This window comes from Streptomyces sp. NPDC058758, assembly GCF_042746075.1.
In the GTDB taxonomy this organism is placed as follows: domain Bacteria; phylum Actinomycetota; class Actinomycetes; order Streptomycetales; family Streptomycetaceae; genus Streptomyces.
On sequence record NZ_JBHYPS010000005.1, the window covers coordinates 54,962 to 111,159 of the forward strand.

Sequence of the window (56,198 nt, forward strand, 5' to 3'; positions counted from 1 at the left end):
GCGATCTGCGACTGGGTCATGTTCCCGAAGAACCGGAGCAGCAGGATCCGCTTCTCCCGGGGCGGCAGGTCCTCCAGGAGCGGCTTGAGCGACTCCCGGTACTCGACGCCCTCCAGCGCCTCGTCCTCGGCGCCCAGGGTGTCCGCGACCGCCGGCGACTCGTCGTCGGTGTCCGGCACGTCCAGGGAGAGCGTCGAGTAGGCGTTCGCCGACTCCAGCCCCTCCAGGACCTCCTCCTCGGAGATCCCGAGGCGCTCGGCCAGCTCGTGCACGGTCGGCGAGCGCCCGTGCTGCTGGGACAGCTCCGCCGTCGCCGTCGTCAGCGACAGCCGCAGCTCCTGGAGCCGGCGCGGCACCCGGACCGCCCAGCCCTTGTCGCGGAAGTGCCGCTTGATCTCGCCGACCACCGTCGGCGTCGCGTAGGTGGAGAACTCCACGCCCCGCTCCGGGTCGAAGCGGTCGACCGACTTGATCAGGCCGATCGTCGCGACCTGCGTCAGGTCGTCCAGCGGCTCGCCGCGGTTGCGGAAGCGCCGTGCCAGGTGCTCGACGAGCGGCAGGTGCATCCGCACCAGCCGGTTGCGCAGCTCGGCCTTCTCGGGGGAGCCCTCCGGCAGCGACCGCAGCTCCACGAAGAGCGCACGGGCACCGCTGCGGTCCTGCGGAGGATGACCGTGCGTGGCGACGGCCCCGTCGTCCGCCGCCCCGTGGTCCGCCGGCTCGGCCTCCCGCGCGTCGGTGCCCTGTGCCACGGGCCCGGCGGACGGGTCCGAGGGGGTCGCGTCCGAGGGGGCCGGAGCCGCGGCGGTCCGGGGCCCGGCGCTCCCGTCCGGTGCCGGGGGAGCCTCGTCGTGCTGCTGCTCGTGCTCGCTCATCTGGTCCGCCTGCTGCTCCGTAGCGACCTCATGCGGCCGTGCCTGCTGCCCAGGGATGCCGGCCGTCGCGTCCCCGCTCCTCACGCCGGGCCTGGCCCCGCGCCGCGCTGTTTGTACAGGCTGATCGAGACCGTGTTGTCCGCCGCGACCGAGGACTCCACCTTCCCGGCCAGCGCCGACAGCACCGTCCAGGCGAAGGTGTCCCGCTCGGGGGCCCGGCCGTCCGTCGTCGGCGCGGACACGGTCACGTCGAGGGAGTCGCCCACCAGCCGGAAGACGCAGCTCAGGACCGAGCCGGGCACCGCCTGCTGGAGCAGGATCGCGCACGCCTCGTCCACCGCGATCCGCAAGTCCTCGATCTCGTCGAGGGTGAAGTCCAAACGCGCCGCGAGACCGGCCGTGGCCGTACGCAGCACGGACAGATAGGCACCCGCAGCGGGCAGCCGGACTTCCACGAAGTCCTGGGTCCCGGGCTCGCCTGCGATCTGGGACACCCTCACCTCCAAGGTGGCACAAGCTCATTCGGGGCCCGGGGGAAAGGCCCCCGGACCGGGCGGTCACGCAGGGGCTGCGCGGTCCGCCGTGACGCTATCGCGATCCATCCTGCCGTGTCGCCGCAAGCCCCCCGACCCCCGATCCCGGCTCGTCACTCATGGTAGGCCCATGGGCGCGGACCGTGGCCAGGGGTGTGCGGAGGCCGAAAAGAGCGGCGACCGGCGGAGGGGTGACGTACCCAACGGCCCGCCCGTCGAACCGCCCCGCCCCGGAAGAGACCTCCCCGGCGCGGACGGACGGGGGCCGGCTCAGACCAGCGACTCGTCCAGGAAGCACCAGCGCCAGGTCTCACCCGGCTCGAAGGTCCGCATCACCGGATGCCCGGTCGCGCCGAAATGCCCGGTGGCGTGCCGCCCCTGCGAGGAGTCGCAGCAGCCCACGTGCCCACAGGTCAGACAGAGCCGCAGCTGCACCGGGTTCGTCCCGTCGGCCAGGCACTCGGGACAGGTCTCGTGGAGCGGGGCCGGCTCGGGGCGCGGCATTTCTGCTACGTGCGGGCACTCGATCATGATGGCCAGGGTACGTGGCGGACCGCCCGAACCGGACGGACGAGACGTACGACGAGAGACGGGACGGTGGAGGGGCGGCATGGACGCACTGCGGCTGGTGGCACTGGTGGCGGCGAGCGCGGCGGTGGCGGGACTGGCCCGCCGCACCCCCGTACCGGCCCCGCTCCTCCTCGTCGCGGTCGGCCTGGTCGCCTCGTACGTCCCCGGCGTCCCCGACTACACCCTCGACCCGCACGTCGTGCTGCCGCTGATCCTGCCCCCGCTGCTCTACACGGCCGCCGTCGAGTCCTCCTACCTGGACCTGCGGGCCAACATCCGGCCCGTCGCCCTGCTCTCCGTCGGGTACGTCCTCTTCGCCACCGTGGCCGTCGGCTGGCTCGCGTACGTCCTCGTCCCCGACCTGCCGCTGACCGCGGCGCTCGTCCTCGGCGCCGTGATCGCCCCGCCGGACGCCGTGGCCGCCACCGCCATCGCCCGCCGCCTCGGCCTGCCGCACAGGATCACCACGATCCTCCAGGGCGAGTCCCTGGTGAACGACGCCACCGCGATCACCGCCTACAAGGTCGCCCTCGCCGCCGCCGTCGGCGAGGGCATCAGCTGGGCGGGCGGCCTCGGCGAGTTCGCCCTCGCCGCGATCGGCGGCGTCGGCATCGGCCTGGTCCTGATGGTGCCCATCCACTGGCTGCGGACCCGGCTCACCGAGCCGCTCCTCCAGAACACCCTCTCCCTCCTCATCCCCTTCATCGCCTACGCGGCGGCCGAGGAGGTCCACGCCTCCGGCGTGCTCGCCGTCGTCGTGGTCGGCCTCTTCCTCGGCCACAAGGCGTGGAAGGTCGACTTCGCCACCCGCCTCCAGGAGGAGGCGGTCTGGAAGATGGTCGCCTTCGTCCTGGAGTCCGCCGTCTTCGCCCTCATCGGCCTCCAGCTGCCCTACGTCGTCCAGGGGCTCGGCCAGTACGGCATCGGCGAGGCCCTCTGGTACGCCTTCGGGGTCTTCGTCTTCGTCGTCGTGGTGCGCTTCGTCTGGGTCTTCCCGGCCACCTTCCTGCCCCGCCTGCTCTCCGCCCGGGTCCGGGAGCGCGAGCCCGGCGTCGACTGGAAGGCGCCCGTGGTCGTCGGCTGGGCCGGCATGCGCGGCGTGGTCTCCCTCGCCATCGCCTTCTCCATCCCGGTCGTCACCGACGGCGTCGAGTTCCCCGCCCGCAACCTCGTCCTCTTCCTCACCTTCACCACCGTCATCGGCACCCTCGTCGTCCAGGGCCTCACCCTGCCGCCGCTGATCCGCGCCCTGAAGCTCCCCGGCCGCGACCGCTACCAGGAGACCCTGGCCGAGGCGCAGGCCCAGAGCGAGGCGTCCCGGGCCGCCGAGGCCCGGCTCGACGCACTCCTCGCCGACGAGCGCAACGCCCTCCCCGGCCCCCTCGCCGACCGCCTCCGCACGGTCCTGGAGCGCCGCCGCAACAGCGTCTGGGAGCGCCTCGGCGCGGTCAACGACCTCACCGGCGAGACCGCCGACGACACCTACCGCCGACTCTCGCGCGAGATGATCGAGGCCGAGCGGGAGGTCTTCGTCCGGCTCCGCGACGAGCGCCGGATCGACGACGAGATGATGCGCAGCCTGCTGCGCCGCCTCGACCTGGAGGAGGCCGCCGCCTACCGCGAGGAGACCGGCTGATCCCGGGTCCCGGTGACCACCGCCGCGATCCTGGTGCCGGGCGGGAAGGCGCCCTCCTCGGCGAGGGTCACCAGCGCGAGGAGCATTTTGGCGACATACAGCCGCTCGATGGCGAGTCCATGCCGCGCCTCGAAGTCCTGTGCGAACGCGTCGAGTTCCGGGGTCGCCCGGCCGTAGCCGCCGCAGTGGAAGCGCTCGTCCAGCCCCCAGTCGCCGCGCGGGCCGCCGAAGGCCGCCTCCTGGAGAGCCCGCACCTCCCCGCCGAGGAAACCGCCCTTCAGGACCGGCACCCCCAGCGTCCGGCCGCCGAAACCGGCCGCGAGGCCGGCCAGGGTGCCGCCGGTGCCGCAGGCCACCGCGGCGACGTCCGCGCGCCCCGCCAGCTCCCGCCCGAGCGCCGCGCACCCCTCCACCGCGAGGGCGTTGCTGCCGCCCTCGGGCACCACGTAGGTCCCCTCCGGGGCCCGGCCGAGGAGCGCGGCGAGCACCGCCGGCTCGTGCTTCGCCCGGTACGTGGCGCGGTCCACGAACTCCAGCCGCATGCCGTCCGCCGCGCACCGCGCCAGCGAGGGGTTCAGCGGCCGCCCGGCCAGCTCGTCGCCGCGCACGACCCCGATCGTGGGGAAGCCCAGGAGGCGCCCGGCGGCGGCGGTGGCCCGCAGGTGGTTGGAGTACGCGCCCCCGAAGGTCAGCACCGGCCGCCCGTCCGCCGCGCGGAGGTTGAGCGCGAGCTTGCGCCACTTGTTGCCGGGCAGGTCGGGGTGGATCAGGTCGTCCCGCTTCAGCAGGAGCGCCAGTCCGTGCCGGGCGAACCGCTCGTCCTCCACCGGCTCCAGGGGCGAGGGGATCCGGGGTCGCAGGGCGGAGAGGTCGTCCGTGTCCACCCGGCCATTCTCGCGCGGGCCACGCGCGCGTGGAGGAGCCGGGGGCGGCTCGGCCGCGCGGGGCAGGGGCGGGGGCGGGGCGGGGGCGCGGAGGCTCCGGCCGCACGGCGGCGGGGCCGCCGCACGCGCGCGTGCCCGGACGGCCGGGTGGCCCGGCCACGCGCGCGTGGCCGGGCCGGCGCTCAGCGCAGCAGGTCGGCGATCCGCTCGCGGAGGGAGGCCATGGTGAAGCCGCGGGGGTCCACCTTGCCCGGCTGCCACTCGCGGTGGCCGATGACCGAGCGGTGGGTCCAGCCGTGCGCCCGGCAGAGTGCCGCCGACGCCTTCGCGATCGCCTCCAGCTGGACCTTGGGCCAGGGGTCCTCGCCGTCGCCGAGGTTCTCGCACTCGAAGCCGTAGAAGTGCCGGTTGCCGTCGGTGGTGGCCTCGTCGTCCACCGGCAGCCTCCGCTCGGCGATCACGGCCCGCAGGACCTCGTCGTCGCCGAGCCCGGCGTGGTTGGCGCGCCCGTGGCCGACCAGGTGGACCGTGCCGTCCTTGGCGATCACGCCGTGGCACAGCGGGCCCGGCAGCCCCTCGTAGCCGTCGCGGCAGACGCGGACGGTGTGTGCGGTGCCGCGGGTGACGGTGTGGTGGACCATCACCCCGTGCACCGGCCCCCAGGGGCCCTTGTGGTTCCTGTTGTGGGTGGACCAGTCGCCGACCTCGACGACCGTCAGGCCTTCGTCGCGCAGTGCGCGGAGGACCCTGCTCGCGGACAGCGGAACCGCCATGGCGTGCTCCTTCCAGAGGGAGGACCGAGCTTCCGGAGTACCGGACTCCGCTCTTCCGCCGCCATCCGTTCGGACCGTGTGCGAGCCGATCCGGACAGTCAGGCCGAGTCGCGCGCTCCTCCGGCCGGAGGGAAATCGGCCGACATGCCCCGAAGATCGCCGAACAGTCCCACCCGATTGTGTAATGGCGTCGGCACGCTCCGTGCTGAAAGGCTTCCTGTCGAAAGCGAGACGTACGAGAAGGAGTTCCATGTCCGTTGGTTCGGTTGGCGGCGGGGTCCTCGCGGAGCGGACCCCGCGGCGGAGTCTCGGCACCGCCGCCGCGCGGAACCCCGCCTCGACCACCGAGTGCGAACCGAGCCTCGCCCGGACCGTGCTCAAGGTCCCCACGCGCGTGGCCGACCCCTGCAACCACCCGATGAACCGGACCGGGCACCAGCTGCGGCCCACGGCCGAGGCCCTGCGCGAGCGCCGGGAGCACGAGCCGGTCGACAACAGGCGGTTCGGGCTCCTCGCCGACTGCGACCACGGGGAGCGGATCCAGCCCCACGACGGCGTCCCGGCCCCGACGACCTCGACGAACCGCTCTCCCGCAGCCGGGACTCCAAGCTCCTCCTCGCCCGCCCGAGGGCCGTCGCCGCCCTCGGCCGCGAGCTCGACCGGCGCGGCCCGGTGCCCGAGACCCTCGACGTGGCCGGCACCCGGATCCCGGCCCGGCGCCGGGTCCCGATCCACCCCTGCGACAAGATCCCGGTGACCGCCGCCGGTGCCGGCTCGATCATCTGCACGCGGACCGGCGAGTCCGACCAGGGCGTCATCGGCCCGCACCGGACCGGCCTCCGCGACGAGGTGGAGCCCGGCCTCCCCGACCGCTTCATGGGCATCGACGGGCGGGCGATCATCTCCTGCCTCGTCACCCCCTACTACTCCGCGGCGGTCCTCGTGCCCGACGCGCTCGGCGCCCTGGAGAACGTCGAGATCAGCCGCCGCCGCTGAGCCCCGGCCGGGCCGGGGCCCCACCCCCGGCCCGGCCGGACCCGGCGCGCGACGGACCAGCCGTGAACGCAACCAGCCGCGAAGAAGGACGACAAAGACCGTGACGCTGACGAGCGCGGGCCCCGTCACCGACGGGCCGGGCGCCGTGGCGCTCCTCGACCGGACGAGGACCGCCGTCGACCCCCAGATCCGCTCCACCGTCGAGACCCTGCCGGGCTCGATACGCCGTGTGGCGATGTACCACTTCGGCTGGGAGGACGCCGACGGCACACCCGCCGACGGCCAGGCGGGGAAGGCGATCCGCCCCGCCCTGGTGCTCGCCGCCGCCCGGGCGCTCGGAGCCGAGGAGACCCGGGCGGTGAAGGCGGCCGCGGCCGTCGAGCTGGCCCACAACTTCACCCTGCTCCACGACGACATCGTCGACGAGGACCCGACCCGCCGACACCGGCCCACCGCCTGGACCGTCTTCGGTATCCCCGACGCCATGATGGCCGGCGACGCCATGAACGCCCTGGCGCTCCGGCTGCTCGCCGAGGACCCGCACCCCGCCTCCGCCGCGGCCACCGCGCGCCTCGCCGCCTGCGTCATCGAGCTCTGCGCTGGCCAGCAGGCCGACTGCGCCTTCGAGGCGCGCGGCCCCCGCGAGATCTCCCTCGACGAGTGCCTCGCCATGGCCACCGCCAAGACCGGTGCCCTGCTGGGCTGTTCCTGTGCCCTCGGCGCGCTCTACGCGGGCGGGGACGAGGAGGAGGTCGCGGCGCTCGACTCCTTCGGCCGCGAGGCCGGTCTCGCCTTCCAGCTGATCGACGACCTCATCGGCATCTGGGGCGACCCGGAGCGCACCGGGAAGCCGGCCGGTGCCGACCTCGTCGCCCGCAAGAAGTCGCTGCCCGTCGTCGCCGCGCTCACCTCCGGCACCGCCGCCGGCGAGGAGCTGGCCGAGCTGTACTCCCGTACGGCCCTGGACGAGCGGGCGGTGCGGGCCGCGGCCGACGCCGTGGAGCGGGCCGGCGGCCGGGACTGGGCCCAGGCCCAGGCGGCCGAGCGGATGGGCCGGGCCGTCGAGCACCTGGCGCGGGCGGTGCCGGACCTCTCGGCGGCCGGGGACCTGCTGGCGCTGGCGGAGTTCGTGACCCGCAGGACCCGCTGAGGGAGCCGGACGGCCTTCGGGGCTTGCGCGACCACTACAGATGAAGCACTATGTCTGTCGTGGTCGCGCTCGCGGTCACGCCCCGAGAGGAATCAGGACCCGGTTTGCGCAAGCTGACGTACTACATCGCCTGCACCATCGACGGCTTCATCGGCGACCCGCAGGGCGACGCCTCGTCCCTGTACTCCTTCGTGAACGAGGAGTACCAGGCATGGATGAACGCCGAGTACCCCGAGACCGTCCCCACCCACGTGCGGGCCACGGTCGGGATCGACGCCGACAACAAGCACTTCGACACGGTGGTCCAGGGCCTCGCCTCGTACCGGATCGCCCTGGACGCGGGCATCACCAGCCCGTACGGCCACCTCCGCGAACTCGTCGCGACCCGCTCGCTCACCGAGTCGCCCGACCCGAACGTCGAGCTGATCGCCGACGACCTCGTCGGCCGGATCCGGCAGCTCAAGGCCGAGGACGGCGGACTCGGCATCTGGCTCTGCGGCGGCTCCACCGTCGCGGGCGCCCTCGTCGACGAGATCGACGAGCTGGTCATCAAGACCTACCCGCAGGTGTACGGCTCCGGCATGCCGATGTTCGGCGCCGGCTTCGAGCCCCGCGACTTCCGGCTCGGCACGGTCCGCGCCTTCGACAACGGCGTGCTGGTCCGCACCTACACCAGGAAGCGGTAGCGGGCGGCCCGCGGCGGGGCGGCCTACCCTGGAGGCATGGGTGAGGAGACGCCCCGCACGACGAGGGACCCGCTGACGGCGCCGAAGTGCCCGGCCTGCGGAAGCGCCCTGGCCCTCCTGGCCACCCGGCACAAGGTGCTCGGGGCCTGGGTGCCCGAGTGGCGGGTGCAGCCCTGCCGCAACCCCGACTGCCCCCTCTACGAGCCGGTGGAAGCCGACGGCACGGAAGCCACTACCACGCAGGTCACCGGCAAGAACGGCGAGAACGGGAGAAGTCCGGCCACCGGGTGACCGGCCGCGCGCCGGAGCCGGTCATACCGCTACAGTCCGCGCATGTCATCGGAGTCGACAGAAGTCTGGACCGGTTGGTACCGGGACCGCCGCGGTGCGGAAGCGATCGTCATCACGGCCGACGGCGGGCGCGTCACCGCCCGCGTCAGGGGAATCGAGTACACGGGCGCGAGCTTCGCCGCGCTCACCGCCGGCGAGGGCGGCGAGGCCCTCACCGGATGTGTCCTGGAGTGGGACCTGCCGCTCCCCGTCGTCACCGACGGCACCGCCCAACAGGCCACGCTCAGCTGCCTGCTCACCCTCGGCGAGCGCGCCGACCTCAGCCTGACCCTGCACTACGGCGGCACTGCCTTCGAGGCGGTCGTCGCCGGCGGCGACTTCGAGGGGGCGCTGGCCCGGCTGCGCGGCCAGCTCCCCGAGGGCGCCGACTTCGGACGACGGATCCTGTCGGCCGCGTGACGGCGGCGCCCCCGGGGGAGGGGCGCCGCCGCCGTTCCTCGCGCCGGCCCCTCGCGGCCGGTCAGCCCTTGAAGGCCGAAGCGAGCCCGTAGCGCCACAACTGGTCGACGCGGGCCCGCTCCTGGGAGTTCGGGGTGGCGTTCTGGCAGGACGTGCCGGGGCCGCCGCCCGACATCAGCTCGCTGCACGGCCCGCTGTAGTGGTCCGGGAGACCGAGCACGTGCCCCGTCTCGTGGGCCGTCACGCGGGTGGAGTTGTACTGCTGGTTCTGCCGGTAGTCGAGGAAGATGTAGCCGCTGCCGTGCCCGTCGGTGCTCGCGTACGAGCCCCGGGAGTCGTTCCCCTCGTAGTAGCGGAAGTCCGGGTTGCTGCCCTCGACGAGCCGCACGTTCACCACCGAGCTGTTCCATATCTGGGTGGAGCGGGCGATCTGGGTGCGGAAGCTGGGCGCGTTGGCCGCGCTGTAGACGACGGTGACGGCCGCCGCGGCGCTCGGGTTCGCGGCCCGCTTCTTCGCCACCGACTTCATGACGGCGTCGAAGAAGGCCTGGTTGGCCCTGGCCTCCTCGGCGGAACCGGCGTAGGCGGCGTACGCGGTGGCGGCGCTCGCCTTCGCGGTGGTGTCGGGCGCGGCGCCGGCCGGGGCGGCGGCGCCGAGCGAGACCGCGAGGCCGAGGCCGAGGGCGGCGGTCAGGGTGCGGGTGAGGACCTTGGGGTGTCGCATGGGGGGCTCCTCCTGATCGGGGTCGGGAGTGAGTCTCGGGGCGGCAGGGGGTTGGGGGAAGGATGCCAACCCCCGATAACGCGAACGCATCACCCCCTGCGGCAATCCTCAATTGGCCCTCCTTTAAGGCGGGTTGGGGGCATCCGGTCGTCTGGTGCGGGACCGGAACCCCGCCCTACGCTCGGCGCATGGAGCTGGAGGTGAGACACCTGCGCGCGCTCTGCGCCATCGCGGACACCGGCAGCCTGCACAAGGCCGCACGGCAACTGGGCATGAGCCAGCCCTCCCTGACCACCCAGCTGCGCCGCATCGAGAACGCGCTCGGCGCCGAACTCTTCTCCCGGGGCCGCACCGGCTGCCGCCCCACCCCGCTCGGCCGCTCCGTCCTCAGCCGGGCCCGTCCGCTGGTGGCCGACATGGCCGCGCTCGTCACCGAGACCCGCGCGGAGGCGGCCCGCGCCGACGGCCCGCGGCTGCGCGTGGGCTCCACCGCCAGCCGGGCCCTGCCCGGCTGGCTGCGGCGCCTGCGCGACCGCTTCCCCGGCACCGACGTCGGCCTGCGCGTCGACGTCTCCGCGCACGCGCTGCTGCGGGAGCTGGCGGCCGGCCGCCTCGACGTCGCCTTCGTCCACGAGGTCGAGGGCTGCCCCCTCCGGGTGCCCGACGGCCTCGTCCACCGCGTCCTCGTCGCCCGCGAGCCCCAGTTCGTCTCCCTGGCCCCCACCCATCCGGCCGCCGCCCGCCCCGTGGTGGACCTCGCGGACCTGGCCCACGACCACTGGATGGTCGACCCGCACGTGGACGGCGAATGGGACGGCCTGCGCCGCGTCCTGACGGCCGCCGGCATCGACCCGCCCCTCCTCCACGGCGACTACCACACGGCCGCCTCCCTCATCTCCCTGGGCGAGGCGGTGGCCCCCTGCCAGCCGACCTCCGTCCCCCGCGAGGACCTGGCGGTCCGTCCCCTCCGCGGCGACCCCCTGGCCGTCCGCCTGCTCCTCTACGCCCGCCCCGCCACGCCCCTGGACCCCCTCCACGCCGACCTCGCCGCCGCCTACCGCGAAGCCGCCCACCGCTCGCCCCCCTACCGCGCCTGGCTCCACACCGGCAACACCGCCGCCCCCTGCCTCCTCCAGGCCCCGCCGTAGACACGCCGAAGGGGCCCCACCGCCCGTGACGGCAGGGCCCCTTCGGCAGGGAGGGCGAAGGTCAGGCCTTCTTGGTCTCCTAGTAATGGGCCGGGTCGGTGACCTGCGGCGATGGTGGCCGCAGGTCGCTGACCTGGCCTTTTGCTGTTGGGTGGCGATGGGGTGCGACGGTCTTGATCGGGTGTCCTGCGGACTGTGTGCGGACTGGGCAGAGAGTGATGCGATATCCCTTCACGGTTCTCGACGCACCGCTACGGTGAGCAGTGCGGCCACATATCGCACGATGCCACCGAGGAACCCATGAACGAGTCCGTTGCACCGGATGCTGCTGCTCGGTCCGAAGGCGAGACGGCATCTGGATCCGCCGCTGCTCCCCAGGATGCGACCGCTGGGGGTGCCACTGCCGTAACCGGTGGCACGGAACGAGGATCGAGCACCTACGCCACCGGCGGGGGCGGCGTTTCGTTCGCGCACCGCGTCGCGGCCGTCTATCTCGCCGGCATGTTGACCAGCGCACGACGGGCGGAGACGTCTGAGCTGCCGGTTCGGAGGGTCTCATTCCAAACTGGTCCGGCGCATCCGGTGGATGACCTTCTTGTGGAGTGCGGCGATGAGTCGGGCGAGGTCACCCTCGCCGTGGCATGCCGCGCGACGCCGGATTTCGTCCCGAGCCATGACGAGACGGTGAAGCTCGTCGGGTCGCTGCTTTCCGAAGTCGAAAGGTTCGACACAGACACTCACCAGGTCGCTGTCGCAACCGCCGGCCGGTCCAATCAGTGGGACCACCTAGCAACGCTCTGCGATATCGCGCGGGCTCATGCCGACCAGGAGTCGTTCCAAGCGTCCATGGCCGTCGACGGCCGCTGGTCGAAGCCGGTGCGTGAGCGGCAGAGGCATTTTCTGAAGATGGTCGAGAAGGTCGTCGAAGACGGCACAGTACCGAAAGAGATCCTGCGGCTGGCATGGCGGCTGCTCGGCCGGCTGCACATCCTCGGTTTTGCTGTCCAAAGTCCGGACGAAGGTGACCGCGCGGCAGTCGCAACGTCGCTGGACGGCGTGGCCTCAGCTGCCACCGACGGAGTGGGGGTCCGGAACCGGCTCGAGGTCGAGGCAACCCGCTACGACGCGACGGGCGCCGTGGTGGACCTCAAGGTGCTTCGCCGTGACATTCACGTGTTCCTGGACTCGGCCGCGACGCGAAGCCGGCACGCGTGGTCGGTGCTCGCCGAACAACGCAAGCTGGCTGTTGCCCGTGTGCGGACCACGATCGGTGATGAGACATCTGGAGGACCGGTCGAGATCTCGTTCGACGACCGCCGCGAGCAACTCACCGGGGCCCTGCGCGAGGCAGGTGCTCGTGTTTCGGCTCTGCTGGTGTCCGGCGAGTCGGGCATCGGCAAGAGCGCGCTGACGCTGTCGGCCGTCGAAGAGTTGGAAGCCGCAGACCCCGTTGGGTTCCAGGGGGTGGTGGTGAACTTCCGGGGCTTGCCGCAGTCGAGCTTGGAGTTGCGGGCTGCGCTCGGGATGTCGCTGGAGGATGTGCTCGCGGAGACATCGGCACCGTCTCGGGTCCTGGTCATCGATGCGGCTGATGCTGCCCTGGAGCGATCTTCCGGCCTGTTGAGTGACCTGGTGTCGGCAGCGGCTGCGGCGGGTGTGGGCATCGTCGTGGTGACCTCTGACGTGGCAATGGGTTTCGTGCGAGAACAGGTGGAGCCGGGGTTCGCGAAGTCCATTTCGTCCTTCGAGATGCGGCCGTTGGACGATGAGGACATCTCTGTCGTCTCGGACCACTTCCCGCTCTTGCGTAAGGTCCTGCGGGACCTGCCTGCGAACTCGCTGCTGAGAAGGCCCGTTGTGCTCGACCTTCTGGCTCGGACCGGGGCGGAGCCAGAAAGTTCACTGGGTGAGTGGGAATGTCTTGATCTGGTGTGGAGCCGGATTGTTCGCGGCGATGGGCGGCCCGGCGTCGGCTCGGCGGAGGCACGTGAACAGACGCTGCTCGCAGTAGCCGCAGAGACCATGAAGCTGCCCGAGGACCGTCGACCTCGCGCAAGCGTCGATGCTGCAGCGGTCGACGCGCTGCGTCGGGATCATTTGCTCGCACCACCGAGCCGATATCGGAATCAGCCGGAATTTGCACATGACGAAGTTCGGCGGTACGCGACCGCCATCCTTCTCGTCCGTGGTACAAGCCCCACCGATTTGCTGCAGGCGGCAGGAGCGCCTCGGTGGGCGCTGTCGGCCGCCATTCTTGCGTGCGAGGGGCTACTGAAAGCACCGGACGCTCGGCCTGTCCGAAAATTCATCGAACTGAGCTCGCAATTCCAGATGTTCGCGGCAGCACGCGGTCCCCGGTGGGCCGACGTTCCGGTGGAGGCGGTACTGGAGACACCATTCGGGTACAAATGCCTGAAGTCAGCGTGCACGGACCAGTCGGTCGGTTTGGTACTCGGCGAGGTAGTTCGAGTCGCTCAGCAGCGGCATAAGGTCAATGGGCTGGTCGACCGTCTGGTTGCGAAGCCCGTTGTGCAGATCATCCTCGATGACAAAGAGCCGTGGAACGTGTCGAAGGAGTCGTTCGAACTGCTCGCGGACTGGCTTCAATCCCTGTCCCTGGCGGACGTTCCGGCTGGCAACGAACTAAGAATCAGGCTTCGGGACCGTCTCCTTGCCTACTGGAACTCGTTCTCTCCCCGTAAAACCGACGGAGAGGCACTGTCCGGTGGGATGGCGCAGCGTCGGCGACGCCGACGCCGGCTGGATCACCATCTGGAGAAGGAAGAGTTCGTTGAAACGCTGGCCCTGCTCGGTCCGGACATCGATGATGCCGCCGAAGAGTGCCTTCGGGCTATCGCGGACGACGCGCCAGCGTCCCTGGCTCCGGCCGCGGACTCGCCGCTGAGCGCCCGAGCCTTGGCGCAGAAGAACCCAGAGCTACTGGCGGCGTTGATGGCGGCCTACTACATCGACGACGAGCCGAGGTGGCACCGAGATGAGGGTGTCCGGAGGCATCAGGGCCGATGGATAGGATTCGGACCACCGTTCTTCCAGTACTACTTCGGTGGATTCTGGCAGCTGTTCCAGACAGCTCCATTGCCGACATCGGTGCGGGTGCTGAACGACATTCTTAATAGCGGTGCACGGGCACGCGTAGCGAGGCTGTCGAGGCTTAGCCCGCCTGATGCATTCGCTGGGTCCATCCACGCCGGCAACGAAAGCGTAGACGTCGACACGGAAAGCGGAGAAGGAGAAAAGCGCGGTGCGGTCCTGAACCTTGACGGCACCGCCCGCCTGTATGTCGGCGACAGTCATGTGTGGAGCTGGTACCGGGGAACGTCAGTTGGCCCGTACTCGGCCATGAGCGCACTCCAGGCGATGGAGCGTCTTGCCGACACGTGGTTGAGCCAGGGTGCGTCACCGAGATTGGTTGTCGAGGCACTTTTGAACGGCTGTGAGAACCTGGCCATTCCGGGGATGCTATTCGGCCTGCTGGTGCGTCACATTGAGAAAGTCGGCACCGAGCTCGACCTTTTCCTCGCCGAACCTGCCGTATGGGAGCTGGAGTTCGGCCGCAGGACGAGTGAGTACGTAGGGCTGCGTGCGGCAACCGAAGGGCTCGCAAACCTTGAACGCCGCCAGTGGACACCGCGTGAAGTAGCCATGTGGCTGATGGTGAACGGCGGACAGGAGCGTAACCAGGCTTTGAAGAAGGTCGCCGACAAGCTCGTCGAGAACGGCGACCGACTGGGAATCAGCGAGGAGCGTACGAAGAACTGGGCCGCAAGCCTGGACTCGGAGCAATATCGGGTTAAACAGCATGGGGATGAGGTCTACATCGAGGTCGAACCACCGATTGAGCTGCAAGCAGCGCAGGAAGCGCACGAGGCTCACCAGGAGGTCGTGCAGACCAGCCTGCGCCTGCAGAATCGGTACTGGGGCTCGGCCAAGCACGACGCGGAGTACGGTCCGCCCTCGTCGGAAGAGATCGCCGCGGACCTGGCGGCAGGACGTGCCTTGATCGAAGTCGATGAAGACCTGATGCCGAACCGGCCTGTGGACGCTGTTGCCCACGTCGTCCGAGCAGCGGTCGAACGAGCCGCCGCCGGCGATCTGGAGGCGCTGGGCTGCGAAGCGCAGTTCGCGGCCGAGTTCGTCCTCGGCATCGCGTCACTGTTCCAAGACGCCGAGAACCAGGTCCATGAGGACCAGTACTTCGACCTCAGTGCCGACCGAGCTGTGGCTCAAGCCCTGCCGGCGTTCCTTACACCCGCACTGGCCGCACCGCTGGAAGCGGCTGGCGGCTCGGCCGAAGATGTTGCCCAGGTCGGCCTTGCGATGGCAGACAAGGCGTCCTTGGAGACTCGGCTGTACCTGGCGCGTGGATGCGATGTCGTCTGGGGCTCTCCGTGCCACTTCGACCCCTGCATCCACCGGACCGCCTTGAACTGGATGCTCGAGACCGCTCGTGGCGCAGAAATCGGTCCCTGGGACCAGGACGGCCAGAGTCGGTCGAAGGCACGGATCACCGGCGACGTTGTTCAGCGCCTCCAGGAACTGCCGGGCGACTCGGTGGACATCGCGGTTCTCGACGCGGCCGTTCGCGGGCTTGGCGCAGCCTCGTCGGCAGAGCACTGTTGCACCGACGACGCGGTGACGCTCCTCGCCGCGTTTCTCGACGTCGAGCGACGGGCCATGGTCACGCAGGAGAAGGAGGGCTGGTCCGCGGACGACCGCGGCATGCACACCCTTGTTGCCGCACGGGCCCTGCTCGGAGGGTTCGCGAAGAACCGCGACGCGGGGCCGCTGCTCGATCACCTCGATGTTCTTCGCGCAGATGCACAGCTGATGTCGCATTTCCTTCACGGCCTCGCCGCGGCAGGCGCAGAGAACGAATGCTTGGCCGAAGCTGCCCGAGGCGTCTGGCCGTCGCTGCTGCGTCACGCCCTCGGCTACCTGAGTGACACCCCGAGCCCCTACCGCGACCACCACTGGGGGGACTGGGCCGCCGCCGCTCTGCTGCCGAGCCCGCTTTCGTGGACACAAGGCATGTACAACGAGGTCGCTGGCGAGCCCATCGACTGGGTGCGCGCTGAGGACTTCGTTGAGTCGATTGACGACTGGCTGCCAGCCGCTCACGGAGAGGCCATGCCCCTCGATGCGCTCATCCGCATCCTTCGGAAGCTGCCGAAGGAAACGCAAGCGACTCGTGGCGTGTCCTGGGTGTCCGACTTGTGCATCCAAGAGGGGCGTGTCACGGTCAAGTGGTCCCGGCTTTCGGACGACTGGCTCAAGGAGATCCGCAGAACGGCTGAGGAAATCGACGAGCTGGACAGCTGGCAGATGCTCGTCGATTCCTTCGTGGTCGCCGGAAATGAGCGCCTGGCGCCGTACAGCCGGTGACGCCGCAGGGGCCCTGTCCGGCAGTGACAGCGACAACACCGAACTCGATGACCTCTGGCACCGGCTCGCCGGTGACGTCCTCGGCGTCGGGCGCGGCACGGCCCGGATCTCGCCCAGCGCTCGTTTCCCCCTGGAGAAGGCCCCTGCCTTCCATGGCGAGGGGTCGGCCGGGAGGTCATCGAACTGCCGGGAACCGTGACTGTCCGCGATCCCGGGCCCGTCATGGCCCACGTGGCTTCGCACCGAGCCTGGGTGGATCAGTACCAAGTGCCCTTCGACGCGACCGCCGACCGTGCGCGCGTCCTCGTCGCCGGTCACATCGCCCGTCACGGCGCGTACGAGATCACTTGCCTCGGTGGCGTCCTCGTCCGCAGCAGGTGAGGGGCTCTGGCATCTTCCCCGTCTTCTCCCGTGGGCCCCGGGGACTGCGGAGGCCCGCGCCGGGGTGTCCGGGCGGACTGCTCCATTCGATCTCTGGCCTGCGACGGGCCAGGAGGGCGGGAGTAGCCTGGGTCCGGCCTTCCTGGTCTCCGTAACGGGGCGGGTCGGTGACCTTCGGTGATGATGGCCGAAGGTAGCCGAACGGCCCTTTTGCTGTTAACTGGCGATGGGTGCGACGGTCTTGATCGGGTGTCTTGCGGACTGTGTGCGACTGGCAGCGCCCCGGCCCCGCCCGGCGGTTGCCCATCAGGGCGACCTTACTCTTGCTGGGGCTTGGGTTCGCTCGCCCATTCGCTCAGACCGGTCAGCATGGACAGAGCTGATGTGAAGAAAGTCTTGACGGCTGCCAGTCCCCGCAAGTCGCCGAAGACCCTGGTGAGTGTCTTCTCGTAATCGCTGCTCTTACGGTGAGCCGTCGCCTTCGAACGGATCTCCTGGAGGTTTCGCAAGAACTGGGTGTCCCGTTCGGCATGCGGGTAACCCTCCTGCTCCATCCAGCGCTTGAACTTCGAGATGCCCTTCTCGTTATCAATGCGGTCCGGCAGACGCTTCTGGATCTCCCGTTCATTGAGGGCGTCAACGAAAAGCTGGGTCATAATTCGAATGCTGGACTCGAATTCTGCCTGTGAATCATTCAAGGGTAGGCGTAGGCGCTGTAGAAGTCCTGCATCGGCTTCCTCGGGCTTCCGGAAGAGCTCCCACCCGTAGACCTCCTCCCATGTGCGTCTGAAGGTCAGGTAGTTGGAGCGAACGAGTAGGTCCTCGGCGGTCGGCTCGGCAGGCTGCCCCAGGAATGCTCGGCGAATCAGAGTCTCGCTAGGTGGGCCGTCTTCTGCGACATTGAAGCTGCGCCAGTAGTCCCGCTCCTGCCTGGGTAGATCGCGACCAAGGTCTCCAAGAAAGACGACGACGTAATCCTGGGCACTGTTATCGAGTCGCAGGCCCCATAGTGATGCGCAACTGAGATATCCGTCCGATACGGTGTAGAGTTCAGGCTTATCGTAGTACTTCTGCAGCACTTCCCGGCGGAAATATACGGGCGTGAGGTAGTGTGGAGCATCGGGGTTCGCTCCGAAATAATTACTGAGAGAATCGGGATTGCAGCTGTATCGAATCTCATCGCCATCGGAGTCCGTCGCAATAATGAACTCCGGAAAGTGGGAGTCTTCTTCCTCGAACGGCCAGATCCCACTCTTCTCGACCGATGGCGGCGGAACTACTCGGGTGCCGAGGAGGCGGGTAAATTTTCCGGGTCCGACTCGGTCTCCGGGGTAAAGGGAGATTCGTGCGGTATCCGTGATCAGGTCAAAGGCTTCGGGAAGCGCGTCATCTTTCTCGCCGATGCAGACGGAATCCACATAGAGGATCAGGTCGTACCCTTGGGCAGCCTGGAATTGGCGCAGCAGTTTTGTGCGGACTTCGATCTTGCTGGCGGTCAGCTTGACGGCGGCCAATGAAGTGCCGTCATCCAGAGGCTGCATGAATTGTGCGCTGAGCTCATCCCAGTAGAGATTGTGGTATAGCCGAAAGTGTTCGGCTAGCTCTCGGGTCGACGGTACTGCTCCGTGATATTCCCGGCACAGGACCAGCGGCTCGATGCCGTCTTCGGTGCTGCTGCGGAAGTACCTGGTTACGATCTCGCCGTTCTCTCGGTGCTGCGAGAAGCCGGGGCGAAAATCGCTCATACTCACATCCCACGATGGAGATTTGAGGATTCTCGTGCGCATCGCAGCCGGAGCGAAAGCGCAATAGATTCCGCCATTTCCGTTCTGCTCGTGCCAATCTTCGTACACAGTTGTCCACGAGCCCTGCTCCATCGAGGTGAAGCGCCTAAGCATCTCTTCTTGCCGCAGGTCCATTTGCGCATATTAGGTGCGACCGCCGGTTGCGGCAATAGGTTTACCTGGTGTTCGTTCTTGCGCTCTAGGGTCAAGAGTCTGGTGTCGAGATCCGTCGGACCTGAATGGCGAGTGCGCCGAGGGCTTCCTTCTCGGGGCCGTAGATCGTGCGGATGTTGACGAGCTGTTGGTCGCGGGTGGCGGTCGGGTTGACGTTGGACGGGCCTTCGCCGTCTAGGAGGGCTTCGAAGCCGGGGTACTCCGTGACGCGGAGGACCTCGACGTCGCAGTTCTCGTCGGTGTCCTTGATGCGGAAGCGGATGGTGTCGCCGGCGGCGAGGTCGGCGAGGTGCGGGTACTTGACCCGCACCTCGATGGTCTTGGTGCCCGCGGCGACGAGCTCGAAGTACTGGCGGTAGAGGTTGAGCTCGCGGACGCGGGCGGTGCGGTCGGTCATCGGGAGGGAACGCTCCTGGGGGATGGTGCGGTGACCAGGCGGCCGATCTCGGCGGCCGAGTACGAGCGGAAGAAGTGGCGAGGGTCGGAGAGCAGGGTCTCGGCCATGGCAAGCAGCTGGTCGGCGTACTCGGTGACGGTGCCGGGCCACTGCCGGGTGTCGAGCATCCAAGGGGCGGCTCCCTCGGGCAAGGGGGCACGGCCTTCTCGTATGAGGGATTTCGACAACTTGGCGCCAGTGTCGGTGACGACCTGGGGGCAGAACAGGCGGGCCGGGAGTTGGGCGCGGGTGAGGCCCACGGCTTGGAGGGCCTCGTCGACGAGGTGGGAGCCGAAGACCCAGTCGCCGCCCTTGACCATGACGTGCAGGGTGCCCTGGGGGCTGGTCAGGGCGAGCTCCTTCACCAGGTTGCGGTAGAGGGTGGCCAGGTCCAGGTATGCGCCGGCGGTGGGCGTGATCGCGGCCTCGTACGGGCCGTGGTGGAGGCAGACGGCGGAGACCACGGCCGACTTGGGCCCGGTGAGGCGGACCCGGGTGCGTTCGGCGTGCTTCTCAGCCCAGCCACAGCCGGGGTGAGGGCAGGGGACGCGGAGGTGAGGAGTGCCGGTGGAGGGGGCGAGCCACCAGCGGGCGGCGTCAACGCGGGGGAGCAGGCGGAGCCAGGTGCGGCGGTAGTGCTCGCCGGCCTGCTGCTGGGTGTACGTCTCGATGCGGTGTGGGATGCCCAGGCGCCTGGACAGGGCCGTGAAAAGGGGCTGGTAGAGGGCGGTGACGAGGTCGTGCAGGGCCTGCTCGCCGAGGGCCTGGGCGTAGGAGCGCTGGTAGCGGTTGCCGCTGGCTGGGTCGGTGGCCAGCTCGTACGGGGCGTTGTCGAGGGCGCTGAAGAGCACCTCGGTGGGGAGACCAAAGCGGTCGCGCAGGCGGGCGGCCATGGCGAAGGCCAGGGACTGCACGAGCGAGGTGCCGATGTGCGGGGCGCCGTTGATCTGGGTGCCGACGACCAGCACGATCCGCTCGGGCGGGGTAGCCAGGATGCGCGGGGTCAGGACGTCCTCGGCGTGGTGGAGGGCGTTGGCGAGAACGGTGTTCGGCGAGACGGGGTGCGTGGTCACGAGGTGTCTCCCTGGGGGCCGGTGGTGTGGGGCGGCAGGGGAGCGGCCCCGTTCTTGGCACGGTCGAATGCGGCCCAGACGCACTTTCCGGGGCCCGTCCGCTCCTTCACGCCCCAGCTGTCGGCGGTCGCGGCGACGATCAGCAGACCGCGGCCATCGACGGCGGACTCCTCGGGAACGCGCTTCGTCGGCCTCTTCTCGCCGCTGTCGTGGACCTCGATCCGCAGCTCCGCGTCAAGGGACTCGACGCGTACGAGGACGAGGCGGCCCACGGGCGCCCCGTGCAGTACCGCGTTGGTGACGAGCTCCGAGGTGCACAGCCGCATGTCGTCGAGGCGGCTCGTCTCACCCCATTCGGTCAGCGTGGCGGCGACGAAGTCGCGAGCAGTACGCGGCGTGGTCCGACGGCGGGGGAAGAGCATGGTGCGGTGCCGGCCCGTGCCCGGAAGGAGGTCCGGGGCGGCGTCGGTCGCCTGGTTGGTGAGTCTGCTTGCCATGGTCAACAGCAAAGCGACTTAACTCATTTGGGTCGGGAGCCAGCGTGGGGGCCAAGACGGGGGCCACTATGGGGGCCAGAGGTCACGTGTTCCTGGGGGACGGCATGGGCGACACCGGGATCGGCGCCTTGCTCGTCCGGCTGCGTACCACGCGCGGCTGGAGCCAGCAGAGGGTTGCCGACGAGTACAACGCCCTGGAGGGGCGTTCTGCGAAGACCGGCAAGGAGATCGGGCGGTACGAGCGCGAAGCGCGAGTTCCTGTTCCCTACGCCCGGAAGTACCTGGCGCAGGTCTTCGGTGTCGATGTCGCCGTACTCGACCAAGCCGTTGCCATCAGCAAGGGGCAGCAGGACGGTGCTGACGCCGCCGAGGTCGAGACCGCACCGTCGGTGCTGCCGCCCGAAGACACTCACGTCCGTGGAGACCCGCTCTCGGAGGACGCGGTGCGTTCGGCGGACTTCGCCCGCTTCATCGCGCAGCGGAACGCCGACGAGTTCGTCGTGGAGCAGCTGGAGGCAGACGTCGGTCGGCTCGCCCGTACGTACGTCAGCCACCCGTTGATGGAGCAGTACGTCGAGATCAGGCGGTTACGGGACGGGGCCTTCGAGTTACTGCGCGGGCGCCAGCACCCCCGGCAGACCACCGACCTCTACCTCTCCGCTGCTCGCCTCTGCGGCCTGTCCGCGCATGTCTGCCTCGACCTCGGCGCCTACGACTCCGCCGCCACCCACGCCCGTACCGCACGCGCCTGTGCCGAGGTGGCCGGGCACGAGGGGATGCTGGCCTGGGTACGGGCCGTGGAGTCGTTGATCGCGTACTGGACCGGGCGGTACGAGCAGGCGGCCCGGCTGGCGCAGGCCGGTCGGCGACACAGGGTCAACGGCAGCATCGGCGCACGGCTGGCGAGTCTGGAGGCGCGGGCGTTGGCGATAGTCGGCGACTCGGCAGGCGCGCTCGCCGCCCTGTCGGATGCCGAAAGATCGCGCGAGGCGATTTCGGGTCGGGACGAGGTACTGGGAGTCTTCGACTTCCCCGCGGCCAAGCAGTTCGCGTACGCCGGAACGACCCTCTTGGCCGTAGGTGGGCAGGAGCACGTCCACCGGGCCATCGTCAGTGCGGAGACGGCGATCCGCCTCTATCGCAGCGTGGACGGCGATGATCAGTCGGTCGGTGACCTGTTCGCCGCGCACCTCGACCTTGCCAGCGGGCACCTGCTTCTGGGCGACCTGGACGGCACGGAGGAGATGCTCGGCTTCGTTCTCCGGTCCTCGCCGGAGCGCATGTCGGCCAGTATCGTGCGTCGGCTTACCGTTCTCGGGCGGGAGCTGGAAGGGCCGCAGTACGGTGGAACCGCGCAGGCAGTGCACCTGCGCGACCGACTCCAGCACACGGCCGTCCGTGCGTCCCTGCCCGCCGCCCACCCTCCGGAGTTGCCGACGTGACCGACCTGTCTGCCGCCCACGACGCCGCCGTCACCGACCGGGCCCGCCTGGCGGGCAGCGCGTACAACGGAGACCGGGACCTGGCCGCCCGGCAGTCGCTCTACCAGTGGCAGACACCGCGGTACGACCTCCCCGGCCTCGTGGCCGAGCAGCTAGGCGAAGTACGCGGGCGGGTCGTCGACATCGGCTGCGGCAACGGCAAGTTCATCCAGCGGCTCCGCCAAGACCGCCCGGACCTGTCCCTGCTCGGCTTCGACATAGCGCCCGGCATCCTCGCCGGCGTTCCCGGCCCGGTCGCCGTGGCGGACGCCACGCGGCTTCCGCTGGCGGCGGGCAGCGTCGACGCCGCTCTCGCGCTTCACATGCTCTACCACGTGCCTGACATTCCCCAGGCGGTCAGGGAGCTGGCCAGGGTCGTGGCCCGTGACGGGCTGGTGGTCGCCTCCACCAACAGCGACCGCGACAAGGCCGAACTCGACGACCTCTGGCAGCGGGCCGCCGGCGACGTCCTCGGCGTCGAGCGCGGCCCGGCCCGAATCTCGCTCAGCGCCCGCTTCTCCCTGGAGAAAGCCCCGGCCTTCCTCGGCGAGGAGTTCAGGCAGGTCGAGGTCGTCGAACTGCCAGGGACCATCACCGTCCGCGACCCTGAGCCCGTCATCGCCCACATGGCTTCGTACCGAGCCTGGGCAGACCAGCAGGACGTGCCCTTCGACGCGACCATTGATCGGGCCCGTGCCCTCGTCGCCGACGACATCGCCCGCAATGGCGCGTACGAGATCACCTGCCTCGGCGGCATCCTTGTCTGCCGCCGCTGACGGGGAGAGTCGCTACAGCTCGTCGGTCACACTGCCGTCGGGGTGGTGGCGGTAGAAGTACACGCGGCGCTCGTCCGAGGGCTTCTGCTGTTCGGCTTCGTACCAGGGAACCAGGCGGGCCCACGCTTCCCTTTGCTGACGGACGTTCGCTTCCAACCAGTCCGTGAAGCGGATGTAGACCCGAGACGGTTCGGCGTCACCCTCGGAGTAGGTCCACACCTCTGGATCGGGCCCTTCGCCGCGCAGGAACTCGAATTGGTAGCCCTGGTGCATGAAGATCACGCGATCGGAGCTGCGCAGGTGAAAGGGCTCTTGGTTCTCTCTCAGCAGTTCGTCCGCTGCTTCCCGAAGGCCGATGACGTGGGGGTAGAAGACGTCACTGCCTTGAAAGAAGTGGCCGGCACCGCCACCGACGAGGCGGAGGAAGCAGGCATAGGCCGCAGCCAGCGGAGCGGTCTGGTCCCGTTCGATCTCGTCGAGCTGGTCGGCTGACAGCCCGCGCAGTCCGTCTGCGGTGGCGGTCGTGCCATCGGCGAGCGATGTCACCAGAGCGCGAACCAGTGCCTCGGAGGAGGTGTCTGCTGCCCCGTGCGGGGGACTAGCAGACGCGGCTATCGCATTCTCGGACTCCCGCTGGCTCCCGCCCTGCTTGGCCTTTTTCCAAAACCGCACGCGATCCCACCCCAGTACTCTGGCCGATCCTGCCCCGGCCCGTCGGCCTGAGGCTAACCGACACCTGTCGCCTCGGTTCGAGTCCTTGCTAGGGCGTGGGTCGGGCCGTGACCAGGAGCGGCGAGGGCATCAGGGCGTTGCTTGAGAGTGAGCCGTCTGTGGTCTGTGGCACGTATCAGCGGCGCTGATGTCGAAGTCGGCTGGAACACTGCGATCGTGATCAACGAGATGACCCCAGACCTTCCTGGTACTCCCGCCGGCTCCTGGCCACCCAGAGCACAGGCCGAGCTCGATAGCGCTGCCTGGGAAGAGCTGCCGCACGTCTGTACGGGCTGGCACGGTGTGCCTGACACACCGGACGTCCTCGGCGCTGTGCTCGCCGCCGACCCGGCCCGCCGGGTGCGGGCGGTGGGGGATCTGTATCGGCTGCTCCTCAACCAGGAGCAGGTGTTTCCGGCGACTGCTCCGGCAGCCTTGATCCTCGCCTGTCTTCTCGACGATCCGCGCACCCTCGCCGAAGACCAGTGGGAGCGCAGGGCCGGTCGGCGGTCGCTTCGCGCCGAACTGCTGAACTGGCTGGCTTCGTTCGCCGACATCGTCCGCCTGGACGTCGAGGACGGCGTCGGCGTAGCGCAGGATCTGGCTGCCGCTCGTTCGGTAAGGCCAATACTCCACGACCGCATCGTGGATTTCTGCGACGACGACGATCCACTGGTGAGGGAGGCCGCGCTCGCGGCCACCGCCCTGCTCCTAGCCGACCCCGCCCTCACCTCGTCCGTACCCCGGTACGCGCCCGCCGTTCGCGAGGTCCTGTCCGTGAGCGCGGACTCGTACTACCGGTGGATCGCCCGGGAACGGCTGGCTGCCTGGGGTGAGGATGTCACTGGTCTCGTCACTGCGGAGAAGGAGCGCCGCGCGGCTCTGGACCGGGCAGGCGGGCTGGCGGAGGACCCGTTCGGCGGCCGGGAGCAGGAGCAGGCGATCCGCTGGCTGGAAGAGCAACCTGAGGACACCGCGGCTCCGGAACGACTCGGCCGCCGGCGTGAGGACCGGGCCGCGCCTATACCGGCCGCCCTGCACGAGCCAGCACCCGAGCCGCCCGTGGCCGCTGCTGGAAGCGAGGCGGGGTATCGCGGCCCGTGGCGGATCGCCCGGGAGGAGGAGCGCGCCGAGTGGACGTTCACGCCGTACGTAGGAGTCGGCCCCCTCCACTTCGGGATGACCTTGGAGGAGATCACCCGCGTCCTCGGCGAAGGACCGGCCGTCTCGTCCTACTCCCATCACGGCGAAGACCAGCAGCTCAACTACGCCGACTTCACTGAGATCGGGATCAGGGTCCTCTTTCACGACGGCCGCCTGGGGTGCGTCGCCGCAGACGCCCTCACCGGCCCCCAGGTGAGACTGGACGCAGCCCCGCTGACCGGCTGCGCGCCTTCCCACGTGGAGGACTGGCTCGTCCACCGCACAACACGGCCCGGCAGCCTGGCGTACAGCGTCGCTGGCGATCCGGTCTTCGCCGACCTCGGCCTGGCGATCCGCTCCCAGCGGGCCGGCGACGTCGTCCTGACCCGCCCCCTCTTCCTGCTCCACGACTGGCTCGACCTGTGGCACGCACTGCCCAGCGAGGAGTGGAACTGCTCGTGATGCGTTGTTCGCCGGTCGGCCTCACCTGAGTGCGAGGCCGACCGGAGCTACATCTCGTCCACTCGAGCGATATCGGGGACGTAGACCACCGGCCGAGTGGGGAATCAACGTGAGCAGCTCTGCGCTGGCCGGGGTCAACGGTGTCGACTGCGCTCTTCGGGCCTCATGGCCACTGGTGTGGCCGGAGGGTGTGGCGTGGTGGACATGGCCGATGTGCCGCTGGTGGTGCTTCGGCTGCGAGCGGCTTGCGTGCGCCGGTTCGGTTGAGCGGTGATGCGCCAGTTGAGGACCTCGGCGGGGTGCTCGGTGCTGTCGAGTTCACGCTGGGTGCCCACTTCGGCCAGGAGGCGTCGGGGGTTGTGGCCGGCGGTCTCGGCGTGGGCGAGGGTGGTGGTCAGGGCAGTCCAAGTGGGGTCGGTGAGGATGCGGTCGGCGTGGTTGGGGAGGGCCGCGCGAACGTCCTGTTCGAAGCGGCGGGCGGTCGCGGCTCGTGGTGCGCGGCGGGTCAGGTCCGCCAGGACGGGTGCGGCGGCCTGCTGGTAGCCCGCCTGGAGGTGGCGGAAGGCTTCCTCCGCCGCGGCGGCCTGCTGTTCGTGGCCGCGCTGTTCGTGCCACTTGGCGGCGGCGCGGGCCAGGTGCACGGTGGCGAAGAGCAGGGCGATGGCGAGTCCGCCCGGCTCGCTGGAGGTGTAGGCGAGTTCCTTGGCGGCCTTGCGCAGGGCGGTGGCGGCCTGGTGGTCGGCGCGGGTGGCAGAGCGGCGGGCGCGGTTGAACGCCATCGCCGCCGCCCGCAGTTCCGCCCGCTGTGGGCCGGTCGTGGCGCTGGCGATGTTGTACAGGGCATCGCCGAAGGCGGCCAGGTGGCCCTGGGCGGCGGCATCGTCATCGGAGTCGAGGGCGGTGCGTGCCGCGTGTATGGCGGTGGCGGTGTGGCGCCATGGGTCGGCGGGGTCCGCCATGTGCCGCGGGTGGCCGGCCACCTTCTGGTCGGGGAGGCGTTCGCGTAGGCGGTTGATGGAGAGGTCGGGGGCGAGTTTCGAGCCGCCGTACCAGACGGGTTCGCCGGCCGCGTTGGTGTCGCCGGGGGCGGCGAGGCTGTAGCCGATGATGTCGCCGGTCTCGGGGCCGAGGCGTGTCTTGACCTTGATGCCGAGGGACTGCAGCACGGTGAAGTAGTCGGCCTCGTTGTGTACGGCGGCGGCGACCGCGTACGCCTGCTCGCGCAGCCACTGCCGTGCCGTGGTCGTCTGGCCCTGACGTTCGGCCTTGGCGCGTTCGGCGCCGGTGGGGGTGCGGTGAGGTCGCCGGACTTCAGGCGGCGCAGGCCGAACTCGGCTTCGATCTTGCGGCACTCGGCTTGGGCGCGCCGTCCGTCGTGGTGGGTGCGTGGGCGGCGTCCGTTGGCGCGGACGGTGGTGGCCATGATGTGAATGTGGTCGTCGGCGTGGCGCACCGCGATCCACCGGCATGCCTTCTCGTCGCCTTCGGGGGCGATGCCGGTGGCGTGAACGATGCGGCGGGCGACCTCGGCCCACTCGGTGTCGGTGAGGTAGCGGTCACCGGGCGCGGTGCGGACCGGGCAGTGCCAGACGTGCTGGGGTGGCTTCTTGCCGCCCAGCTCGCGGGTGCGCAGGTCGACGTGGTGGTCGAGGCGCTTGGCCAGTAGGGAGTAGGTGGCTGCCGGGTCGCGGCCCGGGTCGGGGGCGCCGGCCATGTCCCAGGCGGCGACGATGTGAGGGTCGGTGTGTTCGTCGCGGCGGCCGGGGCCGAAGAGGTAGACGATCAGTCCGCGGGTGTCGGAGCCGGTGGAGACGTCAGGAACCATGCGCGGTGCCTTCCGTCAGGAGCTGGTCGATCAGTCGGTAGCTGTTCTCGGCGGCTTGCTCGACGCGGTCCAGCACCGCCTCGGCGCGCTCGGGCACGGTGCCTCGGTGGATGGCTGCGGTGATCTGGTTGAGGTTGCCGCCGATGCGGTTCAGCGCGACCCTGTGTGCCTCGACGGCCTCGATCAGCGGGCGAACCGGGTCGTCCTCCGGGCTGCCGACCAGTCCTGCCTTGCCGAGGGCAACGGCGAGGGCGGCGTCGCCGACGAATCCGGCGAACTTCTGACCGCGCTGGTGAGCGGCGGCGCTGATCACACCGACCGCAGTGCGCGTGAAGCGGATGGTCTTCTCCTGGTCGCGCTTCTCCACGGTGCGCTTGCGGTTCATCGGCGCGGGCAGGACGGGGGCGTCGAGATCCCGCCAGGAGGGCTGCTCGACGGACGGTTGGACATCGGCCGGCGGCTGAGTGCTCGGGGCGGCGGAGCCGGGCGCGGGCGGGCAGCTGGACTCGGCTATGCCCTCCTCCGGCTCGGGCGCCCCCTGGCGCTCGGCCTTCTCCTCCGCCACCCCTGGGGCGGGGGCAAGCGCGGACGAAGCCTCGTTAGAGGCTCGTTCGCTCCAGCTTGCTGCTGATCGACGGGTCAGGCCGAAGAACCCCTTGAGGCGGCGGGCGGGGGCGTTGTTGGTGCTCGTTTCGGGCATGGTGGTGCTCCGGTGGTCGTGTGGGGTGGGGCTTCGTCACGTCCGTTGCATCCGTCCCGTAGCTGGTCAGGACAGGTACGGAAACGGTCGCAGGTACGGAGTGATCCGTATCGGCGAGGAACTCCGTCCCCGCGCTGACCTGCGCGGGGACGGATGCGACGGATTGATACGGAGCTGGGGTCAGCGAGTGGGCCTGGGGCCAGCAGGGCCGCCGGGCGGGCCGATGGGCAACGTTCCGGACGGAAGGGCCGGCGGCTTGCTCTGGGCCCGACGTGCGGGCGCGGCCGCGCCGGCTGCGGGGGCCGGCTGGGTGGGGTCGGGGCAGTAGCGCGCCCAGGCGTCGATGAACTGGTTGCGGGCGTACGCCTTGGCCTGCCTGCCGTTCTCGAAGCGGTGGTTGGCCGGGCTGATGCCGAAGCCGCGCAGCAGGTTGGCCAGGTGGTAGGCGTTCAGGCCCTTGGTGCCGTACTCGGCCCACGGCGCCTCGGCGTCCTGGACGAGGGCGGCGAGCAGGTCCTGGCTGCGCAGCGCCTCCTTGGCGCCCTGGTGCTCGAAGACTCGGCGGATGTCCCGGAGCAACCGGGTCTTCAGCGTCGTCTGCTCGTCCTGGACCACCTCGTTCCTGGTCATCGCCAGGCAGGCGGCACGGGCCCGTGAGGGCCAGTGCCCGCCGGCCAGGTCGGCGACGATGACCAGCGGTTCCCACGTGTCGGCGGCACGGTCTTCGACCGGCATCTGCGGAACCAAGCCCTCTGCGGTGCTCCGCAGCGGGGCCAGCCAGGCGGTCAGACGGTCGCGCAGCGCGTTCAGTTCCGGGACGGAATACCGCGAGCGGAACGGGGCTATGTGCTCACCCGGCCTGCGCTTCTGCATGCGGAGCACGACCGCCCGGTCCATGATCGTGTCTGGCAGGTCGCCGATCCCGGCGAGCGCCGCCATGGCGAAGGTGGGAAACGCCGTCGCCTTGTGCTCCGGGCCGGAGATTCGCCAGGCGGGCCGGTTGCGCTGGTGCCCCGCGTTCAGCAGGCCGCGCAGGTCCTCCTTGTCGCCGGCTTTGGGGCCGAAGATGGTGTCGGCCTCGTCCACCAGCAGCGTCGGCGGGTCCTCGCCAATGACGCGGAAGACCACCGCAGGCGAGGTGTTCACCGTCATCATCGGCTTGTGCACGGTCTCGTGGAGCACGTCCAGCACACGGGACTTGCCGCAGCCCTTGGTCGGCCCCACCACCGCTAGGCGCGGCGCGTGCTGGAGGGCGGGCTGGATGTGGGAGGCCGCCACCCACAGGGTGACCGCGGTCAGGGCCTCCTCGCTCGGCAGTACGACGTACCGGCCGATCGCGGCGCGCAGCTCGTCCAGTACGGCGGTCCCGTTCTGGTCCCGGTCCGCATCGAGGCCGGCACCCTCGCGGTCCCCAGTCCCCAGTCCGGGTTCGGGGACCGTCCCCGGAGCGCTGTGGCGACCATGGTCAACCCGGACCGTCGGTCCGGGTTCGCTGGCCGACCGACCGGAACTCTCCGCCCGGTCCTCGGCTTCCGGACCGGGTCCACGGTCCGGGTTCCCGGGCTGGTCCGGTAGGCCGCTGACCTGTGTGTTCTCCGTCGGTCCGGGTTCCTGGTCCGGGTTGACCGGAACTCCGGTCCGGGTTTCGGCCGCGGGTCGGTCCGGTCCCGGACCGACCGGACCAGCGGCACGGTCCGGCCGGTCGCCGGTCCCCGGAGAGGCGGACCGGTCGTCCGCCCGGTCCGGACTGAGCCACGGGATGCCCTGGCCGGGGACCGCAGCGGCAGGCCAGACGACCTTGTGGGATGTGTTCGAGGTGGCGGGGGACGTAGAGTCCTCCATCGACGTTCCTCTCAGGTGAGGGACGGGACGGGCAAGGTCCCGCCTCTCACCGGTTCGTTCGTTCAGGGATGGGCGACGTGCAGGGGAATCTCCGGCCCTCGGCGTTGGCGCGCCGGGGGCCGTTGCTGTGTCCGGGGCTGCTGGCGGCTCACGAGGCCAGGCCCCACTCGTCTCGGCCGTCGATCAGCGTGCGCTCGTAGCGCAGGAGCTCCGCCTCGGGGTAGAGCACCCGCTTGCCGACCTTGATCCCGCGCGGCCCCTTCTTGATCTGGCGCCAGTAGCGGACGGTGCTCTCGGCTGTGCGGTAGCGCTCGGCGACCTCGGCGGTGGTCAGGTATCGCATGCATTCCCATTCGGCTAGGTGGCGATTCGATCTGCATAGAGTTGTACCCCGGGATCGGCGGTTAACCAAATCGGGAAGCTCATGTTTCAATTGGGATAGCGACGGTGACGATGGAGGTTCGATGGCAGGCGACAGGCCCGAGGGTGGCGAGGTGCCAGTGCTCTACAGCGAGGGGAACGTGGCCGCGCGCGTGGCGCTGGAGCGCGAGGTCAGAGGGTGGAGCACGACCGAGCTGGCGGAGCGGGTGACCAGAGCCGGCGTGAAGATGAACCAGACGGCGGTCTGGCGTATCGAGAACGGCACACCGCGTCGGCGCATTAATCTCGATGAGGCCCTCGCCTTCAGCCGCGTCTTTGAGCTCCCTCTCGAAGAGCTGATGTCACCGCCCCTGGAGGGGCTCGACATCGACAGTCGGCGGCTCGTCCAAGAAGCCGTCGAAGCGTTCTATGAGGCCCGCGACGCACGCGACCGCCTCCACCGCGCCGTGGTCGCCATCGCCGACCACATCAAGGCCCACCCCGACAGCTCGCGGGCCATCCACGAGCAGTGCCTCCGCCTCATGGGCGACGAGCGCGACGCTCGCACCCTCAGCGGCGACATCGAGGACGGCGGCCACTACTGACAACCGACACGAAGGAGAGGTCACTTGGCCAACATTCAGAAGCGCCCCAACGGCAAATGGCGGGCCCGCTACCGCGACCTTGATGGCAAGGAGCACGCCCGTCACTTCGAGCGGAAGCTCGACGCCCAGCGCTGGCTCGACGAGGTCACGGCGAGCATGGTCACCGGCCAGTACGTCGACCCGCGCGCCGGTCGCGTCACCTTCGAGAAGTACGCCGAGAAGTGGGAGGGCTCGCTCATCGCGAGCGAGGCGGGCGAGCGCATCACTGACAATGCGCTCCGGCTCCACCTCGTACCGGCGCTGGGTGCCCGGTCCATGGCGGCGATACGCCGCAACGACATACAGGTGCTCTTCAAGCACCTCTCCGACCAGCTCGGCCCCGGCAGCGTGCGGAACGTCTACGACGTCCTCGTACGCGTCATGACGGCGGCCGTGGATGACAAGGTCATCGCCTCCAGCCCGTGTCGCCGGATCACCCTCCCGGCCATGCCGGACGAGGAGGTCACCCCGCCCACGGTCGAGCAGGTCGAGGCGATGGCGCGGGTGATGCCGCCGTACATTCGCGCGGCGATCGTCACCCTCGCCGGATCAGGGCTGCGCATCGGTGAACTGCTCGGCCTGAAGGTGTCGGACGTCGACTTCAAGGCCGGCACCATCCGGGTCGAGCGGCAGCGGCTCCAGTCCGGGAAGATCGGCCCGCCGAAGACCGCCAAGTCCCGGCGCACGGTCCCGGTCGGCGAGGTCGTCACCGACGCGCTCCTCGCGCATCTCGCCGCTCGTCCGTCCAAGGAGTGGCTGTTCACCATGGAGGAGGGGGAGCCGCTCAACTACCGGCGGTGGAAGACCGAGTGGAACGGGGCTCGCAAGGCGCTCCAGGCAGCCGAGAACGAGGTCGCCGGGCGCGAGGGCCGCAAGTCCGTCGAGCTGCCCCACATGGTCACCCACGACCTGCGGCACTTCTACGCCTCCGCGCTCATCGCCGGCGGCGCGAGCGTCAAGCAGGTGCAGCTCGTCCTCGGGCACGCGTCCGCCGTCATCACGCTGCGGATCTACGCGCACCTGTGGCCCGGGGAAGAAGACCGCACCCGGGCCGTCATGGACGCCGTGCTCGGCGGCCTGCGGACCGGGTGCGGACAGGTAGGCGGCATGACCCGCGAAACCGCAGGTCAGAACGCCTAACCAGAGATCAAGCCTTCTTGGTCTCCCAGAAGATGCGGTCGATCTCGGCGATGAGCTCGAGGGCCTTCTCGCCGGTCTTCGGGTCGGTGGACGCCTTGGCGGCCGAGAGGGCCTTCAGGGTGTCGTTGACCAGCTGGTTGAGCTCGGGGTACTTCTCGAAGTGCGGGGCCTTGAAGTAGTCGCTCCAGAGCACCGAGACGTGGTGCTTGGCGAGCTCCGCGCGCTGCTCCTTGATGACCGTGGCGCGGGCCCGGAAGTGCGGGTCCTCGTTCGCCTGGTACTTCTCCTGGACAGCCTTGACGGACTCGGCCTCGATACGGGCCTGGGCCGGGTCGTACACGCCGCAGGGGAGGTCGCAGTGGGCGCTGACCTTGACCTTGGGGGCAAACAGGCGGGAGAGCATTGAGCCGTCCTTCCTCGTGATCGTCTTCTCAAGTGGGAGATTACTCGGTGAGAAGGGGGTTTTCGCGAGCGCCCCTGGGGCTTAGGGCAAAAGTCCGGGGTGAGGATGGGACTCGTGTACGAGTCGACGAGGGGAGCAGGAGTGGAACGGGAGGCCACCGCGGCGGCCGAGGCGCCGTTCGGGATCGCCGAGGTCACGGGGGTGTCGATGGTGCCGACGCTGCTGCACCGCGACCGGCTGTTCGTGCGGTACGGCGGACGGGTGCGGGTCGGCGACGTCGTCGTGCTGCGCCATCCGCTCCAGCAGGATCTGCTCGTCGTGAAGCGGCTGGTCGAGCGACGGGACGCCGGCTGGTGGGTGCTGGGGGACAACCCGGCCGCCGAGGGGGACAGCCGGGTCTTCGGGGCCGTGCCGCCCGGGCTGGTGCTCGGGCGGGTGCTGGCGCGCCACCGGCCGTGGACGCCGGGGCGTCAGCGCTCGGCCGGGGCGGTGCTCTCCTGGCTGTTCTCGGCGGTGCGGCCGGTGAGGTCGTCGCGGTCGGCCCGTTCGGCCTCCAGGCGCTTGCGGGCCCGGTAGGCGGCGACGTTGGCCCGGGTGGCGCAGCGGTCGGAGCAGTAGCGCCGGGAGCGGTTGGTGGAGGTGTCGAGGTAGGCGTTGCGGCAGGGCGGGGCCTGGCAGAGGCCGAGCCGGTCGGCGCCGAACTCGGTCAGGTGGAAGGCGAGCCCCATGGCGGAGATCGCCGCGTAGCCGGCGGTCGCGTTGGACGAGTGGTCGGCGAGGTGCATGTGCCAGCGGGGCCGGCCCTCGTCGTCGAGGTGGTCGTGGCCGGAGATCTGCGGGCTGACCGGGAACTCCAGGAGCAGGGAGTTCAGGAGGTCCACGGCGCCGGTGTGGTCGCCCTCGTCCGCCGCCGTGAAGACGGCCCGCAGCCGGCCCCGGATCGTGCGGAAGCGGGGCAGGTCGGCCTCGGTGACCCGGCGGGCCATCTGCCCGGCGGGGCCGAAGAGTTCCTTGACCGCTTCGACGGTGGTGAGGCTGTCCCTGCCGCGGGCCGGCTCCTCGGTGTTGACGAGGCGCACGGCGTAATCCGAGTAATAGGCCAGTTCCACTTGTAGTCCTTACGGTGGCGGGCTAGGGTCGGCGTCGAGGGGGTAACTGGTGTTTCCCCTCTGAGGGTATTACGTTCTCGGGTTTTCTGTGGCGACGACGACGGAGGGTACGGGCATGAGCGACACCGACTGGGCGGGCTGGCAGCAGAGCTGGGACCGTCAGCAGGAGTGGTACATGCCGGACCGCGAGGAGCGGTTCCGCGTCATGCTCGACATGGTCGAGGCGCTGGTGGGGCCGAAGCCCCGGGTCCTCGACCTCGCCTGCGGTACGGGAAGTATCACGGACAGGCTCCTCAAGAGGTTCCCGGACGCGGTCTCCACCGGCGTCGACCTCGACCCCGCGCTGCTCGCCATCGCCCGCGGCACCTTCGAGGGCGACGACCGGGTCGCCTTCGTCACGGCGGACCTCAAGGACCCCGGGTGGACCGCGAGCCTGCCGTACGGCACGTACGACGCCGTCCTGACCGCCACGGCCCTCCACTGGCTCCACAGCGGGCCCCTGACCACCCTCTACGGGCAGGTCGCCGGGCTCGTCCGGGAGGGCGGGGTCTTCATGAACGCCGACCACATGATCGACACGGCCACCCCGCGGATCAACGCCGCCGAGCGCGCCCAGCGGCACGCCCGGATGGACCGCGAGAAGGCCGCAGGGGTCGCCGACTGGTCCGAATGGTGGGCGCTCGCCGCCCAGGACCCCGCCCTCGCCGAACCCACCGCCCGCCGCTTCGAGATATACGGCGACCACGCCGACGGCGACATGCCCTCGGCCGGCTGGCACGCCGACACCCTCCGCGCCGCCGGCTTCGGCGAGGCCCGGCCGGTGTGGTGCTCGCCCTCGGACACCCTGCTGCTGGCCGTGAAGTAGGCCGGGGTAAGGAAAGGGGCGGTACGGGCTCGCGCCCGTACCGCCCCTTTCCGTACGCCTTACAGCACCTTCGAGAGGAAGGCCTTCGTCCGGTCGTGCTGCGGGTTCGTCAGGACGTCCCTCGGGTGGCCGGACTCGACCACCACGCCGCCGTCCATGAAGACCAGCGAGTCGCCGACCTCCCGGGCGAAGCCCATCTCGTGCGTGACGACGATCATCGTCATGCCCGACTCGGCCAGGTCCCGCATGACGTCGAGGACGTCGCCGACGAGCTCCGGGTCGAGCGCCGAGGTCGGCTCGTCGAAGAGCATCAGCTTCGGCTCCATCGCCAGCGCGCGGGCGATGGCCACGCGCTGCTGCTGGCCGCCGGAGAGCTGCGAGGGGTAGTTCCCCATCCGGTCCCGCAGGCCGACCCGGTCGAGCAGGCGTTCGGCACGCTCGCGGGCGACGGCCTTGGACTCACCCTTCACCTGGATGGGCGCCTCCATCACGTTGGCCAGGGCCGTCATGTGGGGGAACAGGTTGAAGCGCTGGAAGACCATGCCGATGTCCCGGCGCTGGGCCGCGACCTCGCTGTCCTTCAGCTCGTAGAGCTTGTCGCCCTTCTGGCGGTAGCCCACCAGCTGCCCGTCGACCGAGAGCCGGCCGCCGTCGATCCGCTCCAGGTGGTTGATGCAGCGCAGGAAGGTCGACTTGCCGGAGCCGGACGGGCCGACCAGGCAGAACACCTCTCCGCTGCGGACCTCCAGGTCGATGCCGCGGAGGATGTGGGCGGCGCCGTAGGACTTGTGGACGCCCTCCGCCTTGACCATGAGCTCGCCGGTCATGCCGATGCCTCCGGGGAACGCTTGAACGTGGTGAGGTTCGTCTTGACCCGCTGCCAGGGGGTGGGCGGCAGGTTGCGCGTCGATCCGCGGGCGAAACGGCGCTCCAGGTAGTACTGGCCGACGCTGAAGACGCTGGTCAGCGCCAGGTACCAGATGGAGGCGACGAACAGCATCTCCATCACGGCACCGGCCGTGCTGCCGATGTTCGAGGAGGCGCGGAGCAGCTCGGTGTACTGCACGGCCGAGACCAGCGACGAGGTCTTCAGCATGTTGATGAACTCGTTGCCCGTCGGCGGCACGATCACGCGCATCGCCTGCGGGAGCACGATCCGGCGCATGGTCTTCGTCTGGGACATGCCGAGCGCGTGCGCCGCCTCGGTCTGGCCCTCGTCGACGGACTGGATGCCGGCGCGGACGATCTCCGCCATGTAGGCGCCCTCGTTCAGGCCCAGGCCCAGGAGGGCCACCATGAACGGGGTGAGGACCTGCGAGGTCTCGTCCTTGTAGATCGGTCCGAGGTTGATGTACTCGAAGATCAGGGCCAGGTTGAACCAGACGAGCAGCTGGACGTAGACCGGCGTGCCGCGGAAGAACCAGATGTAGAGCCAGGAGACGGCTCCGGTGACCGGGTTCTTCGACAGCCGCATCACGGCGAAGACGATGCCGAGGACGAGACCGAGCGCCATCGCGGAGACGCTGATGAGGACGGTCTTCCAGAGGCCCGAGAGGACGGACGGGTCGAACAGCTTGTCTCCGACCGTCGCCCAGATGATGTTGCCCTGGGAGAAGGCGTAGACGAGCCAGCCGAGGAGGGCCACGACCACGACGCCGCTGACCCAGCGGCCGTAGTGCCGGACCGGGACGGCCTTGATCGCCTCGTACGGCGTGCCCGAGGGGCCGGACCCGGCCGGCGTGGCGGCCGGGTCCTTGCTGATCTTGTCAGTCATGACGACTGCCCTTCAGTGGTGCGAGGGGGAGAGAGCAGGTCACTTTCCGGCGTTGATGGTGGCCGACTTGACCGCGCTGTCCTCGACGTCCCACTTCTTCAGGGCCTCGGCGTAGCTGCCGTCCTTGATGCTGGCGTCGAGCGCCTCCTTGATGGCGTCGCGCAGCTGGGTCTTGTCCTTGGAGACGGCGATGCCCATGAGGCCGACGTCGGTCTGGTTGCCGACGACCTCGAAGTCGTTGCCACCGCCCGAGGTCTTCGCGATGTACGCGGCGACCGGGTAGTCGTTCAGGTCGGCGACCGCGCCGCCGGCCTTCACGCGGGTCTGGGCCTCGGCGTCGGTGTCGAAGGCCTGGATCGTGAGCTTGTTCGCGCCGCACTTCTCGGCCTGGGCCTTGAAGGTGTCCTCGTAGATCGTGCCGCGCTGGACGGCGACGGTCTTGCCGCAGAGGTCGTCGAGCGAGTTCACGCCCTGCGGGTTGCCCTTCTTGACCAGCAGGGAGACGCCGGAGGAGAAGTAGTCGACGAAGTCGACGCCCTTGCCGATCTTCTTCCCGTTGTCGTCCAGGCCCTCCTGGCGCTTCTTGTTGTCCGTCATGGAGGACATGACGATGTCCTGGCGGCCGGTCTCCAGGGAGGTGATCAGGCCGTCGAAGGTGCCCGAGGTGAACTCGAACTTCACGCCGAGCTGCTTGCCGAGCGCGGCGGCGACGTCGGGGTCGACGCCGACGATCTTGCCGTCCTGGGTGAACTCCATCGGCGCGTACGAGGCGTCCGTGCCGACCTTGATGACGCCGGCCTTCTGGATGTCGGCGGGCAGCTTGGAGAAGAGCGGGGCGGAGTTGGCGGCGGTGCCGCCCTCCTTGGTGGAGCCGCTGTCGGTCTGGTCACCGCAAGCGGTCAGCAGCATCGAGCCGGCGACCGCGATGGCGGCGACCGCGGCAAGACGGGAGGTGCGGGTCTTGGCGGCGGTCGTACAGCGCGTGGAGCGTGCGGTCATGGTCGGGATCCTCCGGCGTGTGAGGGAGTTGCCATAGGCGTTGCCAAAAGGTCGCGTACGCATCTTCGAGTGTCGCGACCTCGTGTGATTACGGCATCTTGCCATTCGGACCGCCTCAAACCGACGGCCATGGATGTCAAAATCGGGTAACGGGTCGTGCCCGAACCCCGACAGGCCGGTACATCAAGGCCGGATCATCTTTCGTTCTCTTACCCGCTCACCGAAGAATCTGCGGTAGATCTCGCCATTCGGACGGCACGAAGAGAGCCAAACGGACGCTCTCGGCATCTTTCCTGATATCGAGTGACGAGTCGTTCTCCGTGCGCGTCCGGAAGCGCTCGGTATGAGTCGCGTCACCGAGTGGATACGGACTCGTCTGCGGTGCCGTCTGTCCGGTAAGAAGGATCCTTACACCCCTCATCCGGGGCTCAGGGCGCGTTGTGCGGCGCGCCCGCGCGGCTGCCCGACACGGCGGCCGCGGGACCCGCCCACCGCTCCACACCAGGAGCGGCAACCCTCGACAACAGACATAAGGGGTCTCACCCAATGGCAGCGGAGATCGTCAATCCCCCGAGCGAGAGCGGTACGGAAGGAGCTCCCGAGGAGCCCTTCGACCCGGCTTTCGCCCTCCATCGCGGCGGCAAGATGGCCATTCAGGCCACCGTCCCCGTCCGCAACAAGGACGACCTGTCCCTCGCGTACACCCCCGGCGTCGCCAAGGTGTGCACCGCCATCGCCGAGCAGCCCGAGCTGGTCCACGACTACACGTGGAAGTCCCAGGTCGTGGCCGTCGTCACCGACGGCACCGCCGTGCTCGGCCTCGGCGACATCGGCCCGGAGGCCTCCCTCCCGGTCATGGAGGGCAAGGCGATCCTCTTCAAGCAGTTCGGCGGCGTGGACGCCGTCCCGATCGCCCTCGCGACCACCGACGCCGACGAGATCGTCGAGACCGTCGTCCGGCTCGCCCCGTCCTTCGGCGGCGTGAACCTGGAGGACATCTCGGCGCCGCGGTGCTTCGAGATCGAGCGCAAGCTCCAGGAGCGCCTCGACATCCCGGTCTTCCACGACGACCAGCACGGCACCGCCATCGTCACCCTCGCCGCCCTGCGGAACGCGGCGAAGCTGACCGGCCGGACCCTCGGCGACCTGCGCGCCGTGATCTCCGGCGCGGGCGCGGCCGGCGTGGCCATCGCCAAGTTCCTCCTGGAGGCCGGCATCGGCGACGTCTGCGTCGCCGACCGCAAGGGCGTCGTCAGCAGCGACCGCGAGGACCTCACGGACGTCAAGCGCGAGATCGCCGGGCTCACCAACAAGGCGGGCCTCTCCGGCTCCCTGGAGACCGCCCTCGCCGGCGCCGACGTCTTCATCGGCGTCTCCGGCGGTACGGTCCCCGAGGCGGCCGTCGCCTCCATGGCCAAGGACGCCTTCGTCTTCGCGATGGCCAACCCGAACCCCGAGGTCCACCCCGACGTCGCCCACAAGTACGCGGCGGTCGTGGCCACCGGCCGTTCGGACTACCCGAACCAGATCAACAACGTCCTCGCGTTCCCCGGCATCTTCGCCGGCGCGCTCCAGGTCCGGGCCTCCCGGATCACCGAGGGCATGAAGATCGCCGCCGCCGACGCCATCGCCGGCGTCGTCGGTGACGCGCTCGCCGCCGACTGCGTCATCCCGTCGCCGTTCGACGACCGGGTCGCCCCGGCCGTCGCGGCCGCGGTCGCCGCCGCCGCGCGCGCCGAGGGCGTCGCCCGCCGCTGACACCAGCCCGCGGAAGGCCCCTGAGAGGGCCCCGTCCGAGGTCCGCCGCATCGGACCCCGGACGGGGCCCTTTCGCGTGCCCGCGGGGCCGGAACGGAGCCGGGGAGCGACGCCCGGGGAGGGGACGCGCGTCACACCGGCGTGTGGTTACGCGCGGTCCCGGTCGCCGCCTAGGGTCAAGGCCATGTTCGCTGCCTACGCCGCCCGAATCGACCGCGACCAGCCCCTGAACGGCCTCGAGTTGGGCGAACGCCCCGAGCCCGAGGTGCGTCCCGGCTGGACCACCGTCACCGTCAGGGCCGCCTCGCTCAACCACCACGACCTGTGGTCGCTGCGCGGGGTCGGACTGCCCGAGGAGAAGCTGCCGATGATCCTCGGCTGCGACGCCGCCGGGATCGACGAGGACGGCAACGAGGTCGTCCTGCACTCCGTCATCGGCCAGTCCGGCCACGGCGTCGGACCGGACGAGCCCCGCTCGATCCTCACCGAGCGCTACCAGGGCACCTTCGCCGAGCGCGTCACCGTCCCCCGCTGGAACGTGCTGCCCAAGCCGAAGGAGCTCTCCTTCGAAGAGGCCGCCTGCCTCCCCACCGCCTGGCTGACCGCCTACCGGATGCTCTTCACCAACGCCGGGGTCCGCCCCGGCGACTCGATCCTCGTCCAGGGCGCCGGCGGCGGCGTCGCCACCGCCGCGATCGTCCTCGGCAAGGCCGCCGGCCTGCGGGTCTTCGCCACCAGCCGGGACGAGGCCAAGCGGAAGCGGGCCGTGGAACTCGGCGCGATCGAGGCGTACGAGCCCGGGGCCCGGCTGCCGTACCGGGTGGACGCCGTCATCGAGACCGTCGGCGCTGCCACCTGGTCGCACTCGGTCAAGTCCCTGCGTCCCGGCGGCACCCTCGTCATCTCCGGCGCCACCAGCGGCGACCGCCCCTCGCACGCCGAACTGACCCGGATCTTCTTCCTGGAGCTGAAGGTGGTCGGCTCCACCATGGGCACCAAGGACGAGCTGGAGGACCTCCTCTCCTTCTGCGCGGCCACCGGGATCCGCCCGGTGATCGACGAGGTGCTGCCGCTGGACCGGGCCCGCGAGGGCTTCGGGAAGATGGCCGCCGGCGACCTCTTCGGAAAGATCGTGCTGACGACCTCTTGATACGGGTCGGTCGACCTGATGGGATCTCCGGCACGTGAAACGTGAACAACGCTCACTTCCCCGTGCCGGAGGCCTCCGTGTCCCGCTTGTCGCGCACCACCCTCGTGGCGACCGCCGTCGCCGCCTCCCTGCTCGCCACCCTCGCCCCCACCGCCACCGCCACCGCAGCCCGCACCGGTGGCGATCCCGGCGCGGACGGGATCCCCGACCTCACCGACTCCCGGGGCCGCGTCCTCACCCTGCGCGGCTGGAACGTGGAGGACAAGGCCAACCGCGGTGACGCCGCCCTCTCCGCCGTGACGGAGAAGCACTTCCGCGACATGCGCGCCAAGGGCTACAACTTCGCCCGCCTCCTCGTCTTCTGGGACGACCTGGAGCCCCGGCCCGGCCACTACAGCCAGACCTATCTGCGCAAGATCGAGCGCATCCTCGACTGGGCCGAGAAGCACGACGTCAAGGTGCTGCTCGACGCCCATCAGGACGTCTTCGGCCCCGCCTTCGGCCACCGGGGCATCCCCGCCTGGGCCACCAGGACCGACGGACTGCCCTTCACCCCGCACCCCGACGACTGGTTCTCCGAGTACTTCGAGCCCGCCGTCCAGCGCGCCTTCACCCACCTCTACGAGGACGAGGACCTCCGCCGCGCCCAGGCCCGCATGTGGCGGGTGCTCGCCGACCGCTTCGACGACCACCCGGCCGTCCTCGGCTACGACCCCCTCAACGAGCCCATGGGGGAACTCCGCGAGGGCGAGGACCTGCCCACCGCCGCCCGCCGCATCGAGCGCGAGCAGCTCACCCCCATGTACAACCGGATCGCCGACTCCATCCGCGAGGCCGACCGGGACGCCTGGATCTTCGTCGAGCCCACCCCGATCGTCGGCGAGGGAGTGCCCACCGGCCTCGGCCGGATCGACGACCCGAAGGTCGTCTACGCCCCGCACTTCTACAACACCGGCATGGAGGCGGGCGCCGACTACGACCCCGCGGCCGGATGGATCGAGAGCTACGAGCAGGCCGTCACCCTCTACCCCAAGGAGTACAAGGTCCCCGTGGTGGTGGGGGAGTGGGGCCCGCTCAACAACTCCCTGCCGAACATGAACCGCTTCTACCGCGAGGCCATGGCCTCGCTCGGCCGCTACACCTCCGGCTGGGCCGGCTACGTCTGGTGCTACGGCGGGGGCTACTGCGCCGTGGACGGCACCGGCGCCTTCCGCACCAACAAGGAGCTGACCGCCGAGCCGTACCCGGAGGCCGTCGCCGGCCGGGTGCGCTCCGCCGCGTACGAGCCGGGGACCGGCGTCTACCGCCTGGAGTACGAGGCCGCGGGCCGCCGCGGCTCCCGCGTCACCGAGCTGGCGCTGCCGTCCGGCGACTGGAAGGTCGCGGCCCGCGGCGCGCTCGTCCTGCGCGACCGGGACCGAGGCCGGGTCCGGGTCCTCGCCGCCCCGGGCGCCCGGGTCACCGTCACCGTCACCCGGACCGGTCCGGCGGCCCGCTGACCCGGCGCGGCGGGCCTCCGCTCAGGACTCCGCGCGGGGGCGGAGCATCCCGGTGATGCGGACGGCCGCCGTGGCCAGGTGCTCACGGGCCCGGGCGAGCTGGGCGTCCGTCACGCCGTGGTCGCGGGCCGCGTCCCGCACCTCGTCCCGGAACCGGTCGAGCAGCCGGTCCAGGTCCCGGGCCGGGTCGCCCGACCCCGCCGCGTCCCACGCCCAGGACGGGGCCCCGGCCTCCCCGGCCGCGTCCGGCGGGGTCACGTCCGCCAGGGGCGCGTCGACCGGCGACGTGCCCGCCGCGCCGGTCCGGGCCCTGGGGTGGCCCGAGACGAGGTCGCCCAGCTGGGCGGTGATCCCCGACAGGCCCTCCCGGACGCTCTGCGGCCACTCGCCCTTGGCGAAGCGGTTCTGGACCTCCTCCTGCACCTGCTGGGCGACCCGCTGGAACTCGCCGGCCCGGAGCGTCGCCGAGCGGGCCTCCTCCTTCGCCTGCCGGGCCTGCTCCTTCCACTCCCGCTTGGCCTTGCGCAGCTCCTCCTTGACCTCGGCGAAGGAAGCCCCCTCCGCGGTCCGGGTCCGGCTCGCCGCCGCGCGCATCTCGCTGCGCACCCGGCCCGCCGCACCCCGCACGTCCTCGCGGATCTCGGCGGCCAGCTCCGAGACGGAGTCCCGGATCTCCCGCTCCAGAGCGTCGAGTTCGGCGTCCCGGCCGGCCAGCTCGGCGCGGCCCGCGTCGGTGAGCGAGTAGACCTTCCGGCCGCCCTCGCTGGTGTGGGTGACGAGCCCCTCGGCCTCCAGCTTGGCCAGCCGCGGGTAGACCGTGCCGGCCGAGGGGGCGTACAGGCCCTGGAAGCGCTCCTCCAGGAGCCTGATCACCTCGTAGCCGTGACGGGGGGCCTCGTCGAGCAGCTTGAGGAGGTAGAGGCGGAGTCGGCCGTGGGCGAAGACGGGGGACATGTCAGAGCACCTTTCCGGGCGCGGGGGCGGAGGAATCGGCGGAGGCGTCCGGCGCCTCGGGGGTGTCAGGGGCCTCGGGACCCCCGGGACCTCCGGGACCTCCGGGGCCGTCGGGGTCCTCGGCGGCCTCCGGGCGGCGGAGGAGGGCGATCGAGCCGGAGACCGTGGTCGCCCTGAGCGTGCCGCTGCCGGCGCCGAGGGTCCCGGAGAGGGACTTGGCGCCCCACTCGCCGCCCACCCGCAGGTCCTCGAAGGCGTTCGACACCGCGCCGCTCGTGGTGCTCGCCTCGACCCGGGCGTCCGCCGGGTGCGGCAGCCGGACGGCGACCTCGCCGGAGACGCTGGTGAGCCGGATGTCGGCCGGCGGCGCCCCGGCCGGCGCCGGGTCCAGGTCCAGGACCATGTCCCCGCTGACAGTCTCCGCCCGCACCGCCGAGCCGGAGCCCTCGATCACGGTCACGTCCCCGGTCACCGAGACGATCCGCAGCGCTCCGGTCACCGACTGGGCCTCCAGGGGGCCGGAGACGCTCTCCGCGCGGACCGGGCCGGAGAGCCCGAGCAGCGTCGTGGACCCGGTCACCCCGCGCACCTCGGTGCGGCCGCGCAGACCGGAGACCACGGTGTCCGCCGTGACCGCCCCGACCTCGACCTCGGCGCCGGCCGGCACGGCGACCGAGACCACCGCCCGCCGCTTGTGGGCCCTGCTGTCGATCCACTTGAGGAGGCCCTTCCAGTGCAGGTCCTCGTAGGTCACGGTCAGCGTGGAGCCCTCCTGGGTGACGATCAGGGGCGGGCCCTCGATCTCCGCGATCTCCACCCGCGCCGTGCTCTCGTCGGTGCCCACCACGTTCACCGCGCCGCCCACGACGCGGACGCGCAGCCGTGTCACGGGGTCGGCGGGCGCGAGTTTCACCGGCTCGGTGACGGACCACTCGGTCATGGTGCTGACCTCCCGTTTCTCGAAGCTCTCGTCGAGCGGCGCCCGGCGACGCAACATATCGCGACACCCTGTCGCGACTTCGAGATTCACGATATATCGCGGTGTGAGGGAGTCAACCCTGATTCCACCCTGACAGGGTCGGTGCAATCACCGCCGTACACGGACAAACTGGCCTAGCGTAGGGCCATGAACGCGACATCCGGACCGCGTCCCGCCGGGGCGCTGCTGCTGTGCCGAGCCGATCCCCCGGCGGTCCGGCCGCCCGCCCAGCTCCTGCGGGAGCCGCTGCTCCTCGCCCCCGCCGGCGCCGACTGGAGCGTCCTCGTACCGGAGGGGAAGCCGTGGCAGGGCGGTGAGGAGCCGGTCGAGCGGGTCGTCACCGGCTGGGCCACCGCCCTCGCCGTCTCCGCGGCCGGCTGGCCCGTCCTCGCCCTCTGGTGGGACGGGGACCGCGCCGGGGTCACCCTCGCCGCCGGCTTCCGCCGCACCGTCGGCTACACCTGGCTCGCCGACGGCACCCCGGCGGGCGAGGACGAGGCCGTGCGGACCCTCGCCGAGCGCCTCGCCCTCGACCCGGTCCTCGACGTCCAGGCCCTGGAGCCGCTCACCCTCCCCGACCCCGAGGCCGACTCACGCACCCGCCTCCTCGGCCTCGTCGCCGTCCTCGCCCGCACCGGTCTCGAACTGCCCCCCGGCATCGACCCCGGCGAGCCCGCCGACCGGCTCCGCGAGGCCGCCCGCGCCGCCGGCGCCGAGGAGACCGAATGGCCCGGCTGGCGCGACGCCGTCCGCGCCGAGCTCGACGTCGTGGAGGAGGGCCCCCTCGGCCCGTACGTACGCGGCCCCAGGGCGCGCGCCCTCGGCGGCGTCCAGCTCGCCGCGGGCGTCCCGCTGCTCCTGTGGGGGCTCGGCCGCCGCAGCGGCGGCTGGGCCGCGGCGGGAGCCCTCCTGGTCGCCCACGGCGCCGCGGGCCTCGCCTACGACCGCCTCCGCGCACACTGACCCGCGCGCACCGGTCCACACGCGCTGACCGGCGACCACCGGTCCGCGCACACTGACCCGCGACCACCGGTCCGCGCGTACCGGCCCGCACGTGCTGACCTCCGAGCACGCCGAAGGCCCCTCCCGCCCGGGAGGGGCCTTCGGCGTCTGTCCTGCTCGGCTTCTGTCCTACTCGTCGTCGTCCTCGTCGTCGAGGCGGGCCAGCCAGGTCGCGAGGCGCTCGACCGGCACCTCGAAGTCGGGGTTGAGATCGACGAAGGTCCGCAGCTGCTCGGCGAGCCACTCGAAGGTGACCTCCTCCTCGCCGCGCCGCTTCTCCAGTTCCTCGATGCCACGGTCGGTGAAGTACATGGGATCCAGGATAGGCCGCCCGGACAGGCCGGAGGCCCGGCACCCCGAGGGGTGCCGGGCCTCCGCGCGAGGCGCCGACGTCAGGCGTCGAAGACCTCGTTGACCAGCTGCTGCTGCTCCGCCTGGTGACGCTTGGCCGAGCCGACCGCCGGGGACGAGGAGTGCGGGCGGGAGATCCGGCGCAGGCGCTCGCCCGCCGGGATGTCCGCGCCGACCGCCAGGTCGAGGTGGTCGATCAGGTTGAGCGCGATGAACGGCCACGCGCCCTGGTTCGCCGGCTCCTCCTGCGCCCAGATGTACTTCGCCGCGTTCGGGTACTTGGCGATCTCGGCCTGGAGCTCGGCACCCGGCAGCGGGTACAGGCGCTCCAGACGGATGATCGCGGTCTCCGTGTCGCCGCGCTTCTGCCGCTCTGCCTCCAGGTCGTAGTAGACCTTGCCGGCGCAGAAGACGACCTTGCGGACGGCCGCCGGGTCGACGGTCGAGTCGCCGATGACCGGGCGGAAGCCGCCGGTGGTGAACTCCTCCACCTTGGACGCCGCGGCCTTCAGGCGCAGCATCGACTTCGGGGTGAAGACGATGAGCGGCTTGTGGTGCGGGTTGTGCACCTGCCAGCGCAGGAGGTGGAAGTAGTTCGACGGCAGCGTCGGCATGGCGACCGTCATGTTGTCCTGGGCGCACATCTGGAGGAAGCGCTCCGGGCGGGCGGACGAGTGGTCCGGGCCCTGGCCCTCGTAGCCGTGCGGGAGGAGCAGGGTGACGCCGGAGGTCTGGCCCCACTTCTGCTCGGCCGAGGAGATGAACTCGTCGACGACGGTCTGCGCGCCGTTGACGAAGTCGCCGAACTGCGCCTCCCAGATCACCAGGGAGCTGGGGCGGGCCAGCGAGTAGCCGTACTCGAAGCCCATCGCCGCGTACTCGCTGAGCAGCGAGTCGTAGACGTTGAAGTGGGCCTGGTCCTCGGCGAGGTAGAGCAGCGGGGTGTAGTCCTCGCCGGTCTCCTGGTCGACGAGCACCGCGTGGCGCTGGCCGAAGGTGCCGCGGCGGGAGTCCTGGCCCGAGAGGCGGACCGGGGTGCCCTCCATCAGCAGGGAGCCGATGGCGAGGGTCTCGCCGAAGCCCCAGTCGATGGTGCCGTCGTCGATCGAGGCCGCGCGGCGCTGGAGCTGCGGCAGCAGACGGGAGTGGACGGTGACCCGCTCCGGGATGCTGACCTGCGACTCGGCGATCCGCTTCACGACCTCCGCGGAGACCGCGGTGGTGACGGCGACCGGGAACTCCGCCTGGGCGTCCGGGACGGTCGTCGCGGCCGGCGCGGCGGTGGCCTCGCGGACCTCCGCGAACACCTTCTCCAGCTGGCCCTGGAAGTCCTGGAGCGACTGCTCCGCCTCTTCGAGGGTGATGTCGCCGCGACCGATGAGCGACTCGGTGTAGAGCTTGCGCACCGAGCGCTTCTTGTCGATCAGGTTGTACATCTGCGGGTTGGTGAACGACGGGTTGTCGCCCTCGTTGTGACCGCGGCGGCGGTAGCAGATGAGGTCGATCACGACGTCCTTGTTGAACGTCTGGCGGAACTCGAAGGCGAGCCGCGCGACGCGGACCACGGCCTCCGGGTCGTCGCCGTTCACGTGGAAGATCGGAGCCTCGATCATGCGGGCCACGTCGGTGGCGTACATGGAGGAGCGGGACGACTCGGGAGCCGCCGTGAAGCCGACCTGGTTGTTGATGACGATGTGGACCGTGCCGCCGGTGCGGTAGCCGCGCAGCTGCGACATGTTCAGGGTCTCGGCCACCACGCCCTGGCCGGCGAAGGCCGCGTCGCCGTGGAGGGCGACCGGCAGGACGGTGAAGTCCGTGCCGCCCTTGTTGATGACGTCCTGCTTGGCGCGGACGACGCCCTCCAGGACCGGGTCGACCGCCTCCAGGTGGGAGGGGTTGGCGACCAGGGAGACCTTGATCTCCTCGCCGTCGAGGCCGGTGAAGGTGCCCTCGGCGCCCAGGTGGTACTTCACGTCGCCGGAGCCGTGCATCGACTTCGGGTCGAGGTTGCCCTCGAACTCGCGGAAGATCTGCGCGTACGACTTGCCCACGATGTTCGCGAGGACGTTGAGGCGGCCGCGGTGGGCCATGCCGATGACGACCTCGTCGAGGCGGGACTCGGCGGCGGAGTCGATGACCGCGTCGAGCAGCGGGATGACGGACTCGCCGCCCTCCAGGGAGAAGCGCTTCTGGCCGACGTACTTCGTCTGCAGGAAGGTCTCGAAGGCCTCGGCCGCGTTCAGGCGGCGGAGGATGCGGAGCTGCTCCTCGCGCTCCACGCGCGCGTGGGGACGCTCGACGCGGTCCTGGATCCACTTGCGCTGCTTCGGGTCCTGGATGTGCATGAACTCGATGCCGGTGGTGCGGCAGTACGAGTCGCGCAGCACGCCGAGGATGTCGCGGAGCTTCATCATCGACTTGCCGGCGAAGCCGCCGACCGCGAACTCCCGCTCCAGGTCCCACAGGGTGAGGCCGTGCTCGGTGATGTCCAGGTCGGGGTGCTTGCGCTGCTTGTACTCCAGCGGGTCGGTGTCGGCCATGACGTGGCCGCGGACCCGGTAGGAGTGGATCAGCTCGAAGACGCGGGCGGCCTTGGTGACGTCGTCGTCGTGCGAGGCGTCGATGTCCTTGAGCCAGCGGACCGGCTCGTAGGGGATCCGCAGCGACTTGAAGATGTCGTCGTAGAAGCCCTGCTCGCCGAGGAGGAAGTTGGCGACGATGCGCAGGAACTCGCCGGAGGCGGCGCCCTGGATGACCCGGTGGTCGTAGGTCGACGTCAGGGTCATGACCTTGGAGATGCCGAGCTTGTTCAGGGTGTCCTGGGAGGTGCCCTGGAACTCCGCCGGGTAGTCCATCGAGCCGACGCCCATGATGACCGACTGTCCGGGCATCAGGCGCGGGACGGAGTGGACGGTGCCGAGGCCGCCGGGGTTGGTCAGGGAGACCGTGACGCCGGTGAAGTCCTCCATCGTCAGCTTGCCCACGCGGGCGCGCTTGACGATGTCCTCGTACGCCTGCCAGAACTCGAAGAAGTTGAGCGTCTCGGCCTTCTTGATGCCCGCGACGACGAGCTGGCGGTCGCCGTTCGGCTTCACCAGGTCGATGGCGAGGCCGAAGTTCACGTGCTCCGGCTTGACCAGGGTCGGCTTGCCGTCCTTCTCCGCGAAGGAGTAGTTCATCGACGGCATGGCCTTGATGGCCTGCACCATGGCGTAGCCGATGAGGTGGGTGAAGGAGATCTTCCCGCCCCGGGCGCGCTTCAGGTGGTTGTTGATGACGATCCGGTTGTCGAAGAGCAGCTTCACCGGGACGGCGCGGACGGACGTGGCCGTCGGCATCTCCAGCGAGGCGTTCATGTTCTTCGCGACGGCGGCGGCCGGGCCGCGGAGCGTGATCAGCTCGGGGCCGGCGGGCGCCTCGGCGGCCGGGGCGGCCTGGGCGGGCGCCGGAGCGGCGGCGGCCGGGGCCGGCTTCACGGCGGCCGGGGCGGCGGCGGGCTTCGCCGGGGCGGCCGGAGCCGGCGTCGCGGCCGGAGCCGGGGCGGCGGGCGCGGCCGGGGCGGGGACGGCGGCCGTCGGAGCGGCAGGCGCGGCCTGTGCGGGGCCCGCCTGCGGCGCCGAGGGCGCGGTCGTGGTGGCGGCCGGGGCGGACGGGGTCTCCGCCGCACCCGGCTTGTAGTCGGCGAAGAAGTCCCACCAGGCACGATCGACCGAATTCGGGTCCTGGAGGTACTGCTGGTAGATCTCGTCGACGAGCCACTCGTTGGCACCGAAGGCGGCTGCGGGGCTCACGCCACGCCCGTCTTGGTCGGCCGGGGAGCTCGGGGTACTGGGGGACTGAGACGACACGGCGGCAACCGCCCTCTTCCGCTTCGCAAGGTGATGGACAGCGGAAATAAAGGCTACGCCTGTCTCGGCGGGACGCGCAGGCCGGGCACTCCAACGTCGCGCAAGTCACACTTGACGGGGTGTTTCGACGCCGTGAATGGCGGGAAACAAGCGTGGTTCCGCATCGGTGAGGGTACGGAAAAGCGCGGGCTACGGCCTCCTTCGGCCGCACCCTGACCACGTCCTGCCACTGATCACGCAGAACGTTCGCTTCCGGTTCGAACCCTACGTCAATCGCGGAGGGGAAGACTGCCCGGAAGGGTGACCCGGATGCGGCACCCGCGTGAAGATTCGGCCACGCCGATCCCGCCACCGTGGAGATCCACCGCCCAGCGCGCGATCGCCAGACCCAGGCCGGTGCCGCCGTCGCTCCCGGGCCCCTGCCGGTCCGGGGCCGTGCCCCGGTTGAACCGCTCGAAGACCTTGTGGCGCTCCGACTCCGGGATGCCCGGACCCTCGTCCTCGACCACCAGCTCCAGCGACTCCGGGTACGGGCCGCGCCGCGCCCGCACGGTCACGCGGCCGTGCGGCGGGGAGTGCTTCACCGCGTTGTCGATCAGGTTCGCCATCACCTGGTGCAGCCGCTCCACGTCCGCGTGGGCCGTCAGGTCGGACGGCGACACGTCCAGGTGCAGGTGCACGTCCGTACGCCGGTGCAGACCGGACGTCGACGGCAGCCCGCGCTGCGCGGCGGCCAGGTTCGCCTCCCGCAGCACCCCCGACAGATAGGGCCACACCTCGAAACGGCGCGCCCGGAGCTGTACGACACCGTTGTCGAGCCGCGACAGGTCGAGCAGCGTCTCCACCAGCCGGCCCAGCCGCTCCGTCTGCTTCAGCGCCGAGCGCATGGTCTCCGGATCGGCCTCCGAGACCCCGTCGACCACGTTCTCCAGCACCGCCCGCAGCGCCGCGATCGGCGTGCGCAGCTCGTGCGAGACGTTGGCGACCAGTTCCTTGCGATGCCGGTCCACCGCCTCCAGGTCGTCCGCCATCCGGTTGATCGTCGAGGCCAGGTCGCCCAGCTCGTCGCGCCGGTCCGCGCCCCGCACCCGCCGCGAGAAGTCGCCCCGCGAGATCGACCCCGCCACCGTGTTCATCTCGTCCAGCGGCGCCGTCAGCGACTGCGCCACGAACTGCGTGATCAGCAGGGTCGCGATCATCGCGAAGATCGTGATGTACCGGAACTCGGTGGACGTGCGGATCGCCACCAGGGCCAGTCCCGAGGTCAGCAGCACCGCGCCGACGACCAGCGCCCCCAGTTTCGTCTTGATCGAGATCGCGATCCGGCGCCTGGACCCCCCCGGGCGCCGCCCCGGCCGGCTCACGGCGCCGGGGTCTCCAGCGCGTACCCGACGCCGTGCACCGTACGGATCCGCTCGGCGCCGATCTTGCGGCGCAGCGCCTTGATGTGGCTGTCCACGGTCCGGGTGCCGGAGGCGTCCGCCCAGTCCCACACCTCCGCCAGCAGCTGCTCCCGGGAGAGCACCGCGCGCGGGGTGCCGGCCAGGCACACCAGCAGGTCGAACTCGGTCGGCGTCAGGTGGACGTCCTCCGCCCGCACCCGGACCCGGCGCTGCGCGTGGTCGATCTCCAGCTCGCCCAGGCGCAGGATCCCGCTGCGCGGGGTCACCGCGGCGAGCGCGGCCCGCTCCACCCGGCGCAGCAGCACGTGCACCCGGGCGGCCAGCTCGCGCATGGAGAAGGGCTTCGTCATGTAGTCGTCGGCGCCGACGCCCAGCCCGACCAGCATGTCGGTCTCGTCGTCCCGGGCCGTGAGCATCAGCACCGGCACCGGGCGCTGGGCCTGCACGCGCCGGCAGACCTCCAGGCCGTCGAAGCCGGGCAGCATCACGTCGAGGACCATCAGGTCCGGCTGCCACGCCTCGGCGGCCTCCACGGCCGCGGGGCCGTCGGTCGCCGTCTGGACCAGGAAGCCCTCCGCGCGCAGCCGGGCGGAGACCGCCTCCACGATCGTCGCGTCGTCCTCGACGACCAGGACGCGCCGCTGGGCCCCCGGAGTGGCCGCACCCTGGTGAGTGGTGTGTGTCTGCTCCATTGCCCCGCCTCGCGTCGCCGATGTCGGTGCAGCAGCCTAGAGGTACCCGCGGCGTCCCGGCTACGCAGGACGGATGCCGAGGTGGACCACGTCCGGGACGCCCCGGGCAACGGGGACCTCTTCCGTCCGTACCCCGCTGAACCCGGCATTCCGCAAGGACTCTTCGAAATCGGCGGACGGCCGGGCCGACCAGACGGCGAGCACCCCGCCGGGGTTCAGCCGGGCGGCGCACGACGCCAACCCCCTTGCCCCGTAAAGGGATTCGTTGTCCTCGGTGACCGTCCAGTCCGGTCCGTTGTCGATGTCGAGGCACAGGGCGTCGTAGGTGTCGGTGGAGGTCTCCAGGTGCGCCACCAGGTCCGTGTGCAGGATCACGGTCCGCTCGTCGGCGAGGGCGCGGCCGGAGAGCGAGGCGAGCGGGCCGTTCCGGTGCCAGTCGATGATCGCCTCCTCCCGCTCGGCCACCGCGATCCGCCCCCAGCGGGGATCCGCGGCGGCGTGCGCCAGGGAGAAGCCGACGCCGAGCCCGCCGATCAGGACGGACGCGCCGGTCCGCACCGGCTCGGGCAGCGCCTCCATCGCCGCGTCCACGAGCAGCCGCTCGGAGCGCCCGTCGGAGGTGTCCATCAGGAAGGTGCCGTTGGCGATGATCTCGAAGTCGGTGCGGTCCCCGGCGTCCCGGCGCCGCAGGACGACCTCTCCGTACGGGCCCTGGCGGCGGTCGAGGGTGACGGGGCTGTTCATGGGCGGTCACTCCGTGTCTCGTCGTGCGGTACGCGTAGTCCCGGCCATCCTCGCCGAGCCCGCCCGCCCGCGACAAACACGTTACGAAGTCGCGGAGTGACGCTGCGCCCCGCCGGACGGGGCCCCGGCGGCCCGGGGGAGCCGGGGGCGGCGGGACCCCGGCGCGCGGGGCCGCCGGGGCCCGGGACCCGGGTGCGCGGAGCCCGGGCGCCCGGACCCGTCAGGGGCGCGGGGCCTCGCGCTCCACGTACCGCTGGACCGCCTTCAGCTCGCGCCTGGCGTCGACCGGGGTGCCGTAGGTGCGGTCCCAGGTGATCGGGGCGACGGTGACGTGCCCCTTGCCCAGCAGCCAGGTGGAGTCGGCGTCCTCGCGGTTCTCGGCGCACTCGACCCCGTCCCCCTCGCCCCCTTCGCACAGGCCGAGGGCGATGTCGAAGGTGTCGCCCGAGCCGCGCTGTTCGTACGCGTGGTAGGCGACCGCCCCGTCGCCGACCCGGGTCCACACCGGGGCCCCGGCCTTCCGGCCGGCGCTGACGTCCGGGTAGTCGACCTTCAGGGCGAAGGCGGAGGTCAGCAGCCCGCGCTCCTTGAGGCCCGCGACGAAACGGGCGCCGAGCTCGGCGTGCGCCCGGTAGTTCTCGCGCGGGAAGTGCAGCTGGCTCTCGTCGCCGGAGGAGGAGAAGGCGATCGCCGGGACGTCCTGGTCGATCGCGGCGACGGCCGCGCCGACCGTGCCCGAGTCGTTGACGCTCGCGGCGACGTTCGGCCCCGAGTTGATGCCGGTCAGCACCAGGTCGGGGGCGCCCCGCCAGCCGGCCTTGGCCGCCAGGCCGCCGCGCAGCGCCAGCTTCACGGTGTCCGCCGGGGTGGCGCCGGGGGAGTCCGGCGCGCAGCCGCCCTCGGCGACGCACACGCCGAAGACCGCCCCGCCGGAGGGCGCGCCCGCGCAGTCGTCCTCGTACCCGGCGGGCAGGGCGGTACGGCGCTGGACGGTGAGCGCGCCGCCGTTGGTCACGGCCGTGCCCTTGCCGGACTGCACCTGCCAGGGGGCCATCACGACGACGTCCGCCCCCGCGGCGCACATCGCGCGCCGCAGCTCGTAGAGGCCGAGGCCGTCGGAGTTGCTCGCCTTGGCGGCCCTCATGGAGTCGTCGTTGGAGAGGAGGATCCGCAGGCCGGCGAGCGGGCGCGACGGGGGTGCGGTCCGGTCCGCGGTCCGGTCCGCGGCGGGAGTGCTCGCGTGGGCGGTGGCGCCCAGGCCGGCGAGTGCGACTGCTGCGGTCAGCGCGACGGTGCGGCGCATGGCGGTGCGTCCTTTCATGGGCATGACAGATCGGAAGGGATCCGGGGCCCGGCCCCCCACGGGCGGGCCCCGGATCGTCCGAGGGGGCGTCAGGACCCCCGCGGTCCGGGGCCGGATCCCCCGTCCCGGGCCCCGTTCCGGATCCCCCGTCCCGGATCCGCCGTCCTTGGATCCGTCGTCCGGTCTCCCGGATCGGGCTCCGGGCCGTGCCCGGGGCCCGCGCGGGGCTTTCCCGGTGCGGTGCCGGCCTCGGCGGGCTCAGGCTAAGTGCGAAAACCGAGTGGGTACTAGGTTTGTCACGTGTGAGCCGGATCACGTCCCCGGGAGCCCGTGCGCGGCCGCGGCTAAGGTGGCCGCATGCCGGAGAAGAAGGTCGCCGCGCCCGCCAAAAGCCCAGCTCGCGGCAGTTACGCCGTCGGTGACGCCCGCCGCCGGCTGATCCTGGAGACCGCCGTCGACCACTTCGGGAAGTGGGGCTTCCACGCCTCCTCCCTCGCCCGCATCGCCCACGACTGCGGCATCACCCAGGGCGGCCTGCTGCACCACTTCCGCAGCAAGGAGGACCTGCTCCTCTCGGTCCTCGCGCAGAGCGAGGAGCACGACGTCGAGCGCCTGTTCGCCGTCGAGCCGGAGTCGTACGCGGCCTTCCTCGACGCCCTGGTCCGGCTGGTCGAGGACAACACCCGGCGCCCCGGCATCGTCCGCATGTTCAACGTCCTCGTCGGCGAGTCCGGGAACGCCGGCCACCCCGCCCACGCGTACTTCAAGGAGCGGTACGCGCGCGTGCTCGCGTACAGCGTCGAGCGCCTGGAGGAGGCCGTCCGCCGCGGCGAGCTCCGGCCCGGCATCGACTGCCGGGGCATCGCCGAGGAGTACCTCGCCGTCATGGACGGCCTCCAGATCCAGTGGGCCCTCGCCCCGGACTCCCTCGACATGCCCGCCCGGGTGCGGGACTACCTCCGCCGCCAGTACGCGGCGATCCGGGCCGCCGACGCGTAGGCCGCCGCGCCCGGCCCTCCGGCGCCCGGGCCCGCGAGGGCCGCGCGGCCACCGGGGAGGTCGGCGGCGGCTCGCGGGAAGCCGCCGGCGGCTCACGGGGAGGTCGGCGGGCCGCCCCCGGGGAGGGCGTCGAAGACGCGCTGGAGGGCGGCGGGCCGCTCGCCGTCGCCCGCGAAGACCGTCCGGTCGTGGTGCGTCACGGCGTACCGGAAGCCGTCGGCCACCGGCCGCCCGCCCGGCCGCTCGGGCACGCGCGCGTAGGCGGGGTCCTCGAGGGCGGCCCGCAGCTCGGCCAGCTCCTCGGCGCCCATCCGCCCGGTGCGCGGCTCCCCGCCCCGGGACGTCAGGGTCCAGGAGCCGTCCTCCCGCACCATCAGCCGGTTGTCCACCCCGGCGAACCCGCCGCTCACCCCGACCTCGACCAGCACCGCCCCGGACCGGGGGTCCGCCGTCGTCCCCTCGGTCCCCGGGGCGGTCCCGGTGCCCGCCGGGCCGGCCGTGCTCGCCGTGCCCCCGCCCCCGCCGGCCGCCGGCCCGTCGGCATCGGCGCAGCCGCCGACCCCGACGACCAGCGCCGCCACCACCAGGGGCACCGCGCCCCACGCCCGCCCGCGCCCGAACCGCCGCTCCGCACCACGCTCCATGCGCCCGAGCATGCCCGCCCCGGCCCTCCCGCGCAGCCGGAACGCGCGGGGGTGCGGGCGGGCTTCGGGGGTGATCGCTCAGAGCGAACAAAGCGCGGGGAACAATCGTGGGCTCACATGCATTGAGTCGGCATAGCTCAACTTGACTGCCGAAGGGGAGATCATGGCTTCTGAGTCCAAGCCGTCCGTGCCGCTGACGCTGCCTGTGCTGCCGCTCGACGACGAGGTCGTGCTGCCTGGCATGGTGGTGCCGCTCGACCTGTCCGACAACGACGTCCGGGCCGCCGTGGAGGCGGCGCAGGCCGCCGCCCGGGGCGGCACGGGGAAGCCCCGGGTGCTGCTGGTGCCCCGGGTGGACGGGACGTACGCCGCGACCGGTGTGCTCGGGATCGTCGAGCAGGTGGGGCGGCTCTCGGACGGGGACCCGGGGGCGCTGATCCGGGGGATCGGACGGGTGCGGATCGGGGCCGGCACGACCGGGCCCGGCGCGGCGCTGTGGGTGGAGGGGAGCACGGTCGAGGAGAGCGTGCCCGACCCGCTGCCCGGAGCCGTGACCGAGCTGGTCACGGAGTACAAGGCGCTCGTCACCAGCTGGCTGAAGAAGCGCGGCGCCTGGCAGGTCGTCGACCGCGTCCAGCAGATCGACGGCGTCGGCGCGCTCGCCGACAACTCCGGCTACTCGCCCTTCCTCACCGTCGAGCAGAAGGTCGCGCTCCTGGAGGCCGCCGACCCGATCGCCCGCCTCCGGCTCGCCACCGCCCAGCTCCGCGAGCACCTCGCCGAGCAGGACGTGGCCGAGACCATCGCCAAGGACGTCCAGGAGGGCGTCGACAAGCAGCAGCGCGAGTTCCTGCTCCGCCGCCAGCTCGAAGCCGTCCGCAAGGAACTGCGCGAGCTCAACGGAGAGAAGGACGGCGAGGAGTCCGACGACTACCGCGCCCGCGTGGAGGCCGCCGACCTGCCCGAGCAGGTCCGCGAGGCCGCCCTCAAGGAGGTCGACAAGCTGGAGCGGTCCAGCGACCAGTCGCCCGAGGGCTCCTGGATCCGGACCTGGCTCGACACCGTCCTCGAACTGCCGTGGAACGAGCGGACCGAGGACCGGTACGACATCCAGGGCGCCCGGGCCGTCCTGGACGCCGAGCACGCCGGCCTGGAGGACGTGAAGGAGCGCATCACCGAGTACCTCGCGGTCCGCAAGCGGCGCTCCGAGCGCGGGCTCGGCGTCGTCGGCGGGCGGCGCGGCGGCGCCGTGCTGGCCCTCGTCGGGCCGCCCGGCGTCGGAAAGACCTCGGTCGCCGAGTCCGTCGCCCACGCCATGGGCCGGAAGTTCGTGCGCGTCGCCCTCGGCGGCGTACGGGACGAGGCCGAGATCCGCGGCCACCGGCGGACGTACGTCGGCGCCCTGCCCGGCCGGATCGTGCGGGCGGTCAAGGAGGCCGGGTCGATGAACCCCGTCGTCCTCCTCGACGAGATCGACAAGGTCGGCTCCGACTACCGCGGCGACCCCGCCGCGGCCCTGCTCGAAGTCCTCGACCCGGCGCAGAACCACACCTTCCGCGACCACTACCTGGAGGTCGAGCTCGACCTCTCCGACGTGGTGTTCCTCGCCACCGCCAACGTGCTCGAAGCCATCCCCGAGGCGCTCCTCGACCGCATGGAGCTGGTCCGCCTCGACGGCTACACCGAGGACGAGAAGATCGTCATCGCCCGCGACCACCTGCTGCCCCGGCAGCTGGAGCGGGCCGGCCTGGAGCCCGGCGAGGTCGTCCTGGAGGAGGCGTCGCTGCGGAAGCTGGCCGGCGAGTACACCCGGGAGGCCGGCGTCCGGACCCTGGAGCGGGCCGTCGCGCGGCTGCTCCGCAAGGTCGCGGCCCAGCACGAACTCGGCGACCGCGAGCTGCCGTTCACCGTCACGCCCGAGGACCTGCGGGCCCTCATCGGCCGGCCGCACCACGTGCCCGAGTCCGCCCAGGACCCGGCCGAGCGGCGTACGGCCGTCCCCGGAGTGGCCACCGGCCTCGCGGTGACCGGCGCCGGCGGCGACGTCCTCTTCGTGGAGGCGTCCCTCGCCGACCCGGAGACCGGCGCCGCCGGGCTGACCCTCACCGGCCAGCTGGGCGATGTGATGAAGGAGTCCGCGCAGATCGCGCTCTCCTTCCTCCGCT

At 70.9% G+C, this 56,198-nt stretch carries 49 protein-coding genes and 2 pseudogenes (2 of these 51 running past the window's edge); 22 read left to right on the forward strand and 29 right to left on the reverse strand.

All coding sequences use genetic code 11. The features are described from left to right. The 3 genes from ACFW6A_RS08525 to ACFW6A_RS08535 form a co-directional block, all read right to left on the reverse strand. A protein-coding gene (locus tag ACFW6A_RS08525; RefSeq protein ID WP_386639483.1) for a SigB/SigF/SigG family RNA polymerase sigma factor crosses the window boundary here: on the reverse strand, positions 1-959 show its 5' portion. It extends 91 nt beyond the left edge of the window; the window shows 959 of its 1,050 coding nt (coding positions 1-959); it begins with the start codon at positions 957-959; its stop codon lies off the left edge, out of view. Then, a complete protein-coding gene (locus ACFW6A_RS08530) occupies positions 956-1,369 on the reverse strand; it encodes an anti-sigma regulatory factor (protein ID WP_351848780.1) in 414 nt (137 codons plus the stop codon). The genes ACFW6A_RS08525 and ACFW6A_RS08530 overlap by 4 nt, the downstream gene beginning before the upstream one ends. Before the next feature lie 309 nt (positions 1,370-1,678). Beyond that, on the reverse strand, positions 1,679-1,939 hold the full coding sequence (locus tag ACFW6A_RS08535; protein ID WP_351848783.1) for a UBP-type zinc finger domain-containing protein: 261 nt from the start codon (positions 1,937-1,939) through the stop codon (positions 1,679-1,681). 79 nt (positions 1,940-2,018) lie between these two features. On the opposite strand from ACFW6A_RS08535, the gene ACFW6A_RS08540 reads away from it, so the two are divergent. Beyond that, positions 2,019-3,614: a Na+/H+ antiporter gene (locus ACFW6A_RS08540; RefSeq protein WP_351848787.1), complete on the forward strand. Its 1,596-nt coding sequence runs from the start codon at positions 2,019-2,021 to the stop codon at positions 3,612-3,614. On the opposite strand, the gene ACFW6A_RS08545 is transcribed toward ACFW6A_RS08540, so the two are convergent. Together ACFW6A_RS08545 and ACFW6A_RS08550 are read right to left on the reverse strand one after the other, a co-directional pair. Then, positions 3,593-4,498: a pyridoxal-phosphate dependent enzyme gene (locus ACFW6A_RS08545; RefSeq protein WP_351848790.1), complete on the reverse strand. Its 906-nt coding sequence runs from the start codon at positions 4,496-4,498 to the stop codon at positions 3,593-3,595. The genes ACFW6A_RS08540 and ACFW6A_RS08545 overlap by 22 nt on opposite strands. 182 nt (positions 4,499-4,680) lie before the next feature. Then, on the reverse strand, positions 4,681-5,271 hold the full coding sequence (locus tag ACFW6A_RS08550) for an N-acetylmuramoyl-L-alanine amidase (RefSeq protein ID WP_351848792.1): 591 nt from the start codon (positions 5,269-5,271) through the stop codon (positions 4,681-4,683). Between the two features lie 334 nt (positions 5,272-5,605). Here ACFW6A_RS08550 and ACFW6A_RS08555 point away from each other — a divergent pair. The 5 genes and pseudogenes from ACFW6A_RS08555 to ACFW6A_RS08575 all read left to right on the forward strand — a co-directional run. Then, positions 5,606-6,267 (forward strand): annotated as a pseudogene (locus ACFW6A_RS08555) (Crp/Fnr family transcriptional regulator); the annotation flags it as partial. Between the two features lie 100 nt (positions 6,268-6,367). After that, the gene (locus tag ACFW6A_RS08560) at positions 6,368-7,417 is read left to right on the forward strand and encodes a family 2 encapsulin nanocompartment cargo protein polyprenyl transferase (protein ID WP_351848796.1); all 1,050 of its coding nucleotides are present in this window, start codon (positions 6,368-6,370) and stop codon (positions 7,415-7,417) included. A gap of 104 nt (positions 7,418-7,521) precedes the next feature. Next, the gene (locus ACFW6A_RS08565) at positions 7,522-8,103 is read left to right on the forward strand and encodes a dihydrofolate reductase family protein (RefSeq protein ID WP_351848799.1); all 582 of its coding nucleotides are present in this window, start codon (positions 7,522-7,524) and stop codon (positions 8,101-8,103) included. Between the two features lie 36 nt (positions 8,104-8,139). Beyond that, entirely contained in the window at positions 8,140-8,394 is a 255-nt protein-coding gene (locus ACFW6A_RS08570) for a hypothetical protein (RefSeq protein ID WP_351848803.1), read from the forward strand. A 42-nt stretch (positions 8,395-8,436) separates the two neighbouring features. Then, positions 8,437-8,853: a DUF6304 family protein gene (locus tag ACFW6A_RS08575; RefSeq protein WP_351848807.1), complete on the forward strand. Its 417-nt coding sequence runs from the start codon at positions 8,437-8,439 to the stop codon at positions 8,851-8,853. Between the two features lie 61 nt (positions 8,854-8,914). Here the strand turns inward: ACFW6A_RS08575 and snpA are convergent, their stop codons facing one another. After that, entirely contained in the window at positions 8,915-9,577 is a 663-nt protein-coding gene (gene snpA, locus ACFW6A_RS08580) for a snapalysin (RefSeq protein WP_351848810.1), read from the reverse strand. Positions 9,578-9,765: 188 nt separating this feature from the next. On the opposite strand from snpA, the gene ACFW6A_RS08585 reads away from it, so the two are divergent. From ACFW6A_RS08585 to ACFW6A_RS08595, 3 genes are all read left to right on the forward strand, one after another. Then, positions 9,766-10,725 carry a LysR family transcriptional regulator gene (locus ACFW6A_RS08585; RefSeq protein WP_351848814.1) on the forward strand — a complete coding sequence of 320 codons (960 nt, stop codon included), beginning with the start codon at positions 9,766-9,768 and terminating at the stop codon, positions 10,723-10,725. 300 nt (positions 10,726-11,025) lie between these two features. Further along, positions 11,026-16,128 (forward strand): hypothetical protein, encoded by a 5,103-nt coding sequence (locus ACFW6A_RS08590; RefSeq protein WP_386639488.1) that lies wholly within the window; start codon positions 11,026-11,028, stop codon positions 16,126-16,128. Positions 16,129-16,380: 252 nt separating this feature from the next. After that, positions 16,381-16,509, forward strand: a complete 129-nt coding sequence (locus ACFW6A_RS08595; RefSeq protein ID WP_351848821.1) for a hypothetical protein — start codon at positions 16,381-16,383, stop codon at positions 16,507-16,509. A gap of 317 nt (positions 16,510-16,826) precedes the next feature. On the opposite strand, the gene ACFW6A_RS08600 is transcribed toward ACFW6A_RS08595, so the two are convergent. The 4 genes from ACFW6A_RS08600 to ACFW6A_RS08615 all read right to left on the reverse strand — a co-directional run bounded on the left by ACFW6A_RS08600 (position 16,827) and on the right by ACFW6A_RS08615 (position 20,473). Then, complete coding sequence (locus tag ACFW6A_RS08600; RefSeq protein WP_351848825.1) at positions 16,827-18,428, reverse strand: hypothetical protein; 1,602 nt, start codon at positions 18,426-18,428, stop codon at positions 16,827-16,829. Positions 18,429-18,498: 70 nt separating this feature from the next. Further along, a complete protein-coding gene (locus tag ACFW6A_RS08605; RefSeq protein ID WP_351848828.1) occupies positions 18,499-18,864 on the reverse strand; it encodes an ASCH domain-containing protein in 366 nt (121 codons plus the stop codon). Beyond that, positions 18,861-19,976 carry a hypothetical protein gene (locus ACFW6A_RS08610; RefSeq protein ID WP_351848832.1) on the reverse strand — a complete coding sequence of 372 codons (1,116 nt, stop codon included), beginning with the start codon at positions 19,974-19,976 and terminating at the stop codon, positions 18,861-18,863. Before ACFW6A_RS08610 ends, ACFW6A_RS08605 begins: the two co-directional genes overlap by 4 nt. Beyond that, positions 19,973-20,473, reverse strand: coding sequence for an ATP-binding protein (locus ACFW6A_RS08615; protein ID WP_351848835.1), 501 nt, complete (start codon positions 20,471-20,473; stop codon positions 19,973-19,975). The genes ACFW6A_RS08610 and ACFW6A_RS08615 overlap by 4 nt, the downstream gene beginning before the upstream one ends. Before the next feature lie 104 nt (positions 20,474-20,577). Between ACFW6A_RS08615 and ACFW6A_RS08620 the strand changes: the two genes are divergently transcribed. Together ACFW6A_RS08620 and ACFW6A_RS08625 are read left to right on the forward strand one after the other, a co-directional pair. Then, entirely contained in the window at positions 20,578-21,915 is a 1,338-nt protein-coding gene (locus ACFW6A_RS08620; protein WP_351848838.1) for an XRE family transcriptional regulator, read from the forward strand. After that, complete coding sequence (locus ACFW6A_RS08625) at positions 21,912-22,730, forward strand: class I SAM-dependent methyltransferase (protein ID WP_351848840.1); 819 nt, start codon at positions 21,912-21,914, stop codon at positions 22,728-22,730. The genes ACFW6A_RS08620 and ACFW6A_RS08625 overlap by 4 nt, the downstream gene beginning before the upstream one ends. A 12-nt stretch (positions 22,731-22,742) precedes the next feature. Here ACFW6A_RS08625 and ACFW6A_RS08630 read toward each other — a convergent pair whose 3' ends face one another. Beyond that, a complete protein-coding gene (locus tag ACFW6A_RS08630; protein ID WP_351848843.1) occupies positions 22,743-23,276 on the reverse strand; it encodes an SMI1/KNR4 family protein in 534 nt (177 codons plus the stop codon). Positions 23,277-23,618: 342 nt separating this feature from the next. On the opposite strand from ACFW6A_RS08630, the gene ACFW6A_RS08635 reads away from it, so the two are divergent. Continuing rightward, entirely contained in the window at positions 23,619-25,046 is a 1,428-nt protein-coding gene (locus tag ACFW6A_RS08635; protein ID WP_351848846.1) for a hypothetical protein, read from the forward strand. 134 nt (positions 25,047-25,180) lie between these two features. Here ACFW6A_RS08635 and ACFW6A_RS08640 read toward each other — a convergent pair. From ACFW6A_RS08640 to ACFW6A_RS08655, 4 genes and pseudogenes are all read right to left on the reverse strand, one after another. Further along, a pseudogene (locus ACFW6A_RS08640) lies at positions 25,181-26,871 on the reverse strand (relaxase/mobilization nuclease domain-containing protein). Next, positions 26,861-27,436, reverse strand: a complete 576-nt coding sequence (locus ACFW6A_RS08645; protein WP_351848910.1) for a hypothetical protein — start codon at positions 27,434-27,436, stop codon at positions 26,861-26,863. Before ACFW6A_RS08645 ends, ACFW6A_RS08640 begins: the two are co-directional and overlap by 11 nt. Positions 27,437-27,751: 315 nt before the next feature. Next, positions 27,752-28,993 carry a DUF3631 domain-containing protein gene (locus tag ACFW6A_RS08650; RefSeq protein ID WP_351848912.1) on the reverse strand — a complete coding sequence of 414 codons (1,242 nt, stop codon included), beginning with the start codon at positions 28,991-28,993 and terminating at the stop codon, positions 27,752-27,754. A 568-nt stretch (positions 28,994-29,561) separates the two neighbouring features. Continuing rightward, the gene (locus tag ACFW6A_RS08655) at positions 29,562-29,756 is read right to left on the reverse strand and encodes an AlpA family transcriptional regulator (protein ID WP_030207232.1); all 195 of its coding nucleotides are present in this window, start codon (positions 29,754-29,756) and stop codon (positions 29,562-29,564) included. Between the two features lie 121 nt (positions 29,757-29,877). Between ACFW6A_RS08655 and ACFW6A_RS08660 the strand changes: the two genes are divergently transcribed. Both ACFW6A_RS08660 and ACFW6A_RS08665 read left to right on the forward strand, forming a co-directional pair. Beyond that, on the forward strand, positions 29,878-30,378 hold the full coding sequence (locus ACFW6A_RS08660; protein ID WP_351848852.1) for a helix-turn-helix transcriptional regulator: 501 nt from the start codon (positions 29,878-29,880) through the stop codon (positions 30,376-30,378). A gap of 24 nt (positions 30,379-30,402) precedes the next feature. Next, positions 30,403-31,557, forward strand: coding sequence for a site-specific integrase (locus ACFW6A_RS08665; RefSeq protein ID WP_351848854.1), 1,155 nt, complete (start codon positions 30,403-30,405; stop codon positions 31,555-31,557). A gap of 7 nt (positions 31,558-31,564) precedes the next feature. Here the strand turns inward: ACFW6A_RS08665 and sodN are convergent, their stop codons facing one another. Continuing rightward, positions 31,565-31,960, reverse strand: coding sequence for a superoxide dismutase, Ni (gene sodN / locus ACFW6A_RS08670; protein WP_030207400.1), 396 nt, complete (start codon positions 31,958-31,960; stop codon positions 31,565-31,567). A 207-nt stretch (positions 31,961-32,167) separates the two neighbouring features. On the opposite strand from sodN, the gene sodX reads away from it, so the two are divergent. Next, complete coding sequence (sodX, locus tag ACFW6A_RS08675; protein ID WP_386478727.1) at positions 32,168-32,536, forward strand: nickel-type superoxide dismutase maturation protease; 369 nt, start codon at positions 32,168-32,170, stop codon at positions 32,534-32,536. On the opposite strand, the gene ACFW6A_RS08680 is transcribed toward sodX, so the two are convergent. Then, positions 32,431-33,069: a CGNR zinc finger domain-containing protein gene (locus tag ACFW6A_RS08680; RefSeq protein ID WP_351848858.1), complete on the reverse strand. Its 639-nt coding sequence runs from the start codon at positions 33,067-33,069 to the stop codon at positions 32,431-32,433. The genes sodX and ACFW6A_RS08680 overlap by 106 nt on opposite strands. A gap of 115 nt (positions 33,070-33,184) precedes the next feature. On the opposite strand from ACFW6A_RS08680, the gene ACFW6A_RS08685 reads away from it, so the two are divergent. Beyond that, positions 33,185-33,934: a class I SAM-dependent methyltransferase gene (locus ACFW6A_RS08685; RefSeq protein ID WP_351848859.1), complete on the forward strand. Its 750-nt coding sequence runs from the start codon at positions 33,185-33,187 to the stop codon at positions 33,932-33,934. Between the two features lie 59 nt (positions 33,935-33,993). Here ACFW6A_RS08685 and ACFW6A_RS08690 read toward each other — a convergent pair whose 3' ends face one another. The 3 genes from ACFW6A_RS08690 to ACFW6A_RS08700 are packed head-to-tail and all read right to left on the reverse strand — an operon-like array spanning position 33,994 to position 36,707. Further along, positions 33,994-34,761: an amino acid ABC transporter ATP-binding protein gene (locus ACFW6A_RS08690; RefSeq protein ID WP_031014262.1), complete on the reverse strand. Its 768-nt coding sequence runs from the start codon at positions 34,759-34,761 to the stop codon at positions 33,994-33,996. Continuing rightward, positions 34,758-35,708, reverse strand: coding sequence for an amino acid ABC transporter permease (locus ACFW6A_RS08695; RefSeq protein ID WP_351848862.1), 951 nt, complete (start codon positions 35,706-35,708; stop codon positions 34,758-34,760). The genes ACFW6A_RS08690 and ACFW6A_RS08695 overlap by 4 nt, the downstream gene beginning before the upstream one ends. A 39-nt stretch (positions 35,709-35,747) precedes the next feature. After that, positions 35,748-36,707, reverse strand: coding sequence for an ABC transporter substrate-binding protein (locus ACFW6A_RS08700; RefSeq protein ID WP_351848865.1), 960 nt, complete (start codon positions 36,705-36,707; stop codon positions 35,748-35,750). Positions 36,708-37,253: 546 nt separating this feature from the next. On the opposite strand from ACFW6A_RS08700, the gene ACFW6A_RS08705 reads away from it, so the two are divergent. From ACFW6A_RS08705 to ACFW6A_RS08715, 3 genes are all read left to right on the forward strand, one after another. After that, positions 37,254-38,465, forward strand: a complete 1,212-nt coding sequence (locus ACFW6A_RS08705) for an NADP-dependent malic enzyme (protein ID WP_351848868.1) — start codon at positions 37,254-37,256, stop codon at positions 38,463-38,465. 184 nt (positions 38,466-38,649) lie between these two features. After that, positions 38,650-39,615, forward strand: a complete 966-nt coding sequence (locus ACFW6A_RS08710; protein ID WP_351848869.1) for a zinc-binding dehydrogenase — start codon at positions 38,650-38,652, stop codon at positions 39,613-39,615. 77 nt (positions 39,616-39,692) lie between these two features. Further along, a complete protein-coding gene (locus ACFW6A_RS08715; RefSeq protein WP_386639499.1) occupies positions 39,693-41,114 on the forward strand; it encodes a cellulase family glycosylhydrolase in 1,422 nt (473 codons plus the stop codon). A 21-nt stretch (positions 41,115-41,135) separates the two neighbouring features. On the opposite strand, the gene ACFW6A_RS08720 is transcribed toward ACFW6A_RS08715, so the two are convergent. Together ACFW6A_RS08720 and ACFW6A_RS08725 are read right to left on the reverse strand one after the other, a co-directional pair. Beyond that, positions 41,136-42,068 (reverse strand): helix-turn-helix transcriptional regulator, encoded by a 933-nt coding sequence (locus ACFW6A_RS08720; protein ID WP_351848875.1) that lies wholly within the window; start codon positions 42,066-42,068, stop codon positions 41,136-41,138. A 1-nt stretch (position 42,069) separates the two neighbouring features. Further along, complete coding sequence (locus ACFW6A_RS08725; RefSeq protein WP_351848914.1) at positions 42,070-43,008, reverse strand: DUF4097 family beta strand repeat-containing protein; 939 nt, start codon at positions 43,006-43,008, stop codon at positions 42,070-42,072. Positions 43,009-43,194: 186 nt separating this feature from the next. On the opposite strand from ACFW6A_RS08725, the gene ACFW6A_RS08730 reads away from it, so the two are divergent. Continuing rightward, positions 43,195-44,010: a hypothetical protein gene (locus tag ACFW6A_RS08730; protein ID WP_351848879.1), complete on the forward strand. Its 816-nt coding sequence runs from the start codon at positions 43,195-43,197 to the stop codon at positions 44,008-44,010. A 168-nt stretch (positions 44,011-44,178) separates the two neighbouring features. Here the strand turns inward: ACFW6A_RS08730 and ACFW6A_RS08735 are convergent, their stop codons facing one another. The 6 genes from ACFW6A_RS08735 to surE all read right to left on the reverse strand — a co-directional run bounded on the left by ACFW6A_RS08735 (position 44,179) and on the right by surE (position 52,390). Next, positions 44,179-44,361, reverse strand: a complete 183-nt coding sequence (locus ACFW6A_RS08735) for a DUF6104 family protein (RefSeq protein WP_019075209.1) — start codon at positions 44,359-44,361, stop codon at positions 44,179-44,181. An 80-nt stretch (positions 44,362-44,441) separates the two neighbouring features. Beyond that, entirely contained in the window at positions 44,442-48,248 is a 3,807-nt protein-coding gene (locus tag ACFW6A_RS08740) for a multifunctional oxoglutarate decarboxylase/oxoglutarate dehydrogenase thiamine pyrophosphate-binding subunit/dihydrolipoyllysine-residue succinyltransferase subunit (RefSeq protein ID WP_386639503.1), read from the reverse strand. Positions 48,249-48,517: 269 nt separating this feature from the next. Beyond that, the gene (locus ACFW6A_RS08745) at positions 48,518-49,612 is read right to left on the reverse strand and encodes an ATP-binding protein (RefSeq protein WP_351848885.1); all 1,095 of its coding nucleotides are present in this window, start codon (positions 49,610-49,612) and stop codon (positions 48,518-48,520) included. Beyond that, positions 49,609-50,343 (reverse strand): response regulator transcription factor, encoded by a 735-nt coding sequence (locus ACFW6A_RS08750; protein WP_351848887.1) that lies wholly within the window; start codon positions 50,341-50,343, stop codon positions 49,609-49,611. Before ACFW6A_RS08750 ends, ACFW6A_RS08745 begins: the two co-directional genes overlap by 4 nt. A 60-nt stretch (positions 50,344-50,403) precedes the next feature. Then, positions 50,404-51,087, reverse strand: coding sequence for a spermidine synthase (locus tag ACFW6A_RS08755; RefSeq protein ID WP_351848890.1), 684 nt, complete (start codon positions 51,085-51,087; stop codon positions 50,404-50,406). Positions 51,088-51,307: 220 nt separating this feature from the next. After that, a complete protein-coding gene (gene surE / locus ACFW6A_RS08760; protein ID WP_386639507.1) occupies positions 51,308-52,390 on the reverse strand; it encodes a 5'/3'-nucleotidase SurE in 1,083 nt (360 codons plus the stop codon). Between the two features lie 357 nt (positions 52,391-52,747). Between surE and ACFW6A_RS08765 the strand changes: the two genes are divergently transcribed. Then, a complete protein-coding gene (locus ACFW6A_RS08765; protein WP_351848896.1) occupies positions 52,748-53,389 on the forward strand; it encodes a TetR/AcrR family transcriptional regulator in 642 nt (213 codons plus the stop codon). Positions 53,390-53,481: 92 nt separating this feature from the next. Here ACFW6A_RS08765 and ACFW6A_RS08770 read toward each other — a convergent pair whose 3' ends face one another. Further along, positions 53,482-54,033, reverse strand: coding sequence for a hypothetical protein (locus ACFW6A_RS08770; protein WP_351848898.1), 552 nt, complete (start codon positions 54,031-54,033; stop codon positions 53,482-53,484). 163 nt (positions 54,034-54,196) lie between these two features. Between ACFW6A_RS08770 and lon the strand changes: the two genes are divergently transcribed. Beyond that, a protein-coding gene (lon, locus tag ACFW6A_RS08775; protein WP_351848901.1) for an endopeptidase La crosses the window boundary here: on the forward strand, positions 54,197-56,198 show its 5' portion. Its footprint extends 410 nt past the window's final position; the window shows 2,002 of its 2,412 coding nt (coding positions 1-2,002); its start codon is at positions 54,197-54,199; its stop codon lies beyond the right edge, outside the window.

Coding starts and splice junctions, on each gene's coding strand:
- ACFW6A_RS08600 (WP_351848825.1), bottom strand. CDS start 18,428: ATGGACCTGCGGCAAGAAGAGATGCTTAGGCGCTTCACCTCGATGGAG.
- ACFW6A_RS08535 (WP_351848783.1), bottom strand. CDS start 1,939: ATGATCGAGTGCCCGCACGTAGCAGAAATGCCGCGCCCCGAGCCGGCC.
- ACFW6A_RS08700 (WP_351848865.1), bottom strand. CDS start 36,707: ATGACCGCACGCTCCACGCGCTGTACGACCGCCGCCAAGACCCGCACC.
- ACFW6A_RS08765 (WP_351848896.1), top strand. CDS start 52,748: ATGCCGGAGAAGAAGGTCGCCGCGCCCGCCAAAAGCCCAGCTCGCGGC.
- snpA (WP_351848810.1), bottom strand. CDS start 9,577: ATGCGACACCCCAAGGTCCTCACCCGCACCCTGACCGCCGCCCTCGGC.
- ACFW6A_RS08705 (WP_351848868.1), top strand. CDS start 37,254: ATGGCAGCGGAGATCGTCAATCCCCCGAGCGAGAGCGGTACGGAAGGA.
- ACFW6A_RS08550 (WP_351848792.1), bottom strand. CDS start 5,271: ATGGCGGTTCCGCTGTCCGCGAGCAGGGTCCTCCGCGCACTGCGCGAC.
- ACFW6A_RS08585 (WP_351848814.1), top strand. CDS start 9,766: ATGGAGCTGGAGGTGAGACACCTGCGCGCGCTCTGCGCCATCGCGGAC.
- ACFW6A_RS08605 (WP_351848828.1), bottom strand. CDS start 18,864: ATGACCGACCGCACCGCCCGCGTCCGCGAGCTCAACCTCTACCGCCAG.
- ACFW6A_RS08655 (WP_030207232.1), bottom strand. CDS start 29,756: ATGCGATACCTGACCACCGCCGAGGTCGCCGAGCGCTACCGCACAGCC.
- ACFW6A_RS08615 (WP_351848835.1), bottom strand. CDS start 20,473: ATGGCAAGCAGACTCACCAACCAGGCGACCGACGCCGCCCCGGACCTC.
- ACFW6A_RS08710 (WP_351848869.1), top strand. CDS start 38,650: ATGTTCGCTGCCTACGCCGCCCGAATCGACCGCGACCAGCCCCTGAAC.
- ACFW6A_RS08685 (WP_351848859.1), top strand. CDS start 33,185: ATGAGCGACACCGACTGGGCGGGCTGGCAGCAGAGCTGGGACCGTCAG.
- ACFW6A_RS08540 (WP_351848787.1), top strand. CDS start 2,019: ATGGACGCACTGCGGCTGGTGGCACTGGTGGCGGCGAGCGCGGCGGTG.
- sodX (WP_386478727.1), top strand. CDS start 32,168: ATGGTGCCGACGCTGCTGCACCGCGACCGGCTGTTCGTGCGGTACGGC.
- ACFW6A_RS08750 (WP_351848887.1), bottom strand. CDS start 50,343: ATGGAGCAGACACACACCACTCACCAGGGTGCGGCCACTCCGGGGGCC.
- ACFW6A_RS08755 (WP_351848890.1), bottom strand. CDS start 51,087: ATGAACAGCCCCGTCACCCTCGACCGCCGCCAGGGCCCGTACGGAGAG.
- ACFW6A_RS08770 (WP_351848898.1), bottom strand. CDS start 54,033: ATGGAGCGTGGTGCGGAGCGGCGGTTCGGGCGCGGGCGGGCGTGGGGC.
- ACFW6A_RS08590 (WP_386639488.1), top strand. CDS start 11,026: ATGAACGAGTCCGTTGCACCGGATGCTGCTGCTCGGTCCGAAGGCGAG.
- ACFW6A_RS08690 (WP_031014262.1), bottom strand. CDS start 34,761: ATGACCGGCGAGCTCATGGTCAAGGCGGAGGGCGTCCACAAGTCCTAC.
- ACFW6A_RS08720 (WP_351848875.1), bottom strand. CDS start 42,068: ATGTCCCCCGTCTTCGCCCACGGCCGACTCCGCCTCTACCTCCTCAAG.
- ACFW6A_RS08735 (WP_019075209.1), bottom strand. CDS start 44,361: ATGTACTTCACCGACCGTGGCATCGAGGAACTGGAGAAGCGGCGCGGC.
- ACFW6A_RS08660 (WP_351848852.1), top strand. CDS start 29,878: ATGGCAGGCGACAGGCCCGAGGGTGGCGAGGTGCCAGTGCTCTACAGC.
- ACFW6A_RS08575 (WP_351848807.1), top strand. CDS start 8,437: ATGTCATCGGAGTCGACAGAAGTCTGGACCGGTTGGTACCGGGACCGC.
- ACFW6A_RS08725 (WP_351848914.1), bottom strand. CDS start 43,008: ATGACCGAGTGGTCCGTCACCGAGCCGGTGAAACTCGCGCCCGCCGAC.
- ACFW6A_RS08695 (WP_351848862.1), bottom strand. CDS start 35,708: ATGACTGACAAGATCAGCAAGGACCCGGCCGCCACGCCGGCCGGGTCC.
- ACFW6A_RS08570 (WP_351848803.1), top strand. CDS start 8,140: ATGGGTGAGGAGACGCCCCGCACGACGAGGGACCCGCTGACGGCGCCG.
- ACFW6A_RS08620 (WP_351848838.1), top strand. CDS start 20,578: ATGGGCGACACCGGGATCGGCGCCTTGCTCGTCCGGCTGCGTACCACG.
- surE (WP_386639507.1), bottom strand. CDS start 52,390: ATGCGCCGCACCGTCGCGCTGACCGCAGCAGTCGCACTCGCCGGCCTG.
- ACFW6A_RS08730 (WP_351848879.1), top strand. CDS start 43,195: ATGAACGCGACATCCGGACCGCGTCCCGCCGGGGCGCTGCTGCTGTGC.
- sodN (WP_030207400.1), bottom strand. CDS start 31,960: ATGCTCTCCCGCCTGTTTGCCCCCAAGGTCAAGGTCAGCGCCCACTGC.